Origin of the sequence: Dietzia massiliensis, from assembly GCF_018390595.1 — a bacterium.
Taxonomy (GTDB): Bacteria; Actinomycetota; Actinomycetes; order Mycobacteriales; family Mycobacteriaceae; genus Dietzia; species Dietzia massiliensis.
Genome location: NZ_JAHBAV010000020.1, coordinates 1 through 55,999, shown reverse-complemented (window position 1 = coordinate 55,999; position 55,999 = coordinate 1). Strand labels below are relative to the sequence as shown.

Below are 55,999 nucleotides of genomic sequence, written 5' to 3'. Positions count from 1 at the left end.
GAGATGTCTCGTGGGCTCGTCGAGCAACAGCACGTTGGGTTCGTCCATGAGCACGCGCGTGAGCTGCAGCCGCCGCCGCTCGCCGCCGGACAGGTCGCCGACTGGCGTGCGCTGGCGGGCGGGCGAGAAGCCGAGCCGCTCGGCGAGCTGCGACGCGGTGAGCTCGTCCTTGCCGAACGCCACGCGGGTGGCGACGTCCTCGATCGCCTCCAGCACGCGCTGGTCGAGCGGCAGGTCGTCGAGCTCCTGCTTGAGCCAGCCGATGCGAACGGTCTTGCCCTCCTTGCGCCGGCCGGCCGCCAGCGGAGCCGCCCCCGCGAGGGCGCGCAGCAAGGTGGTCTTGCCGGAGCCGTTGACGCCGACCAGGCCGACGCGTTCGCCGGGCGCGAGCCGCCAGGTGAGGTCGTCGACGAGGGTCCGGCCGTCGGGGGCGTCGAGGCGCGCGTCCTCGAGCTCCACCACGACCTTGCCCAGCCGCCGCGCCGCGAAGCTCGACAGCTGTAGGGAGTCGCGCGGCGGCGGCACGTCCTTAATAAGGGCCTCGGCGGCCTCGATCCGGTAGCGCGGCTTGGAGGTGCGCGCGGGGGCGCCGCGGCGCAGCCAGGCGAGCTCCTTGCGCATGAGGTTCTGCCGCCGCGACTCGGTGGCGGCGGCCTGCCGGTCGCGCTCGGCGCGCGCGAAGACCCAGTCGTTGTAGCCGCCCTCGTACTGCTCGACGCGGCCGTCGACAACCTCCCAGGTGCGGGTGGCCACCGTGTCGAGGAACCACCGGTCGTGGGTGACGACGACGAGCGCGCTCGATCGCCCGACGAGGTGGTCCGCGAGCCACTGGACGCCCTCGACGTCGAGATGGTTGGTCGGCTCGTCGAGGACCAGCAGATCCAGGTCATTCACGAGCGCCGCGGCCAGCGACACCCGCCGTCGCTCGCCGCCCGACAGGTCCGCGACGGGGGTCTCGAGCCCCAGGTCGTGGATGCCGATGCCGTCGAGGACCGCGCGGACGCGGGCGTCCCCCGCCCACTCGTGGACGGCCAGCCCGAGCCCGCCGACCACGGCCTCCCCGACGGTGTCGGCGGCGAGTTCGGTGCGTTGTGTGACCACGGCCATCCGCAGGCCGGAGACGCGGGAGACGCGCCCGGAGTCCGGTTCGGCGACGCCGGTGAGGATCTCCAGGAGGGTGGTCTTGCCGCCGCCGTTGAGGCCGACGACGCCGATGCGGTCACCGGCGTTGACGCCCAGGGAGACGTTGTCGAGAACCTGGCGGATGCCGAAGGAGATCGATCCCTGCTCGAGGTTGATGAGGTTGGTGGGGGCCATCTCTACTTTCCTGTGGGGTCGACGCCGGGGACGGTGACGCCGGACGGGTCGTCGCTGATGATGTGTGCGCCGCCGACCGGGCCGCGGGTGACGCGCACCTCGCGGGCGACGCCGGACTCGCTGATCTCCGCGGCCACGGCGATCGCGTGGTCGCGGTCGGAGCAGAAGAACAGGCAGGTGGGGCCGGAGCCGGAGACCATGCCGTGCAGGGCGCCGGCCTCCTGCCCGGTGCGCAGCGTCTTGCGCAGGGCGGGCCGCAAGAAGAGTGCGGCGGGCTCCAGGTCATTGGCCAGCAGGGCGGCGACGGCTGCGGGGTCGTCGCCGGCGAGGGCCTCGACGAGCAGTTCGACGCCGCCAGCGCGCGGCACTGACCGCTCGGCGCGGAGCCGGTCGAGCTCGGCGAACACCGTCGGGGTGGACAGTCCGCCGTCGGCGAGTGCCACCACGACGTGCTGCTCGGCGCGCGCGTGCAGCAGCGTCGCGAGCTTCTCGCCGCGCCCGGTTCCCAGCGCGGTGCCACCGCGCACACAGAAGGGCACGTCACTGCCCAGCCGCGCGGCCCGCTCCTCCAGCGCCGCCCGGCCGAGTCCCAGACCGAGCAGCCGGTCCGTGGCCACCAGGGCGGCCGCGGCGTCCGCGCTGCCGCCGGCCATCCCGCCGGCCACGGGGACGCCCTTGTGTATCCGGATGGCGATCCGGGCGTCCGACCCCGCCTCCTCGCGGAGCAGATCGACCGCCCGGGCGGCGAGATTGGTCCGGTCCGTGGGCACCTGCGGGGCCCCGAGCCCGGTGACGGTGATCTCGTCGTCGTCGCCAGACCCGGCGGCGCCGCCGGCGAACGACACGGTGACGCGCTCCCACATGTCCACGGCCCGGTAGACGGTGAGCAGGTCGTGGTAGCCGTCGGGGCGCGCGTCGCCGACGCCCAGGTGGAGGTTGATCTTGGCGGGGGCGACGGCCGTCACGGCGCGCGCGCCGTCGGGGGTGAACACGTCGCGGGGCATGCCCACCAGCCTACGGCTCGCGGCGCCCCGGCCCGATCCCGAGCCGCGCCGCCGCCTCCGCGACGCGCACGAAGTCGGCGGTGGTGAGCTGCTCGCCGCGGGCGCGCGGGTCGACCCCGGCCTCGGTGAGGGCGAGTTCGGCGTCCGCGCCGGAGCCCGCCCAGCCGGACAGCGCGGCGCGCAGGGTCTTGCGCCGCTGCGCGAACGCGGCGTCGACCACGGCGAACACCCGCCGGCGGTGCTCGGCACCCAGGTCCCACGGCGCCTCGGGGTACGCGTCGATGCGCACGAGGCCGGACTCGACGTTGGGCACGGGCCAGAAGACGTTGCGACCCACGACGCCGGTGCGGCGGACGGTGCCGAAGAACCCGGCCTTGACGCTGGGCACCCCGTACACGCGCGAGCCGGGCGCGGCGGCCAGGCGGTCGGCCACCTCGAGCTGCACCATGACCAGCGCGGTGCGGATCGTCGGCACCTCGGCGAGCAGGTGCAGAAGCACCGGCACCGACACGTTGTAGGGCAGGTTCGCCACCAGCGCGGTCGGCGACGGCTCGCCCAGGTCGGCCGCGGACACCGCCAGGGCGTCGGCGCCCACGACGGTGAGCAGCCCGGCCAGCCGCGGCGCCCGCTCGGCGACCGTGCGCGGCAGCCGCGCGGCGAGGACCGGGTCGATCTCCACGGCCACCACGCGCCCGGCCGCGTCGAGCAGCGGCAGGGTCAGCGACCCGAGCCCGGGACCGACCTCGATCACGGTGTCGTCTCGGCCCACGCCGGACGCGGTGACGATCTTGCGGACCGTGTTGGCGTCGTGGACGAAGTTCTGGCCCAGGGTCTTGGTGGGCGTGACGCCCAGCTCGACGGCGAGTGCGCGCACCTCCTGCGGGCCGAGGAGCTCGGCCTGCCCGCGGAAGGTCGCGTCCGGGCCGGTCAGCGCAGTCCCAGCTTCGCGGTGCAGGCGGGCCAGGCGCCCCAGCCCTGCGAGGCCTGGACCTTCTCGGCGATCGCGATCTGCTGCTCGCGGGTGGCCAGGTTGGCGGTCGGCGCGTACTGCCCGCCGCCGTGCGCGGTCCAGGTGCTGGGCGCGAACTGCAGCCCGCCGCTGTACCCGTTGCCCGTGTTGATGCTCCAGTTGCCGCCGGACTCGCACGCGGCGATCGAGTCCCACACGCCGCCGCGGGAGGACTCGGGCACGGCCGGTCGCGGCTTGGTGCCGACGCGCACGACGGCGGGGCGGGCCTCGGTGAGGACGTTCTCGACGCTGCGCTCGCGCTGGGTCTCGACGCCGTTGACGCGGGTGACGGTGTAGTGCACCTCGCGCTCGCCGGGGGTGCCGGGCTCGGTGACGGTGCGCTCGCCCTCGAACGCCTCGGGGTCCTCGACGGTCTGCTCGGGTGCGTCGTAAGGCTCGACGGCGGTCTCGGTCGCCACGGCCACGCGGGTGATGGTGACGGCGGTGCCGGGCTCCGCGGGCGCGTCGACGGGCGGGGAGACGGTGTCCTGCGGGCCGAGGGTGATACCGGCGCGCTCGAGGAACTCGCCGACGGTGTCGCCAGGCGAGGCGAACGGGGTGGCCGGGCCGCCGTGGTCGGACAGGAGTAGCTCGCGCGGGGTCACCACGGAGACGGTGGCGCCGTCGAGCGGGACGTCCGTGTCGATGCGCGGGGTGACGTAGCTGCGCGGCGGGATGTCGCCGCGCTCGGAGACGAGGTCGGCCACGGTGGTGGCGGTGGTCCACACCTGCTCGCTGCGGCCATCGATTTCGAGGGTGACCGGGCGGGTGCGCAGGAGGGTGACCGTGTCACCGTCGCCGAGCCGGTCGTCGGGCGCGATCACGACGTCACGCTCGTCGACGCTGTAGCCGGCCTCCTCGAGCGCGGCGTGGACGTCCGAGCTGAAGGTGACGAGCTCCACGGGCGACCCGTCGACCTCGAGGGTGTAGGTGGTGCGCTGGTCCAGCGCCGCGACACCGCCCACGACGAGGGTGGTGAGCATCCCGGCCACGGACAGCCGCAGCATGGTGGAGCGGGATCCGTGGAGGCGGTGGATGGGGTCGAGCAGGCCCCGCGTCCCGTCGGGTCGGGCGCCCGTGGGGGTGTCGGTCCGCGCGTCGTCAGCCACTGGTCGGTTCTCTCCTCGTATCGCCCGTGAACGACCGTACGGCCGTCCGCGTTTCATCACGGTAGCGTAACGAGGCGGTGGAGCGTCGGCAACGCGCCACCCCCTGACGTGCATTGATGTGACGACGACGACAAGGTGTTCAGGTCACGTTTCGTTACACAATCCCCGCGAGTCCCGTTCGTACCTCGAGTCACACGGGCCCCGCCGACCGGCCCGCCGTCAGAGGGTGAGGCCGAAGACGGCGCGGGCGGTGTCGGCGACCTCGGCGACGAACTCCTCCGGCGACTGCCCGCGGACCGCCGCGATCGCCCGGGCGGTGTACCCCACCAGACCGGGCTCGTTGCGAGCCCCCCGGAACGGCTCGGGGGCCATGTAGGGGGCGTCGGTCTCCACGAGCAGCTGCCCGGCGGGCGCCAGGCGGGCGGCCTCGCGCAGGTGCTCGTTGGCCTTGAACGTCACGTTGCCGGTGAAGGACAGCACGTACCCGCGCTCGAGTGCCTGCTCCGCGACGTCGAGCGGCGAGGAGAAGCAGTGGAGCATGACGTGCGGGATGCCGGAGTCCGGGCCGGCGACCTCGCCCAGGACGCGCAGGAGGTCGGCGTCGGCCTCGCGGTTGTGGATCATCAGGCACTTGCCCAGCTCGGCGGCCAGCCCCGCGTGCCAGCGCAGGGACTCCTCCTGCTCGGCCGGTTCCGCGCAGTCGTCCATCTTCCCCACCCAGTAGTGGTCGAGGCCGGTCTCCCCCACCGCCACGACGCGGGGGTGGGCGGCGAGCTCGCGCAGGCGCGCGCGGACCTGCTCGCCGCGCTCGGGGTCGGTGGCCTCGCGGGCGCGGGTGGGGTGCACGGCGACGGCGGCGTACACCCGATCGTCGGCCTCGGCGGCCGCCACGACGGCCTCGGACTCGGCGAGGTCGTCGCCGACGGTCACCATGGCGGCGACGCCGGCGAGCGCGGCCCGGTCGGCGGCCGCGCGCACCTCGTCGGCGGTGCGGTGCCCGCAGGAGTACAGATGCGTGTGCGCGTCGACGAGCCCCGGCAGCGCCTCGGGCAGGACAGGGGTCGGGCGGGACTTACGCTTACCCATGGCGGACGCTCAGCCCTCCCCGCCGTCGGTCGGGTGCTGGATCGGCGCCCAGCTGGGGCCGGTCTCCGCCAGCTCGGGGTCGACCTTGGCGAACAGCGGGCTGGGCTTGGCCAGCGGCGTGCCGGGGGCGATCTCGGTGCGTCCCCAGCGGGCCTGCTCGGCGGCGTAGTCGCCCATGATCACGGGATAGGTGCGGCCGGCGGCGGGCAGCCCCTCGCCGACGAGCTCGACCGGCATGTCGTCGGTGACCTCGTGGACCTGCGGGGCGGCGGCCCACACACCCTGCCCGCCGATCGCGCCGTGGATCTGCTGCGCGGCGGACGGCAGGTACGGGGTGAGCAGCGTGTTGGCGTCGGAGACCACCTGCAGTGCGGTGTGCAGGACGGTGCCCAGGCGCTCGCGCTGCTCGGGCTCCTTGGCCAGCTTCCAGGGCTCGGTGGCGGCGATGTAGCGGTTGGCCGCGCCGACGATCCGCATGGCCTCGGTGACGCCGGCCTTGAACCGGGAACGCTCCAGGTGCGCGCCGACGGTCGCGAAAGCGGACTCGGCGTCGCGCAACAGCTCGGCGTCGAGGTCGGTGAGGGTGCCGGGCCGCGGGATCTCGCCGAAGTTCTTGTGCGCCATGGACACGGTGCGGTTGACGAGGTTGCCCCAGCCGCCCACGAGCTCGGCGTTGGTGCGGCGCACGTACTCGTCCCAGGTGAAGTCGGTGTCCTGGTTCTCCGGCCCCGCCACGGCGATGAAGTAGCGCAGCGCGTCGGGGCCGAACTCGGCCAGGAAGTCCCGGACGTAGATCACGACGCCGCGCGAGGACGAGAACTTGGACCCGGACATCGTGAGGAACTCGCTCGAGACCACCTCGGTGGGAAGGTTGAGCGCGCCCAGCGCCCCCGGCTCACCGCCGCGGGAGCCCCGGCCGTCGTAGCCGATGAGCTCGGCCGGCCAGATCTGGGAGTGGAACGTGATGTTGTCCTTGCCCATGAAGTAGTGGGACACGGCCTCCGGGTCGGTCCACCAGCGTCGCCACGCCTCCGGCTCACCAGAGCGCCACGCCCACTCGATGGAAGCGGACAGGTAGCCGACCACGGCGTCGAACCACACGTAGAGCTTCTTGTCGCCGCGGTCCTGCCACCCCTCCACCGGGATGGGGATCCCCCAGTCGATGTCGCGGCTCATCGCGCGCGGGCGCAGGTCCTCGAGCAGGTTGAGCGAGAACTTGAGGACGTTGGGTCGCCAGTCCTTCCGCCCCTTGAGCCAGTCCCCCAGCGAGTCCGCGAGCGCGGGCAGGTCGAGGAACCAGTGCTCGGTCTCGATGAACTTCGGCGTCTCACCGTTGATCTTGGAGACCGGGTTCTTCAGGTCCGCCGGGTCGAGCTGGTTGCCGCAGTTGTCGCACTGGTCCCCGCGGGCGCCGTCGTCACCACAGATGGGGCAGGTGCCCTCGATGTAGCGGTCCGGCAGGGTCCGCCCGGTGGACGGGCTCACCGCACCGGTGGTGGTCTTGGCGACCATGTAGCCGTTCGCGTGCAGGCCCCGGAACAGTTCCTGCACCACCGCGTAGTGGTTGCGCGTGGTGGTGCGGGTGAACAGGTCGTAGCTCAGCCCCAGGCCGGCGAGGTCGTCCACGATGACCCGGTTGTAGCGGTCCGCGAGCTCCTGGACAGGCACGCCCTCCTTCTCGGCCTGCACGAGCAGCGGCGTGCCGTGCTCGTCCGTGCCCGAGATCATGAGGACGTCGTTGCCTGCCATCCGCTGGTAGCGCGAGAAGACGTCCGACGGCACCCCGAATCCCGAGACGTGTCCGATGTGCCGGGGGCCGTTCGCGTACGGCCATGCGACCGCGGTCAGGACTGTCTTCGCCATGGGTTACAGAGTAGTGGTCACGTCCGCGGAGGCCGTGCCGGGCGTACACCCGCACGCCCGGCGCGCCCCCGGGGTCGCGTCAGGCCTCCTCGGCCGCGGGATCCCGCGAGAGTGATTTGTGGATGGACACGCACAGCGCGATCAGCACCAGCACGAACGGCGAGGCGGCGATGATCGTCATGTTCTGCAGGCTCGACAGGGCGTTGCCGCCACCGTCACCGGCCACCAACATGATGATCGCCACGGCGGCGGTGAACGACCCCATGAGCATGACGAGCCAACGGGTCGGCTCCTCCACGCCGCGCTGGGCCATCCCGCCCATGACGATCGACGCCGAGTCCGCGGAGGTGATGAAGAAGATGGCGATGAGGACCATCGCCACCACCATGAGCACGGGCGCGAGCGGCAGCTCGCGGAGCAGGTTGAACAGCTGCGGCTCGAGTGCCCCGTCGCCGAAGACGCTGCGTCCGGCCTCCTCGAGATAGAGGGCGAAGCCACCGAAGATGGAGAACCAGACCACCGACAGGGTGCTGGGGACCAGGACCACGCCGATGATGAACTCGCGCACGGTGCGCCCACGGCTGATGCGGGCCAGGAACATGCCCACGAACGGCGACCAGGAGATCCACCACGCCCAGTAGAAGACCGTCCACCCGGAGAGCCACTCGGCGGCCTCACCGTTCTCGCTCACCGCGGTGCGGGAGGCCATGTCGAAGAAGTCGGAGAAGTAGGTGCCGATCGTGGTGGGGATGAGGTCGAGCATGAAGAACAGGGCGCCGGAGAAGATCGCCACGAACAGCGCGAGCGACACGGCCAGGATGAGGTTGATGTTCGACAGCAGCTGGATGCCGCGGCTGATCCCGGAGGCGGCCGAGGCGAGGAACACCAGGCCCAGGACCACGATGACGCCCACGACCAGGGCGATGCCGCCACCGCTGACCGCGCCGGTCTCGTTGAGCCCGGCGCGGATCTGCAGGGCGCCCAGGCCGAGCGAGGCGGCGGTGCCGAAGATCGTCGCGAGGATGGTCGCGATGTCGAGGACTCTCCCCATCCACCCCGCGGCCCGCTTCTCGCCGATGAGCGGGACGAAGGCCTGGGAGATGAGGTGGCCGCGCTTGAAGCGGTAGGCGGCCAACGCGAGCGCGAGCCCGACGATCGCGTACATCGACCACGGGTGCAGGGTCCAGTGGAACGTCGTCGTGGCCATGGCCACGTCGTACTGCTGCTCCTGCCCCGGCGGCGGCTCCTGGAAGTGGGTGAGCGGCTCGGACACGCCGTAGAACATCAGCCCGATGCCCATACCCGCGGCGAACATCATGGCGATCCACGACCGCGTGGAGAATTCCGGCTTCTCGTCGTCACCGCCCAGGCGGATGCCGCCGAACCGGGACAGGGCCAGGTAGATCGCGTAGACCACGACTGTGGTCGAGACGAGGATGAACAGCCATCCCACCGTGTCCACCACCAACGAGAACGCCTCACCGGCGGCGTTCTCGAACGAATTCGTGTAGAACGAGCCCCAGAGCACCACGATGAGCGCGATGATCGTGGTGGGCACGAGGACCGTGAAGTCGACGCCCGGACGGGGCCCGCGCACAGGGTCCTCTGGGCCGTCATTCGACGCGTCGAAAGCTTTCTCTCGTGACTTTGGCATACGTCGAACCCTGTCAACAATCTAAGGTGAGCGCAAGATAATAACGCGCTTATCGGACCCTGGCGTGGGTTCGACGCCCCGGGGTGGCACGATCGGACGGTGCCCGATTCCACCCCCACCGTGCCGGCGCTCCTCCGCGCCCTCCACGAGCGGTCGCGGGCCCTCGGGATCGGTCTCCCGGCGGCGTTCCTCGGCGACTGGTGCGGCTCCTCGGCGGTGATCATCCCGTCCGTGGACCTGCGGCCGACCCGGCCCGAGCAGGTCTTCTCGGTGGCCGGCGACCTCGTCGTCGTCGGGTTCCGCTCCTTCCCCGACCACGTACCGGACGACGCCCCCCTCCTGCCCGCGGCGGTCCGCGGCACGGCCACCGGCAGGCTCACGCTCGCCCCCGACGGCCGGTGGCGGGGCGACGGCACCGCCCCCGACCCGCACGAGGTGGTCCGACGGTACGGGCCGCCGTCATCCGGGGGCGCCGGTGACGACGGGGACGATGGCGACGACGACGAGGTCGGCATCCCCCTCACCTGGGCCGCCCCCGACCGACGCGCGCACAGACGTGCCGTGGTGGACTGCCTCGAGGCGATCCGCGCCGGCGAGGTCTACCAGACCTGCCTGAGCACCCGCCTCGACGGCAGGCTCCGCGCGGACCCGCTCGAGACCTTCCTCTCCCTGGCCCGCCGCGCCCCCGCCGCGCGGTCGGCGTACCTCGAGGGCGAGTGGGGCGCGGTGCTGGCCTTCTCCCCCGAGGAGTTCCTCGTACGCACCGGCGACGACGTCCGCACCAGCCCCATCAAGGGCACGGTGCCCGCCGACCGCGACCCCGCCGAGCTCCTCGCCTCCGCCAAGGACGTCGCGGAGAACATCATGATCGTCGACCTCGCACGCAACGACCTCGGACGTGTGGCGGACGTGGGTTCGGTGAGGGTGTCCGACCTGCTCGCCGTCCGTCCCGCGCCCGGCGTCCACCACCTGGTCTCCACCGTCACGGCGCGGACCTCGGTGGACCACGACGCCCTCGTGGCCGCCACCTTCCCGCCCGCCTCGGTCACCGGGACCCCCAAGCAACGTGCCCGGGAACTCATCGCCGGCTGGGAGCCGCGGTCCCGCGGCCTGCACTGCGGCACCTACGGGTTCGCGACCGCCGACACCCTCGACCTGGCGGTGGCCATCCGCACCCTCGAGGTGGCGCCGGACGGCCGCTGCGAACTCGGGGTGGGCGGCGGGATCACCATCGACTCCGACCCGGACGCCGAATGGGACGAATGCGTGCACAAGGCGGCGTTCACCTGGGGCGGCGGGCCCGCGCCCTGGCTCTGAGCCGCCCCGCCCCTCAGGCGCGTGAGTCGAGCACGGCCTGGTAGAGGTCCCGCTTGGTCACCGCCGACCCCTCGGCCACGGCGGCGCAGGCGTCCTTGAGCCGCTCCCCCGCCTCGACCCGCTCCTCGACGACCTCCACGAGGTCCTCGAGGGTGGCGGTCGACCCGGCGGCGTCGGCACCCTCGACCACCACGACGATCTCACCCAAAACGCCGCCCGCCGTCCGCTCGGCCAGCTCACCCAGGGTCCCGCGCAGGACCTCCTCGTACGTCTTGGTCAGCTCGCGACACACCGCCGCCCGGCGGTCAGCGCCGAGCACCTGCGCGGCCTCGGCGAGGGTGTCGGCCAGCCGGTGCGGGGACTCGAAGAACACGGACGTGCGCTCCTCCGCCGCCAGGCGCGCCAGCCAGGTCCGGCGGCGGCCGGCCCGCCTCGGCGGGAACCCGTCAAAGCAGAAGCGGTCGACCGGCAGGCCGCTGAGCACCAGCGCGGTGGTCACCGCCGACGGCCCCGGCAGGCACGTCACCGGAAGGCCCGCCTCGATGCACGCCACCACCAGCGAATACCCGGGATCCGACACCGCCGGCATGCCCGCGTCGGTCACCACGGCCACGGTGTCGCCCGCGCGGACCCGGTCGATCAGCTGGGGCACGCGGCCCGCCTCGTTGTGCTCGAAGAAGCTCATCACGCGGCCGCGGATGGTGACCTCCAGGGCCGTCGCGAGCGACCGCAGCCGCCGGGTGTCCTCCGCGGCGACGATGTCCGCCGTGGCCAGCACGTCGCGCAGGCGATCCGAGGCGTCACCCGGGTTCCCGATGGGGGTGGCCGCCAACACGACACGTCCGGACGTCATGCCGACCACCCTATCCGCCGGGTGAGGCGTGTCCCCTGGCGGCGCGGGGGCCACACTATGCTCGGCTCGTGACCTCGACCCCCGGCGTGCGGTCCCCCGGACGTCCGCTGCCCGCCCCCGACACCGGCCCGGTCGACACGGCCCGCGACTGGATCGTCACCGGCGTCATCCTGGTCCTGGCCTTCGTCTCGCGGTTCTGGGGGCTGGCCTCGGCCACCGACAAGGGCACCCCGGTCTTCGACGAGAAGCACTACGCGCCGCAGTCGTACGACATCGCCCGGCTGGGCATCGAGGAGAACCCCGCCTACGGTCTCGTCGTCCACCCGCCCGTCGCCAAGCAGATCCAGTCCCTCGGTGGACTGCTGTTCGACTACACCCCCATGGGCTGGCGATTCACCGCCGCGCTGGCGGGGGTGCTCGTGGTGCTCATGGTCATGCGCATCACTCGGCGGCTGACCCGCTCCACCCAGCTCGGCTTCGTCGCCGGCCTGCTGCTGTGCCTGGACGGCGTCACCTTCGTGACCTCCCGCATCGGCATGCTGGACATCTACCAGGTGCTCTTCGTCGTGGCCGCCGCCGGCGCACTGCTGGTGGACCGCGACCAGATGCGCGGTCGCATGCACCGCGCCGCCGTCGAGGGCCGGCTCCACCTCTCCGCACTCGGCCCCCGCCTGGGATTCCGCTGGTGGCGTTTCACCGCCGGCGTGATGCTCGGCCTCGCGCTCGGCGTGAAGTGGTCCGGCCTGTACTTCATCGCCTTCTTCGGCCTCATGACCGTCGCCTGGGACTGGGCCCTGCGCAGCCGCTACGGCATCCACCGCCCGCTCGCCGGCGCGCTGCTGCGCGACGCGGTGCCCGCCTTCCTCACCCTGGTGATCTGGCCCGCGATCCTGCACCTGTTCACGTGGCTCCCGTGGTTCGCGGGCGAGAACTCCGTGTACCGGCACGCCGTCCCCGAGAAGGTCGCCGACACCTGGCTGCCCGATGCGCTGCAGTCGTGGCTGTACTACCAGTCATCGGTCCTGGACTTCCACTCCTCGCTGACCACCTCCGCCGGCAACCGGCACCCCTGGGAGTCCAAGCCGTGGACCTGGCCCATGAGCCTCCGGCCGATGCTCTACTACGTCGAGCAGGGCGAGGGCGTGGCCGGGTGCGGTGAGACCACGTGCGTCCGCGCGATCATGCTGATCGGCACGCCCGCGATCTGGTGGCTGGCGATTCCGGTGCTGGCGTGGGCGTTCTGGCGCGCGGTCGTCTCCCGCGACGGGCGCTACGCTTTCCCGCTGGTCGGTTACATGGCGGGGTATCTGCCCTGGTTCTTCCAGCACGACCGGCAGATGTACTTCTTCTACGCCTCCGTCATGGTGCCGTTCTTCGTCATGCTCGTCGCGCTCGTGCTCGGCGAGATCGCCGGCAAGGCCACCGACTCCCGCCGGCGCCAGCTCATCGGGCGCGGGATCGTGAGCGTGTACCTCGCCCTGGTGATCGTGAACTTCATCTACATGTTGCCGATCCTCGCGGGGTTGCCGATCACGCAGACCGAATGGAATCACCAGCTCTGGTTGCCGTCCTGGCGCTGACCGGCCGCCTCGTCCCGCCGCGGACGTCCTGAGCAGCGGCTGTGCATCGCGCCCGGGCCCCCATTTCGTGGTGACGGACCCGCCGGGCCGTCAGTAGCGTCGCGGAGGTGAACGAGCTACCCATTCCCTTCGCCGATCTCCCGATGAGCGACGTGACCCAGCAGTGGCTGGTCGAGAAACCGGTCACGATCGCCATCTACATCGTGCTGGCCCTGGTGGTGCGCTGGCTGCTGCACCGCGGCATCGACCGGGTCACCGCCCCCTCCCGAGACGGGTCGGTCTCCGCGTGGCGGCGACGCCGCCAGGAGAGGGCCGACCGGCGCGACGACGAGGCCGGGTCGGCGCACGACCCGGACGGCCACGACGGCGACGTCAGCGCGGACGAGAGCGGTGGCCTCACCGCCGCGAGGCTGAAGAGGCACGACCGCCGCCGCGACGCCGAGCACGTCCGGGCCGAGCAGCGCCGTGCGCAGCGGCGGGCCCAGCGGATGGCCACCATCGGCTCGGTGCTCAAGTCGCTCGTGTCGTTCGTCGTCCTGGTCTGGGTGGTCCTGCAGACCCTGGCGATCCTCGGCGTCAACGTCGCGCCGTTCATCGCCTCCGCGGGGATCGTGGGCGTCGCCCTCGGCTTCGGCGCCCAGACCCTCGTCCGCGACTTCCTGTCCGGGCTGTTCATGCTCTTCGAGGACCAGTACGGCGTCGGCGACTGGGTGGACCTCGGCGAGGCCGAGGGCACCGTCGAGCACGTCGGCCTGCGCATCACCTCGCTGCGCGACCTGCACGGCACGCTGTGGTACTGCCGCAACGGCGACATCGCCCGCGTCGGCAACTACAGCCAGGACTTCGGCGTGGCGTTCCTCGAGATCCCCGTGTCCTACACCGCCGACGTCGACCGGGCGTGCACCGTGGCGATCGAGACCGCCAAGCAGGCGGCGGCCGAGGAGCCCATCGCCTCGAACCTCATCTCCGGACCGGAACTGCAGGGCGTCAACGCGTTGGACGCGGATTTCTGGTCGCTGCGGATGACCGCCGTGACGCAGGCCAACGCGCAGTGGGCCACAGAGCGGGAGCTGCGCCGACGGATCCGCAACGCCTTCGACGAGGCCGGGATCGACGCGCCCTACCCCGAGGGCCTGCCGGTCTCGGCGATGCGGGCGATGGCGGCCGAGTGAGACACCCCGCCGCCGGCGTCAGCCGCCCAGCAGCCTGTCGATACTGAACCTCCCGGCGCCGACGGCGGCGATGAGCAACGCCCCCACGCCGAGCGCCACGACGAGCTCCCAGCCGTTCTGCGTGACGAACGGGCCGTGGGTGGCGTGCACGAAGTACAGGGCGCCGGCCATGTCCACGCCGAGGAGGATCCCGGCGAGCGGGGTGAGCAGGCCGGCGACGAGGGCGACACCGGCCACGAGTTCGACCCCGGCGACGATCGCCGCGGTGATCTCCGGCTGCGGGATGCCGTAGCCCGCGAACTGCTCCCCCACCCGCGCCAACCCGAGCGTGAAGAACTTCTGCCACCCGTGCGCGACGAACACCACGCCGATGCCCACGCGGGCCAGCAGAATGGCGGCGTCACGGAGGGTCTCCATCCCCCTCACGGGAGGATGCCCTGTCCGACCTTGGTGATCCGGCGGTTGAGAAGCGTCATCGCCAGGTTGTACAGCGGCGGGGCGAACCGCTGGGCCGCGAACCCCACGCGGACGTCCGGCGAGGTGTAGACGATGTAGCGGCCCTTCCGCACCCCCTCGAGCATCTTCTCGGCCGCCTCGTCCGGGGTGACCGCGTGACGCCGGAACTGGTCGACTGTCTTGGCGACCTCAGGGGTGGAGCGGTCGACGCCCGCGATCTCGATGCTCTCGACCAGCGGGGTGTCGACGCCGCCGGGGCAGACCAGGTGCACCCCGATGTCGTAGGGCGCCAGGTCGAAGCGCAGCACCTCGGCGATCCCGCGGATGCCGAACTTGGCGGCGCTGTAGGCGGCGTGCCACGGCAGGCCGAGCAGACCGGCGGCCGAGGAGACCAGAGCGAGGGCCGAGGGCTTACCGGCCGTCATCATGGCCGGCACGAACGCCTCCACCACGTGGACGGTGCCCATGAGGTTGACCTCGACCATCGACCGCCACACGCGGTGCTCGAGCAGGTCTGGTCGACCCCATGCCGAGTTGCCCGCGACGTGGAAGACCGCGTCGGGGGCCCCGTGCGCGGCGATGACGCGCTCGCCGAAGACGAGGACCGCGTCGTGGTCGGTGATGTCGAGCGCCTCGGCGGCCAGGACGGGCGCACCCGCGTCGCGGCAGGCCTGCTCGACCGAGGCCAGCCCGTCGGCGTCACGGTCGGTGAGGACGAGCCGAGCGCCCTCACGAGCGAGTCGGATCGCCGTCGACCGCCCGATCCCGCTGGCCGCGCCCGTCACCACGCAGACCTTGCCCCGGTACTCCCTGATGCGTCGCCTCGACATCTGCTCCCCTGTCCCGGCCCGCGTCGTCGGCAGCGGACCGCCTGATGTGCTCACCGTAGCGGCCCGCGGGTGCCGTCGAGGCGGTGTCGGTCGGGCGCGTCCCCTCTCTCGGGCCTCCTCTCAGACCTGCTCTCTCAGACCTGCGGCGTGAGCTTGGTCGCCTGGAGCGTGTCGTGGCCGCCGCGCGGCGGGATCGGCGGCACGTACTCGCGCAGCACGCACCGGCTCCCGCTGTAGATGGTGGCCATGCACCGGTTGCAGTGGAGACACAGCGAGCGACGACGCTCGTCCTCCCTGAGCTTGTTGGGGAAGTCAGGCTCGCGCAGCAGAGCGCGGCCCATGGCGACGAACTCGAAGCCCGCGTTCATCGCCTTGTCGATGGACGGGCGGTCGACGATGCCGCCGAGCAGCATCATCGGCAGGTCGACGGCCTCGCGAATCTGGCGGGCGTCGTCGAACATATACGCGTCGGTGTACGGGTACTCCTTGAACATCTTCGGTCCGACGACCTTCATGCCCATCTTGATCACGGGGGGCTGGGTGGCGGCGAACTCCTCCAGCGGCGCGTCACCCTTGAACAGGTAGATCGGGTTGAGCAGGGAGCTGCCGACGGTCATCACCAGCGCGTCGGCCGAGCCGTCCTGCTCCAGCCACCTGGCGACCTGCCGCGCCTCGTCGATCCAGAAGCCGCCGGGCACGCCGTCGTCCATGTTGAGCTTCATGGTGACGGCGATCGTGTCGCCCATGGCGTCGCGGATGGCACGGCCGATGCGGCGGGCGAAGCGGGCGCGGTTCTCCAGCGACCCGCCGTACTCGTCCTTCCGGCGGTTGAGCCTCGGACTGAGGAACTCGCTGACGAGGTAGTTGTGACCGAAGTGCACCTCGATGGCGTCGAAACCGGCCTCGTAGGCGCCGCGCGCAGCCCGGACGTGGTCCTCGACGATCCGGTCGATATCGGCAAGGGTGCACGCCTTGGTGATGGCCAGGCCGGTGGGCGCGGGGATGCGCGACGGACCGAGCGGGGTCATCCCGTTGGAGGCGCCGTTGGCGACCGCACCGGCGTGGCCGACCTGCGCGGAGATCGCGGCGCCCTCGTTGTGGACAGAATCGGTGAGCTTGCGCAGCATCCCGCCGTCGTCCATACCCCAGTGATATTGGTGCTTATCGGTGCGACCCTCGGGCGACGTGGCGAGGTAGGCCACGGTCGTCATACCGACCCCGCCTCGGGCGTACTCGGTGTGGAACTCGATGAGCTCGTCGGTGATCCGCCCACGGGGACACCGGCCCTCGAAGGTGGCGGCCTTGACGATGCGGTTCCGCAGCGTCACGTTGCCGATCCTGCCGGGGCTGAAGACGTCGGGGGCGGGTGTTCCGGGCGCGAGAGTCATGCGCAGACTGTAACCCGTTCTATTAGCCCTGTCACGGCCTTGGCCTGCGCTTATGCACAGCGCGTGCACGTTTCGCGGCGGGTGCCGGGCGCTCACCCCGCCTACCTGCGGGGCATAGGGTCTCCTAACCGCTACTGCACGTCCGCGCCGAGTTCGACGAGCAGCACGCCGCAGGCGATGAGGACGATCCCGGCACCCATCATCGGCGTGAGCGGCTCGCGGAACAGCAGGCGGCTGAGCACCGCGGCCAGCGCGACGCCCGCAGCGGTCCAGATGCCGTAGGCCACGCCGAGCGGCATGCCGGCGGCCAGCGTGAGGGACAGGAACACGAACGCGATCAGGTACCCGGGCGCGACGGCGGCGTACCACCGGGCGTCGTCGACGGCCGTGCGGAGGGAGAGGGTCGCCGCGAGCTCACAACAGATGGCGACGACGAGGTAACCCCATGCCATCACGCGGCCCCTACCGCTCGGGCGCGAGCGCGCTGGGATCCGAGTTCGACGCACAGGACGCCGGCGATGATGACTGCGATACCGGCCCCCGTCAGCGGGGTCAGTGGCTCGGCGAAGATCAGCGCGGACAGACCGGCGGTGAGCGCGACCCCGGTGGCTCCCCAGATGCCGTAGGCCACGCCCAGCGGCAGCCCCGCCTTCAGGGTCCGGGCGAGGAACACGAAGGCGCCGAGGTAGCCGATCACCACCACGACGTAGAGCGCGGGCCTGTCCAGCGCGCCCTTGAGCGCGAGCGATCCCGCGACCTCGCAGACGATCGCCGCGGCCAGGTTCAGCCACTTACCGGTCGGTCGTCTCCGGGCCGCGATTGTCCCCTGGGTCACGGGGGCCAACTGTATCGGCGTCCACCGCGGTCGCCGTCACCGCCGTGCGGATGTGTCCGGCCAGCACCGCGAGCGCCGACGCGCCCTCGGGCGTCCCGGCGACGACGGGAAAACAGTGGACCATCCCGGGCCACACCCGCAGATCGACGGTCGCTCCCCGCGCGGTGCTCGCGTCGACGAAGACGCGGACGTCGTCGACCACGAAGTCGTCTCCCCCGCAGACGATCGAGACCGCCGGCGCGCTCGCGTCGAGCGGCCGGCGGGCCGGGGAGATCCCCGGGTCGTCGACCGGGGTGTCGCCCGCGTAGGCGTCGCGGCAGTCGGCGGCGATGGACGGGGGCATGAGCGGATCGAGGGCACCGCCGGATCGCTCCCCGCCGAGGGGCTCGGTGAGGTCGACCCACGGGCTGATCAGGGCCAGAGCAGCCGGTCGTTCGCCGCCTCCGCGCAGACGGTCAAGCAGTCCCAGCGCGAGGCCGCCGCCCGCCGAGTCACCGGCGATCGCGACCCTCTCGGCGCCGCCGACGCGCTCGGCGAGGTGCCGGAACGCGGCCTCCGCGTCGTCGAGTGCGGCCGGGTACCGGTGCTCGGGCGCCAGCCGGTAGTCGGGCACATATGTGGTCGTCCCGGTGAGGCGGGCGAGCGCTTTGGCCATGGTGGCGTGCGTGTCTGGCGAGCCGGCGACATAGCCGCCCCCGTGCAGCACGAGTAGGCCGGGCGCGTCGTCCGCCCCGTCGATCCACAGACCCGGCACCGGCGCACCGTGCGCGGGCCGCGTCCGCCGGCGCGCCCCCGTCGCACGGGAGGCGGTCGTCGCGACCGCCCGCAACGCCCGGATCCACTTCTCGTCGAAGGGCGCGATGGTTAGCACGGGCCGGACGACCAGCTGCAGCCCGGCGCGCTGGAACCGGGACGACAGGCTGGGCCGGCGGGTGACGGCGATCCGCCGGTCGGCCTCGGTGACGAGCCGCCGCGCGAGCAGTGAGAGGCCCGCCCGGAGGACCGGCCGCGGCAGCACAGCGGCGGACTGCGCCGGCAGATTCCACTCGAGTTCTCCGCCGCCGTCGGGAAGCGACCGGACCGTGGGGCCACCGAGACGCCGGTGGGAGCGCCAGATCGGCAGCGGACCGGCCCATTCGCGCCATCGTGAGGGGTCGGAGGCCAACGCCAGGACGTCAGCGGGGTCGGCCGAGAACCGCGCGCGGACCGGGGCCGCCCGACCGACCGCACTGTCATCCCGACGTGCCACCCCGCACCTCCCCGGATAGCGGAAAGGCCGTCCCCGCTTGCGCGGAAACGGCCTCTGAACTCGAAGTCCTTGGGTGGAGCTAAGGGGAATCGAACCCCTGACCTTCTCGATGCGAACGAGACGCGCTACCAACTGCGCTATAGCCCCTCGCCGCCCTCGCGGGCCGCGATGCCCCTCTTCCGAACTCTTCCAAGAGGCTGTGCCGCCCTCTCGAGCAGCGTGGAATACCTTACCAGCATGGTCGGGCAGCCGACCAAATCGGGGGTCCGATCAGCCCACCGCGCGCCGCAGCGGCTCGCGGTGATGACGCCGCTGATCGTGGCGACCGGGGTCGGTGTCCAGGTCCTCGCGGTAGGTGTCGAGCATGTCGAAGGCGGGATCCTCGTCGTCGATCTCAAGCACCACCGCGCCGGGCCGGCGCAGCCGCGGCGGCACGATCGACAGCTCGTCGTCCTCGCGGGACTCGACGCCCAGCCGGGCGCGACGCATGCGCTCGATGCGGCGGCGGCGCAGGCTCTCCTCCAGCTTCACCTGACGACGCAGGTACGTGAGGTAGGCCGCGAGCAGCAGGACGGAGCCGCCGGCGAACCACCACACCGCCGGGACGGTGAGCAGGGCCAGAACCACGGCGACCACCGAGAGGCCTACCAGGATGAGGGCCGTGCGCTGCCGGGCGTGCGCGCGCTGCTCGGCGGCCTGACGGTCCGCCATCGGGTCGTAGGCCCCGCGCCCACGACGCCGCTCGGCGAAGTCCAGATCGGCGTCGGTGAGCTCCACCTCGGGCTCGGCCGGACGCCGACGACCGCGGTGGGTGAGCACGGCCTCCTCGTCGATGCCCGCCGCGTCCTCGGCATGACCCGTGGACCCGGCCGACCGCTCCCCCGCGGAGCGTTCGACCAGCTCGCCGTCGACGACCACGGGCCGACGCGCGTCCTCGTCCGCGTCCACACCGGCGTCGTCCGCGCGCACGTCACCGACCTCGGTGGCCACGGCCGACGCGCTCCGCTCCGACACGGAGGCCACCGCGCGCACCGAGTCGCGCTCGTCCGCCACGACGACCGCCGGGATCTCCGAGGTGATCTCCTCCGACGCCTGCTCGTCGCCGTGGACGCGCTCGCCCGCGGTCGCGGCGGCGCGCCGCTCCTCCATGGCGCGGCGCACGGCCTCGCCACGGCGGCCGGCGGCCTCGCGGCGCAGGGTCTGCTCGAGCAGGTGCTCCCACGTCTCGGTGTCGAGCAGCTCGGCGTCCGTCGCGCCCGCCCCGGTCGGCAGCCCGAAGACCGACTCCTCGGTCTCGGCCTGCACGGGATCGGCCGCGGCGCGCCCACGACTGGGCACCAGGCGGCCGGAGCCGCCCGAGTACAGCGTGCGCGTCTGCGCCAGCGCGTCACCGGTGCGGCGGATGGGATTGCGCGACCGGATGAGCATCGGCGCGAGGACGAACAGCCAGACCACCACCAGCAGGATGATCAGCAGCGAGCTCGACATCGATCAGGCCTCCTCGAGCGTCTACCCCGACTCGGGACGTCGTGGTGAGGACCCAACCGTAACGGCGCGCGAGCCCCGTGAAGCGGCGGCGCGCCGCAGGTCACTATGCTCAGGACATCCTCAGACGCGCCGGGCCCGGCCGGCCTCGACGAGCGCCGCCACCGCGCCCCGGCCGTGCTCCTCGCGGGTGCGGGCGACCAGGAGATGATCGCGCCACGCGCCGTCCACGTGGAGGTAGCGCCGCAGCAGCCCCTCCTCGCGGAATCCGCACCTCTCGAGCACCACGCGACTGGCCGTGTTCTCCGGCCGGACGGTCGCGTCCACGCGGTGCAAAGCACCCGGCCCCAGGGCGTGGTCCACGCCCAGCGCCAGCGCCGCGGTGGCCACCCCGCCGCCGACGAACGGGCGGCCGACCCAGTACCCGATCCACCCGGAGTGCAGGGCGCCGCGCACGATGCCGCCCACGGTGAGCTGCCCGCAGAAGCGGCCGTCGAGCTCGATGGCGGCGGGCAGGGTCGCCCCGGCGCGGGCGTAGCGCCGGAGCTGGGCGTGGATGGGCGGCCAGGCGCGCGCGGAGTTGTTCTCGTGCCACCGGCCCTCCACGGTCGGCTCCCACGGTTCGAGGTAGTCCCTCTCGAACAGCCGCAGCGACGACCAGTCGCGCGCGTCGCGCCGGCGGACCGGCCGCAGGGTGACCACGCCCGCGGGCACGCGCAGCGGCCCCGCCTGGAGGGGCCACCCGGGATGGGCGGCCGTGTCGGCGGTCAACGCGTCCCACACGCCGCTCACGCCCCGGCTCACCCCCGCTGGGCGAGGAACATCACGTCGACCTCGTCACCCGCCCTCACGGCGGTGACGCCGGGATCGATCACGACGAGGCAGTTGGCCTCCGCGAGCGACGCGAGCAGGTGGGTGGAAGACCCCTGGGCGCCGCCGAGAGCACGGACCAGGTACTCACCCGTGTCCGTGTCGCGCATGAGCTGGCCGCGCAGGTAACCCCGCCGCCCCTCGACCGACGAGATGGGTGCCACCGTGCGGGCGCGGACGGTGCGACGCATGGGCTGACGCTTGCCCAGCGCGATGCGGATGAGGGGCCGCACCATGATCTCGAACACCACCAGCGCGCTCACCGGGTTGGACGGCAGCAGGAAGGTGGGGACCTCGTCGCGACCGAGCCGGCCGAAGCCCTGCACCGACCCGGGGTGCATGGCGACGCGGTTGACCTCGATCTGCCCGAGCTCGGCCATGACCTGGCGGATCCGGGTGGTGGCCTCTCCCCCGGCGGCGCCGGAGACCACGACGAGTTCACTGCGGACGAGCTGACCCTCGAGCACCTCGCGCAGTCGTGACGGCTCGGTGCTGGCGATGCCCACCCGGTGGACGTCGGCACCGGCGTCACGGCCGGCGGCGGTGAGGGCGTAGGAGTTGACGTCGTAGACCTGCCCGGTGCCGGGTCGGCCGTCGACGTCCACGAGTTCGTCGCCCACGGAGATGACCGACATCCGCGGCTTGGGGTGCACGAGCACCTTGGCGCGGCCGACGGAGGCGAGAAGGCCGACCTGGGCGGGACCGATGATGCTGCCGGCGCGGACGGCCACGTCGCCGGGCTGGACGTCGTCGCCGATGCGGCGGACGTAGTCACCGGTGCGGACGGTGCGGGTCGGGACGATCTGTCGGCCGTCGGGGGTGGCCCAGCCCACCGGCAGGACGGCGTCGGCGAGGGTCGGGAGCGGCGCCCCGGTGTCGACGCGCACGGTCTGGCCGGGCTGCAGACGGATGGGCTGGCGGGAGCCGGCGGAGATCTGGCCCACCACGGGCAGGGCCACGGGGCCGTCCGGCGCGTCACCGCCCCGGTCGCCGGGGCCGTCGGGCCGGACGTCGACGCTACGCACCGCGTAGCCGTCGATCGCGGCCTGGTCGAACGACGGGAGCGGGCGCTCGGCCACGACCTCCTCGGCGCACAGCAGACCCTGCGCCTCGGAGATCGCCACGCGCACGGGGCGCGGGGCGACCGCGGCCGCCGTCACCAGAGCCAGCTGTTCCTCGACGGAGCGCACCAGGTGCTCCTTTCCCGTACCCGTCACCCGCGCGAGCGGACCCGCCTCACCAGTGGAAAAGGGGTTACGACCCCAGTCGGCCCGAGAGCCACTCTCGGAGGTCGTCCGCGTACGCCGGGTTGTCCAGCGCGAAGTCCACGCACGCTTTGATGTAGCCGCCGGGGTTGCCCAGGTCGTGGCGGGTGCCGTCGTGGACCACCACGTGCACGGGGTGGCCCTCGTCGATGAGCAGGTCGATCGCGTCGGTGATTTGGATCTCCCCGCCGGCGCCCGGCTCGGTACGGCGCAGCGCGTCGAAGATCGCGCGGTCGAGCACGTACCGCCCGGCCGCGGCGAGGTTGGAGGGCGCGTCCTCGGCGGCCGGCTTCTCGACCATGCCGAGCACCTTCTTCACCGACGGGTCGTCGGTGTCCTCCACCTCGAACACGCCGTAGGAGGAGACGTTGTCCGGGTCCACCTCGAACGCGCACAGCACGCTGCCGCCGCGCTCGGCGCGGACGGCGTTCATCTGTCCGAGGATCCCGAACGGCAGGACCAGGTCGTCCGGCAGCAGCACCGCCACGGCCTGCTCCTCGTCGCCGAGCACCGACTCGACCTGCGCGATCGCGTGTCCCAGCCCCAGGGGCTCGTCCTGGCGGACGTCGACGACCTCGATGAGCCCCGGCGCGCGCTGGACCTTGTGCAGCAGGACGTCCTTGCCGCGGTCCTCGAGCGTGCCCTCGAGCACGGAGTCCTCGGCGAAGTGCGCCATCACGCCGACCTTGCGCTCGGAGGTGACGATCGCGAGCCGCCCGGCCCCCGCCTCGGTGGCCTCCTCGGCGATGAGTTCGATCCCCGGCGTGTCCACGACGGGCAGGAGCTCCTTGGGCACCGTCTTGGTGGCGGGCAGGAACCGGGTCCCGAGACCGGCCGCCGGGACGACGGCGGTCCGGAACTGCGGCGCGGGTGAGGTGTCGGACGTCATGGCGACCACCTTAGACCGCGTACCCGGCACCCACGTGTGACGCCACGCGCGGCAGACTGTGGCTCATGTCGCAGGACGACCCCGACGTCGGCGCGGGGCCCACCACCGACGCGGCCGTCAAGGCACGGTTGCGCCGGGAGGTCCTCGCGCGCCGCGCTGCCGTGCCCGCGACGGTGCGCGTCCGGCGGGACCGGGCGATTCTCGACCACCTGGCGGGGATCGTCACCGCGGGGATGGTCGTCTGTGCGTACGTGCCCGACGACGACGAGGCCGGCGGACGGGGTCTGCCGGAGGAGCTGGCGCGCCGCGGTGCGCGGGTACTGCTGCCCGTCTCCCCGGCGCGCGGCCCGGTGGAGTGGGCTGCGTACGCCGGGCCGGCGGATCTGGTCCGGGGCCGGTTCGGCATCCTCGTGCCGTCGGCGCCGCCGGAGGGCCCGGAGCGCATCGCCGACGCCGATCTCGTCCTGGTGCCCGCCGTGGCCGTCGATCGCTCCGGGACGCGGATCGGGCGGGGCGGCGGCTACTACGACCGCTCGCTCGCACTGGCCGGTCCCCGCACCCGACTCCTCGCGCTGGCCGACACGGAGAACGTCCTCGAGCACATCCCCGCCGAGGCCCACGACCGCCCCGTACACGGCGTGATCACGCCGGACGGGGTTCTCGACTTCGGAACTTGGCACTCGCCGGAGTAGAGTGCCAACCACAATCCGATACGTCTCGGGAGGCCAGATGCCCACCTACTCCTACCGGTGCCGCGACTGCGACGTCGCCTTCGACATCCAGCAGTCCTTCGACGAGGACTCGCTGACGGTCTGCCCGCAGTGCAACGGCGGCCTGCGCAAGCTCTTCAACACGGTCGGTGTCGTCTTCAAGGGCTCCGGCTTCTACCGCACGGACAGCCGCGGCGCCGGCGAGGGCGGCTCGTCCGGGTCGGGTTCCTCGGGCGGCTCCTCGAACGGCAGCTCCTCGAACGGCGGCTCCTCTAACGGCTCGTCGAGCGGCGGTTCCTCGTCGACCGGGTCCTCGGGGTCGGGGTCCGGTTCCGGCTCGAGCGCCACGGCCGGTGCCGGCTCCTCCTCGGGCTCGTCCAGCTCGTCGTCGTCCTCGTCGTCGTAACCGGCCTGGCGCCTCGCTCCCGCGCCGGCGCACCCGCAACGCAGCCGCCCCCGGGCATGGCGCCTCGCCCCTGCACCTGCGCACCCGGAGCGCAGCCGCTCCCGGGCATGGCGCCTCGCTCCCCCGCCTGCGCACCCCGCAACGCGGCCGCTCCCGGGCATGTCGCCTCGCCCGCTCTTCGCGTTCTTTGCCAGCCTGATCGTGAGACAGGTTCGTGAGGGGCGTGGGGATCGGAGTTTGGACGATGATTAGTACGCCGATTGGGACTACGGCGTCGGGAGGGCGATCGTTTTCGGTCGCGTTCCGGATTGAATTCCTGCAGGCATGGGACGAGTGTGAGGCCCATGGCGACAAGGCTCGGCTACTGCGGGAGCACAACCTCGCTCGGGGGACGGTCAAGCGGTGGCTCAATGCCAGGGCTCGGGGCGAGTTCGATGCGTCGTTGCAGGCTGCGGAGGTCAAGATGGGCAGGCGACAACAACACAATGAGGATCGCTCGGAGGTGATCCGGCTGCGTCGGCAGGTCGAGCAGCTCGAGCAGAAGGTCAAAAACGCCGAGGCGGCGCAGGAGATCATGGGAAAAGCATTCGAGCTCTTGGACGGGATCACCAAGAGCTCGACGGGACCGGATGCGCAGATCCCACCGACGCTGATGAGCGCGGCCGAGTATCAGGCCTGGCTCGAGCGCAAAAAGTTGTGATCTGCCAGCTGATCCACGACCTCAAGCAGCAGGCCGCCATGACCGTGACCCGGGCCTGCGCACTCGCCGGGATGCCACGGCCCACGTTCTACCGGATCTCCCGCGGCTACCAGCACTACCAGCCCGTGGACGAGCCGGTGCCGCACCGCCAGCGCCGGCAGCCGGCCGCGTTGACCGACGCCGAGAAAGAGCAGGTCGTCGACGCACTGTGCGACCCGGCGATGGAGGATCGGTCGGTGGTGCAGGCGTACTGGTCCACCCTGGACGAGGGCAAGATCGCCTGCTCGCAGCGCAGCTTCTATCGCGTGGCCAACGAGCTTGAGCTGGTCGGGGACCGCCGGCGGGGCAGGCACTGCGGCACCTCTGCCGCCCGCGTCAAGCCCGCCGCGGCCGCCGGTGCGCCGGGGGATCTGTGGACGTGGGACATCACCCTGCTGCCCGGGCCCCGGCGCAGCTTCTTCCGGCTGTACCTGGCGATCGATGTCTACTCCCGCTACCCGGTGGCCTGGCGGGTCGAACCTGACGAGACCGCCACCAAGGCCACCGAGATGTTCCTGGACGCCTTCGACCGGCACGGCGCTCCGGCCCTGCTGCACGCCGACAACGGGGCCGCGATGCGCTCCAACGAGCTCGCCGCAGCACTGGAGGCCGTGGCGGTGCAACGCTCGTTCTCCCGGCCGCGGGTCTCCAACGACAACCCGTTCTCCGAGTCACTGTTCAAGACCATCAAGTACGACCTGGACCACCCGGCCCGGTTCGACTCGATCGAGCACGCCAGACGCTGGACCAGCGAGTTCCTGCACCGCTACGCCACCGAGCACCACCACAGCGCCCTAGGCTATTACACCCCCTGGCAGGTCTTCACCGGCACCGCCGAGCAGGTCAGGGCAACCCGCCAACAGACCCTGGACCGAGCAGCAACCCTGCATCCCGTCAGATACTCGCAACCACCGAAAGCACCAGCACTACCCACCACCACTGGCATCAACCTGTCTTAAACCAGGTTGACAACTTCCGTTCGGGGTGGGCGAGACGCCATGGCGGGGAGCGGCTGTGTTCGCGACGTTCTGCATCAGAAGTCCGCTACCCACCTGCCCCGGGCTCGTAGCCCCGCTGCTTCCCGACCCGACGGTCGTGACGGGGCGTTTCTCCACACCCCCGTCCGCCTCCACAGGTCTCTCGCGTGGACGCTCGCGGCGCGGCCGTCGCCCGGAGCCTGCGGCTACGGTCTGACCGACACCGCCGGGCGACGGCGGCATCGCTGTTCGCGCCGCGGGCGCGCCGACCGACGGGGGACCCCATGCGCCGCACCATCGCCTCGGTGACCACGCCCGGGCGGTGGCGGCGGCGACGCACGGCCCGGATGGCTCTCGCGGCTGCGCTCGTGGTGGCAGCACCGTTCGTCGGACGGTCCGATCCCGCGGAGACCCCCGGTCCCCCGCCCGACGTCGCCGCCGCGGTCACCGCTGCCCCCGGCGGCGGCCCGGCGCGACCTGTGCGGGTGGTACCCGTCGCCCTCGCCGACCCCGCCGTGGCCGACCTGCTGAAGCCCGGAGACCTTGTGGACCTCGTCTCCACGATCGACGCCGACGCCCACGACCCCGGTGCTCACGCCGCTGCGGCCGATCTCGTCGTCGCGCGGGCGGCCCGGGTGCGCGATACCCCGGCCGGACGGTCGGGCGCCCGGTCCGTGCTGGTCGAAGTCCCCGAGGAGCTCGCCTCCCACCTCGCCGCGACGGCCGCCACGAGCCCACTGGCCGTCGTGGTGCACGGCTGAGCCGCCGCGCGCGGGTATTCCACGGTGGCGTGTCCTGCTGATATCGTCCGTGCCGATTCGGCAGTACGGTGACTACATCTGACAGGGGCGAGCGATGCTCAAGGGTTTCCGCGACTTCGTCATGCAGGGCAACGTGATCGACCTGGCCGTGGCCGTCGTGATCGGCACCGCCTTCGCGTCCATCGTCGACGCGTTCACCAGCGCGATCATCAACCCGCTCATCGCTCTGCTCGGCGGGGACAAGGAGATCGGCTTCGCCGTGCAGCTCCTGGAGAACAACCCCGAGACGCTGATGGACTTCGGGGCGCTCATCTCGGCGGTCATCAACTTCCTGCTCATCGCCGCCATCATCTACTTCGTGCTGGTGGGCCCCATGAACAAGATGAAGGAGGCCGCCGCTCGCCGGAAGGGCATCGAGGCCCCCGCCACGGATAACGAACTCCTCGTGGAGATTCGTGACCTGCTCGCCGGGCGGCCGCTCGCCCACCCCTCCGACCCCGAGAGTCCGGCCAACGAGTCCTGACGGCGCCGCCCCGGCGGTGGAGCGGTGGAGCCTTGAGGGACACAGCCAGCAGCGGCCGCCGGCCCTGTAGACGATGTGGCGGGCGCTGCCGGAGCGGCGGACGAGGTCGGTCGCGGAGGGACGGGCTCAGTCGTGGTGAGGCGGGCGTTGCTCGCGCCACCAGTTGTCCCGGAGTCGGGTGTCGCTCCCGCGCGCCTCGTCCGAGGTGGTCTCCGGCAGCGTGTCGCCGAACACCTCGTCGATGCGCCTGCGGTCCGCGGCGCGGCGGTCGGCGCTCCCGGGAGTGGTCCCCCGGGTGCCGGCCCGCCGATCGCCGTCGGAGTCCCGCGCGCCGGTCACAGACCGTCGAAGCCCGACAGCTGCGCGACCACGTATGACACGAGCGGGCACAGCGTGGCCATCCCGTCGCGGATGGCGGCCCGGCTCGGCGCGAGGTTCGCGACCACCGTGCTGCCGGAGACGCCCACGTGCCCGCGGGAGACGATCGAGTCGACGGCTCCCGCGGTGAGGCCGGATGAGCGGATGGCCTCGGCGATGCCGGGCAGTCGCTGGTCGAGGATCTCCTCGGTGACTTCCGGCGTGATGTCGCGGGGGCCGACGCCGGTCCCGCCGATGGTGACGACGAAGTCGAACCCGCCGACGACCGCGGTCTCGAGCGCCTTGCGGACCTCCGACTCGTCGGCCGCCACGCCGACGACGCCGCCCACGAGGAAGCCCTCCTCCTCGAGCAGCTCGGTGACCAGTGGACCGATGAAGTCCTCCCGCTCCGGCATCCGGTCCGTGACCACCACGACCATCGCACGGCCGGCGATCGCCGGCTCCGGCGGCTCTACGGCCGTCGGGTCGAAGTCCACGTTCGTGGGGAGCTTGCGGCCTCCGGGCAGGGCCCTCGGATCGAATCTGGTGCTCATCTGGCCTCTCCCAGTGCAACGTCGACGGTGTTCGGCGGTTCGCCCTCACGAGAAGCATAGGTGACGGACACCGTCTCCCCCGGAGCGCGGGACCGGATCGCCGCGACGAGCGCGTCACCGTTCTCGATGAGCCGCTCGCCCACGCGCGTGACGATGGCGCCCTCCTCGATGCCCGCGCGGTCCGCCGGGCCGCCCGGCTCGACCGACCGCACCAGCGCGCCGTCTCCGGCCGGGGAGTCACTCACCGTCACCCCGAGCACCGCCCGGGTGGCGAATCCCTGCTTGATGATCTGATCGGCGATCCGGCGAGCCTGGTCCACCGGGATCGCGAAACCCAGCCCGATCGAGCCCGAGTTACCCGAGCCCAGCGACGCGATGGCCGAGTTGATGCCGATCAGCTCGCCGTTCATGTTCACCAGGGCGCCACCGGAGTTACCGGGGTTCACCGCGGCATCGGTCTGGATTGCGTCGATCACCGTGCTCTGATCGGACTGCGCGCCACCGGCCCGCACCGGGCGCTCCAGTGCCGAGACGATGCCGGTCGTGACAGTCCCGGACAGCCCGAGCGGCGAGCCGATGGCGGCCACGGCCTGCCCCTCGTTCAGGTTGGCGGACGTACCGAGCGCGACCGGCGTCAGCGGGCGGGGCGCCTCGGCCTTGATGACCGCGATGTCCGTCGCGGGGTCGGTGCCCACGATGCTCGCGGGTGCCTTGGAGCCGTCATCGAAGCGCACCTGGATGGAGCCGCCGGCGGTGGCCATCGCGATCACGTGGTTGTTGGTGATGATGAGCCCGTCCGCGGTGAGCACGACCCCGGACCCCTCACCCCGCCCGGTCTGAGAGCGCACGTCGATCGAGACGACGCTCGGCAGTACCTTGTCGGCGACCGCCTCGACCGTGCCGTCCGGCGCCTGGCTTACCGGCTGGGTGGCGCTGATCGGCGAGGACAGCCCCTCTCCCGATCCACCGGCCACCGTCGCGCCGATCCAGCCGCCGAGTCCGCCCGAGACGAGCATCGCGGCCACGATGCCGGCCACGACGAGCCCCTTACCGGCCTTGCGCGACGCCGACCCGGGCTCGCCGCCCACGGGCTCCGGTCCGCCAGGGAAGGCTGCGCCCGTCGGCGCTCCCGGTCCCGCGGGGCCCGCCTGACCCGGCTGCGGCTGCTGCGGAGGGAACGCTGCGGTGGCGCGGGCGTCGTCGCCCCACCCCTGAGGAGGACCAGCCGCTCCGGCCGGGCCAGCCTGTCCGCCGGGTTCGGTTGGACGCTGCTCTCCGTACGGGTACCGGCCGGGATACGGGCCGCGGCCCGCGTACGGGTTCTGTCCCGCTGGCCACTGAGGGGATTTGCCGAGGCCTGCGGCCGATCCGGCCGCCCATTCGTCTCCGGGGCCCCGGTCGCCCGGGCCCCGACCGTTCTCGTTCTCCATGTCCCCCATCATCCCTGACCGCGCTGTGCGTCCGCTGAACCGCGCTGTGCGTCCGCTGAAACCCACCCGGGCCGGACGCCCAGCTCTGGGCGGGCAGCGAAGGCACCGGCGCCCGTCAGTTGGGGAACTGCTCACTGCCGGGGATGGTGAGGCGCACCTGCGCGCCACCGCCCTCGGCGTCACCGATCTCCACGGTCCCGCCGTGTCGGGTCGTCACCTGGCGGACGATCGCCAGACCCAGACCGGAGCCCGGCATGCCGCGGGCCTCGCGGGACCGGTGGAACCTCTCGAACACGAGCTCCCTGTCCTCCTCGGGTATACCGGGGCCCTCGTCCGAGACCGTCAGCTCCATCACCGCGTCGGACACGGGCCGCATCCGCACGGTCACGGTGCCGCCGGCGGGACTCCATTTGGCCGCGTTGTCGCAGACGTTTAGCACCGCGCGCTCGATGCCCGCCGAATCGCCGAACGAGTACCAGGGAGTCAACTCGACGTCGAACTCCACGTCGTGCCGTCGGCGGCGCACCCGCTCGAGTGCCCGCTCGACGGCCTCGGACACGGCGACCGGCTCCAGCTCGACCTCGCCGGAATCCTCGCGGGCGAGCTCGACGAGATCCCCGACCAGCTGGCTGAGCTCGGAGATCTGCCCGATGACGTCCTCCTCGAGGGAGTTCCTGTCCGCGTCGGGGATCGACGGCGCCCCCGGGCGGCTGGCGGCGATGAGCAGTTCGACGTTGGTCCGGAGACTCGTGAGCGGGGTCTTGAGTTCGTGCCCGGCGTCCGCCACGAGGCGCGCCTGGCGCTCGCGGCTCTCCCCCAGCGCGACGAGCATCTGGTTGAAGCTGCTGGTGAGACGCGCGATCTCGTCGTCACCGGCCACGGGGATGGGCCGTAGGTCGTCCGTCCGTGCGATGCGCTCCACCGCCCGGGTCAGGCGGGCGACCGGCGCGAGCCCGGTCCGACCGACAGCCGTTCCCGCCACCGCGGCCAGCGCGATCCCCGCAGCGCCGACCAGGGTGAGCACGATCGCCAGACGGTTGAGGGCCGCCCTCGTGGGGCCGAGGTCCTGCGCGAGGATGAGCGTGGACCCGTCCCGGACCCCGACCGCGTAGATCTGCTTGCCGCTCGACGTGCGCAGGCTCGACTCGGACTCCCCGCGCACGACGGAGATCTCCGGACCGCCGATCTGGAACGGTTCGCCGGTCGCGGTACGTACGCCCGACGGCGCCACGATCTGCGCGTCCAGGTTCGGATTGAACGCCCGGAGCGCGATGAGGGTGCTGCGGGACTGCAGCGCGAACTCGGACGCCAGCTGACTGTTCACCAACTGATCGGCCTGCTGCTTCAGCCGACTGTTGACGTCGCTGTACATCGACCCCGACACGACGAAGTACGCCGCGACGGCCATCAGGGCCACCGCGACCCCCACCGAGCTCGCGGCCAGCAGCGTGACCCGCTGGTGCAGCGAGATCGGGGCGGTTCTCGTCCGCATCGCGCGGGCCGGCACTACGGCGTCTCGCGCAGCACGTATCCCACACCGCGGACGGTGTGGATCAACCGGCTCTCGCCCTCACCTTCCGTCTTGCGGCGCAGGTAGCCGATGTAGACCTCGAGCGCGTTACCCGACGTCGGGAAGTCGTAGCCCCACACCTCCTCGAGGATGTGGCTGCGGGTCAGCACCCGACGCGGGTGGTGCATGAGCAGTTCCAGCAGGGAGAACTCGGTGCGGGTGAGCTGGATACGACGCTCGCCCCGGCTGACCTCACGGGTCGCCAGATCCATGCGCAGGTCCTCGAACTCCAGGACCTCGTCGACGTCCTCGGCGTCGGGACCGCGACGACGCAGCAGGGCGCGCAGGCGGGCCAGGAGCTCCTCGAGCGCGAAGGGCTTGGGCAGGTAGTCGTCGGCGCCGGCGTCCAGGCCGGCGACACGCTCGGAGACCGCGTCCCGCGCGGTGAGAATGAGCACGGGGAGATCGTCGCCGCGGCTGCGCAGGATCCGGCAGACCTCGAGGCCGTCGCGACGCGGCATCATGACGTCGAGGATCACGGCATCCGGCCGGTCGGCGTCGACCCTCTCGATCGCCTCGACCCCGTCACCCGCCAACTCGACGTCGTACCCGTTGAACGTGAGGGAACGCCGGAGCGATTCGCGTACGGCCTGGTCGTCGTCCACCACGAGGATCTTCATAGAGGAAAGTCTGGCCCACCCGGCTGAAACCCGGCTGAGGAAGCCTCAGGCAGGTGGTTACACGCCGACGAGCCCGGCAGGTCCGTGGGGACCTGCCGGGCTCGTGACCGGCGTGTGCGTGCGGCGCTTGTCAGCGCCGCAGTACTCGACTGACAGCGCTCAGGGGCGACTCAGCGGTCGAGGTCGATCAGGCCGAGCTTGGCGGCCTTGACCAGCCGACGCGGCAGCGCAACGGGGCGGCCGTCGATCTTGGTCTCCTGGAGGGCGACGTTGTCGGCCTTCCACTGCGAGCGGCGGGAGTGGGTGTTGGCGCGCGAGAGGCGGCGCTTGGGAACTGCCATGGTTATCGTCCTCGGGGTCTAGGAGGTGTACTGGGGCGCGGACGCCCCGCGTCTCACTTGGCGCGACGGGCGCGGTTGCCGTAGCGGCGCTGGAACTTCTCGACGCGGCCGGCGGTGTCCATGACGCGCTGCGCACCGGTCCAGAAGGGGTGCGACTCGCTGGTCACGTCCACGACGATGAGCGGGTAGGTCTGACCGTCCTCCCACTCCACCGTGCGGGAGCTCGTCGCGGTGGAACGGGTGAGGAACTTGGTGCCCGTGCCCGAGTCCTGGAAGACCACCGGGTGGTAGTCGGGGTGGATGTCGTTCTTCATACTGGATCCCTCTAGCTCGGTAGAAGTCTGTGGGTCTGGCGCTCGCCCCGGCAGGGGCGCGCAAGTGCCAGTGGCCGAACCGGGGATTCCGGTGTCAGCACACGCATCGAAAGATCGTACCCGTAGGATGGCCGGGCACCCAATTCGAGCGTCACGCGATGACGTCTCCGGGCGCCGAATGTGGCGCTGACGTGCCGATTACCGTTTCGCGCGGTCGGGCCGTAAACTAGACCATCGCTGTTGTCTGCACGTTTGCTATCGCCCCTCACGGTGTTCGCGACGTGGCGGTACGCCCCCGCACGGCCCAGGCCGTGTCGGGACGTGGACCCCGCCGCGCGCCACCGATGGACGGGGCGGAAGGAGAACCACGCCATGTCGGCGCATTGCCAGGTAACGGGACGGAAGCCGGGTTTCGGCAAGTCCGTCTCGCACTCACACCGCAGGACCAACCGTCGCTGGAACCCGAACATCCAGCGTCGTAGCTACTTCCTGCCCTCGGAGGGTCGTCGCGTCACGCTGACCGTCTCCACCAAGGGCATCAAGACCATCGACCGCGATGGCATCGAGGCCGTCGTGGCCCGCATCCGTGCCCGTGGGGAGAAGATCTGAGATGGCCCGTAACGACATCCGCCCCATCATCAAGCTGAAGTCCACGGCCGGTACCGGGTACACCTACGTGACCCGCAAGAACCGTCGCAACAACCCGGACCGCATCGTCCTCAAGAAGTTCGACCCGGTCGTCCGTAAGCACGTCGAATTCCGAGAGGAGCGCTGACCCGTGGCCAAGAAGTCCAAGATCGCGCGCAACGAGCAGCGCAAGGCCAAGGTCGCCCGGTTCGCCGAGCGCCGCGCCGAGCTTAAGGCAATCATCAAGAACCCGGAGACCACGGACGAGGCCCGTCTCGAGGCCCAGACCGCTCTCAACAAGATGCCGCGTGACGCCTCGCCCGTGCGGGTGCGCAACCGCGACGTCGCCGACGGCCGCCCCCGCGGCTACATCCGCAAGTTCGGCCTCTCCCGCGTCCGCATGCGCGAGATGGCCCACCGGGGCGAGCTCCCCGGTGTCACGAAGTCGAGCTGGTGAGTAGGTAACCATGGCTAAAGCACGTAGCACCCCGTCCAAGAAGATCCGTGCCCAGGAGGGCCGTCGACCCAAGAAGAACCCGCTGAAGGTCGCGGGTATCGAGACGGTCGACTACAAGGACGTCAACACCCTCCGCACGTTCATCTCCGACCGCGGCAAGATCCGTTCGCGCCGCGTCACCGGCCTCACGCCGCAGCAGCAGCGTCAGGTCGCCGTCGCGGTCAAGAACGCCCGCGAGATGGCCCTGCTGCCGTTCACCAGCCGCTGAGTCACCGCTCGGCGCGGTCGAACCGAACCGCCCGTCCCGCCCGCGGCGTCTAGCCGCCGACCGGACAACAGCAACCCGATCGGGGTCGTGTCTCCTCTTCGAGAAGGAGCGCACGACCCCGATCGGCGTTACCGCCCGTCCCCCTGATCCAGGAGTCCGCCAGTGTCCGGCGTCCTCAACGGCTTCGCCGTCATCGTCGCGCTCGTCGCGCTGGGCTGGCTGCTCGCCCGGACCCTCGTCCTCGGCACGGACGCTCGCCTGGTGCTCAACCGGCTCGTCTTCTCCGTGGCGACGCCGGCGCTGTTGTTCGACTCCCTCGCCCGCACCACCCTCGACCAGGTGTTCACCGGCGTGTTCGTGGTGTCGGCGGTCTCGGCGATCATCATCGCCGTCCTCTATATGGCGATAGCCCGCCTCTGGCTGAGACGCCCGGCCGCCGACCTGGTGGTGGGCGCGCTGTCCGCCGGCTACGTCAACTCGGCCAACCTCGGCATCCCGATCGCCCTGTACGTCCTCGGCGACCTGGGTTTCGTCATGCCGCTGCTGCTCTTCCAGGTGGTGGTGCTGCAGCCGATCGCCATCGCGGTGCTGGAGCGGTCCGCCCGCGCGGAGGGCGCGGACAGCGGGGGCGGCGCTCTCGGCGCGCTCCTGCAGTCGGTGCGGACGCCCATCGTTCTGGCCGCGCTCGCCGGCGTCATCGTGGCCGCGCTGCCCTGGACACCGTCCGATTCCCTCCTGGAGCCGGTGCACCTCGTCGGCCAGATCTCCGTGCCCGGCGCCCTGCTGGTGTTCGGGATGTCGCTCTACGGCGTCAAGGTCCTCGAGGCCGGCGCCTCCCCGCGCCGGGAGATCTTCCTCGCGAGCGCGCTCAAACTCGTCGCCCACCCGGTGCTCGCGTACGCGATCGGTGCCTGGATGCTGGGCATGCGGGACCACGAACTCCTCACCGTCGTCGTCGCGGCCGCGCTCCCCACCGCGCAGAACGTGCTGGTGGTGGCCACCCGCTACGGCCACGGGACGCTGCTGGCCCGCGACTCCGCGGTGCTGACGACCCTCGGCGCCCTGCCCGTCCTGCTGCTCGTCTCCGCGCTCCTGGCCTGACGGCGCCCGCCGCGATCAGGCGCCCACCGCGATCAGGCGGCGCCGGCCGCGGCCAGCACCCCGGCGAACACGGTCGCGTTGTTCACGCCGTGCAGTACCATCCCGGGCACGATCGAGCGGTACCACTCCGACATCGCGCACAGGGAGATCCCCACGACGAGCAGGTACGGCAGCGCGGGCGGCACCATGTGTACGACCGCGAAGAGCGCCCCCGCGAGCGTGATGCCGGCGCCGGCCCGCAGCCTAGCTCGCACGGCGGGCAGCACGACGCCGCGGAAGACGACCTCCTCCGCGATGGGGACGAGCACGGCCACGGTGAGCAGTCCGAGCACCGCGAACACGGGTCCGCCGGCGATGAAGTCCGCGATCGCGTTCCCGCCGGGGTCGTCAGCCTCGTCCGGCCAGGCGCCGACCGGGAGGAGCACGAGCATCGACACGGCGACGCCGGCGGCCATCACCGCCGGGATCTGCCACGCCAGGTGCCACGGCGAGCGGTCCGGCCGCCGCAGTCCCACGTCCGCCCAGGTGAGTCCCCGGCGTCGGAGGAGATGGACCCGCACCGCGCCGAGTGCGGCCGCCGCGGTGCCGGCCAGGACGACGAGGGCGAGGCTCGCGGGCTCGGGTCGGCCGGCGCCCGTGGCGCGCACGGCGAGGAGTCCGAGGATGACGACGACGACGAGGACCGCCACGTACCCGAGCACCCACGCCAACGCCGACAGCGCCGCCCGGCCGCGGACCGGTGTGGTCCACAGTCCGGGGGCGCCGTGGCCGCGTGGGGCACGTCCGGGCGGGGGCCCGGTATGCGGTGGCCGGTGCGGTGGCGTCGTCACTTCAGGTGGTCGGCCACCCGGAACGGGGCGTCGGTGGCGGCGGTGATCTGCTCGAGGGTCACGCCGTCGACCAGTTCGATGAGCGTGAGCCCGTCGGCGTCGCGGTCGAAGACACCGAGTTCGGTGATGATCCGGTCGACACAGCCCAGGCCGGTGAGCGGGAGCGTGATCTCGGAGACGATCTTCGACGAGCCGTTCTTGGCGACCTGGTCCATGACCACGACGATGCGACGGGCGCCCACCACGAGGTCCATGGCGCCGCCCATGCCCTTGACCATCGCGCCGGGCACCATCCAGTTGGCGATGTCGCCGGCCGGGTTGACCTCCATCGCCCCGAGGATCGCGACGTCGATCTTGCCGGAGCGGATCATTCCGAAGCTCGTCGCGGAGTCGAAGATCGCGGACCCGGGCAGGGTCGTCACGGTCTCCTTGCCTGCGTTGATGAGGTCGGGGTCGACGTGGTCGGGGTGCGGGTACGGGCCGATGCCCAGCAGCCCGTTCTCGGACTGCAGGGTCACGGTCACCCCCTCGGGCACGTAGTTCGGCACCAGGGTCGGCAGGCCGATCCCGAGGTTGACGTACTGGCCGTCCTCCAGCTCCAGGGCCGCGCGGGCGGCCATGGCCTTGCGGTCCCGGCCCAGCCGGGCGGGGGTGGACCCGGGCGTGGCGGCGGTGCTCATCAGCGCTGTCCTTCCGACGGCGGGTTGGTGGTCATCTTCTCGATCCACTTGGTCTGCGCGACCTGCTCGGGGGTCAGCTCGACCAACCGGTGGACGAAGATCCCGGGCAGGTGGATGTCGTCGGGCGCGAGCTCGCCCACCTCGACGACCTCCTCGGCCTCGACGATGCACACGCGCCCGGCCATCGCGGCGAGCGGCGAGAAGTTGCGGGCGGTGAGGTTGAACCGCAGGTTGCCGCTGCGATCGGCCACCGCGGCCCGCACCAGCGAGTAGTCCGCCTCGATCGCCTGCTCGAGCACGTACGTCTCGCCGCGGATCTCGCGGGTCTCCTTGGGCGGGGAGGCCACCGCCACGCCGCCGTCGGAGTCGTACTTCCACGGCATGCCGCCGTCGGCGACGAACGTCCCCACGCCCGTGCGGGTGAAGAACGCCCCGATCCCCGAGCCGCCGGCACGCATCCGCTCGGCCAACGTCCCCTGCGGGGTGAGCTCCACCTCGAGCTCACCGGCCAGGTACTGCCGGGCGAACTCCTTGTTCTCCCCCACGTAGGAGGAGACGATCCGCCGCAGCTTGCCGGACTCCAACAGGATCCCCAGACCCTTGCCGTCGACGCCGGCGTTGTTGGAGAACACCTCGAAGTCCCCCACGTCACGCGCGGCAAGCGCCTCGATGACAATCTGCGGGATCCCGCACAGGCCGAACCCGCCGGCGGCGATCGACGCCCCGTCGGGGATGTCCGCGACGGCCTCCGCCGCGGTCATGAGTTTGCTGGACATTCACGCACTCCTTGGGTGAGTCGGGCGGGGCCGTCAGGCCATACCGAGGATCTCGACGGCGGTCTTGCGCATGTCGACCTTGCGGACCTTGCCGGTGACGGTCATGGGGAACTCGTCCACGACGTGGACGTACTTGGGGATCTTGTGCCGCGCGAGCTTGCCGGTGGCGAACTCGCGGACCTCCTCGGCGGTGAGGTCGTCGCGGCCCGGCTTGAGCCGGACCCACGCCATGAGTTCCTCGCCGTACTTGGGGTCGGGCACACCGATCACCTGGGCGTCGAGGATGTCCGGGTGGGTGTAGAGGAACTCCTCCACCTCGCGCGGGTAGATGTTCTCGCCGCCCCGGATCACCATGTCCTTGATGCGGCCGGTGATCTTCACGTACCCGTCGGCGTCCATCTCCCCGATGTCGCCGGTGTGCATCCACCCCGCCTCGTCGATGGCCTCGGCCGTCTTGTCGGGCTGTTCCCAGTACCCGAGCATGACGCTGTAGCCCCGGGTGCAGAACTCGCCGGCCTCCCCGCGCGGCAGCGTCTCCCCGGTCGAGGGGTCGATGATCTTGATCTCCAGGTGCGGGCCGACCCGGCCCACGGTGGACACCCGGCGGTCGAGCGAGTCGTCGGCGCGGGTCTGCGTGGACACCGGCGAGGTCTCGGTCATGCCGTAGCAGATCGACACCTCCTCCATGTTCATCCGGTCGATCACCTGGCGCATGGTGGCCTCCGGGCACGGCGAGCCGGCCATGATGCCGGTGCGCAGCGCCGACAGGTCGTAGGAGTCGAAGTCCTCGAGCGCGAGCTCGGCGATGAACATCGTCGGCACGCCGTACAGGCTCGTGCACTTCTCCTGCTCCACCGCCTTCAGCGAGGCGACCGGGTCGAACGCGGGGGCCGGGATGACCATGCACGATCCGTGGGTGGTGCACGCGAGATTGCCCATCACCATGCCGAAGCAGTGGTAGAAGGGCACCGGGATGCACACCCGGTCGACCTCCGAGTAGTTGATGAGCTCACCGACGAAGTACCCGTTGTTGAGGATGTTCGAGTGGGAGAGCGTCGCCCCCTTGGGGAACCCCGTCGTGCCGGACGTGTACTGGATGTTGATCGGGTCGTGGTTCGTGAGCCCCGCCCGGATCTCCGCGAGGACGTCGGCGTCGGTGGGACCGGAGACCATCGACTCCCACTCCTCGTCGCCGAAGAGCACCACCAGCTCGAGGTCCGGGCAGTTCGGCTGCACCTGCGCGAGCATCCCGGTGTAGTCCGAGTCCTTGAACTGCGGCGCCGCGATCACGGCCTTGATCCCGGCCTGCTTGAGGACGAACTCGAGCTCGTGGACGCGGTAGGACGGGTTGATGTTGACCAGCACCGCGCCGATCTCGGCGGTGGCGTACTGGACCATCACCCACTCCCACCGGTTGGGCGACCAGATCCCCACCCGGTCCCCGGCGCGGATCCCGAGACGGTGCAGGCCCGAGGCGAGCCGGCGCACGTCGGCGAGGAACTCGCTGTAGGTCCAGCGCCGGCCGGCCTGCACGTCGACGAGCGCGTCGCGGTCGCCGAACCTCTCGACGGTCGCCGCGAGGTTCTCGGGGATCGTCTGGGTGAGGAGAGGGACGTCGGTCTCCCCGCGCGTATGCGACAGCGCGGGGTCGAGTGGGGTGGAATCGAGACTTGAGGTGGTCATCTCGGTGCTCCTCGGGGGCGGGGCCGGATCAGGCCCGGGGGGTTGTCACTTCGGTGGCGGCGGCCGCGCGACGCATCGTCGCCTCGGCCTGGCGGAAGACGGGACCGTCGACCATGCGACCGTCCAGCTGGAACACGCCCTGGTTGTGCTCCGCGGCGGCGAGTACCTTCCGGGCCCAGGCCACCTCGTCGTCGTCGGGCGCGTAGGCCTGTCGCACCACCGCCACCTGGGACGGATGGATGCAGGCGGTACCCACGAACCCCAGCGCGACGGCGTCGAGGGCCTCGGCGCGCTGACCGGCCTCGTCGGCGATGTCGAGGTGGACGGAGTCCACCGCCCACCGACCGAACGCGGCCGCGGCGAGCGCGACCCGCGCGCGGGCGTGACGCGGCACGTCGCGGTACTCGCCCGCCACGCGGGGGCCGCCCGCCTCGGCGGTCGAGAAGCGGCTGGTCGAGCCGCCCATCGCGGCGAGCAGGTCCTCGGCGCCCCACATCATCCCGGTGCACCCGGGCGCGGAGGCGATCTCCTCGGCGCGGACCACGCCGAGCGGCGTCTCCACGAGCGCGAGGACCGCCGCCCCGGTCGCGGTGTGAACGTCGGTCAGTTGCGCGGCCGACTCGCTCTTGGCGAGCATGACGCAGCGGTACGCGGTCCCGGCGACGGCCTCGAGGTCGGCCGCGTGGTCCTCGGTGCCCACCGGGTTGACGCGCACGATCGTGCGCTCGGGATCCAGCGCCGAGGCCCGCAGCGCGTCCCGGGCCGCCGGGCGGTCGGCCGGCGCGACGGCGTCCTCGAGGTCGAGGATCACCACGTCCGCCCGGTCGGCGGCCTTGCCGTAGCGCTCCGGCCGGTCGGCCGGGCAGAACAGCAGCGCGGGCCCGGGCGGGATCCAGGTCGGGGCGGGGGTCATGCCGTTCCCTCCCCCGCCGGCCGCTTGCGCACGAGGGTCTTGCGGACCGCGCGCGCCACGATGTCGCCGTGCTGGTTGCGGCCGATGTGCTCGAGCGTGACGATGCCCTCGCCCGGCCGCGACTTCGACTCGCGCTTATCCGTGCAGACGGTCTCCGCGTACAGCGTGTCGCCGTGCAGCACCGGCTTGGGGAAGCTCACCTCGGAGAAGCCGAGGTTCGCCACGATCGTGCCCTGCGTGAGCTGCGCGACCGACAGGCCGACCAGCGTGGACAGCGTGTGCATGGAGTTCATGAGCCGCTCCCCGCCGAAGCCGGGCTGTTCGGCCGCCCACGCCGCGTCCAGGTGGAGCGCCTGCGTGTTCATGGTCAGCGTGGTGAACAGGACGTTGTCCGCCTCGGTCATCGTGCGGCCCGGGCGGTGCAGGTAGGCGGTGCCCACCTCGTACTCCTCGAACCACAGACCGCGCTGGACGACCTCTTTTCGCTGCTCGGTCATCGTCACAACCCCAGACCGCGCGCGATGAGCATGAGCTGCACCTCGGTGGTGCCCTCGCCGATCTCGAGGATCTTCGAGTCGCGGTAGTGCCGCGCCACGGGGTACTCGTTCATGAAGCCGTAACCGCCGTGGATCTGCGTGGCGTCGCGGGCGTTGTCCATGGCCGCCTCCGAGGCGACCATCTTGGCGATGGCGGCCTCCTTCTTGAAAGGCTTGCCGGCCAGCATGAGGCGCGCGGCGTCGTGGTAGGCGCAGCGGGCCGTGTGGGCGCGGGCCTCCATGCGGGCGATCTTGAACGAGATGGCCTGGAACTCGCCGATCTTGCGGCCCATCGACTCGCGCTCACGCGCGTACTTCACCGACTCGTCGACGCAGCCCTGCGCAGCGCCCGTGGCCACGGCCGCGATCGCGATGCGGCCCTCGTCGAGGATGGACAGGAAGTTCGCGTACCCGCGGCCCTCCTCGCCGAGCAGGTTCTCCACCGGCACGCGGGCGTCGGCGAACGTCAGCGGGTGGGTGTCCGAGGAGTTCCAGCCGACCTTGTCGTAGGCCGGCTCGGCGGTGAAGCCGGGGGTGCCGGCCGGGACGATGATCGTCGAGATGGCCTTCTTGCCGTTGTCCCGCGTGCCGGTCACGGCTGTCACGGTGACCAGCGACGTGATGTCGGTCCCCGAGTTGGTGATGAACTGCTTGTTGCCGTTGATCACCCACTCGTCGCCGTCCCGCTTGGCGGTGGTCTTGGTGGCGCCGGCGTCCGATCCCGCGCCGGGCTCGGTGAGGCCGAACCCGGCCAGCTTCCGGCCGGCGGCCAGGTCGGGCAGCCACTTCTCGCGCTGCTCGTCGGTGCCGAAGTGGTAGATCGGCATGGCGCCCAGTCCCACGCCGGCCTCGAGGGTCATGGCCGTGGACTGGTCCACGCGGCCCAGTTCCTCCAGGGCCAGCGCCAACGCGAAGTAGTCGCCGCCCATCCCGCCGAACTCCTCGGGGAAGGGCAGGCCGAACAGGCCCATCTCGCCCATCTGGGCCACGACCTCGTACGGGAAGGTGTGATTGCGGTCGTGCTCGGCGGAGGCCGGGGCGACCACCTTGTCGGCGAAGTCGGCGACCGTCGACTTGAGGTCCGCGTAGTGCTCTTCCAACTCAGGCATCGCCTGCTCCTTCGGATTCATCAGTGGAGGGGTGGGGCTCGACGGTCGCGAGCAGATGGTCGGCGGGCACCTGCTCGCCGGTGCCGACGTGCACCCGGACCACGCCGTCGATCGGCGCGGTGAGCGAGTGCTCCATCTTCATGGCCTCGACGGCCAGGATGTTCTGCCCGGCCGTGACCTCGTCGCCGTCGGAGACGAAGCAGGCGATCACGGAACCGGGCATGGGGCTGAGGATCTGGCCGTCCGCCGCGCCGCCGTCGTGGATGCGCGAGTCGATGAGCGGCAGCAGCCGCAGGTCCCACGTGCCGCCGTCGCCGGCCACCCAGAACGTGTCCGACGCCTTCGGGTCACGCGAGCGCACGACGGTCCACCGCTGCTGCGTGCCGTCGACCGTCAGCCTCAGGGAGGCGCCGTCCCGCGCGACCCGGGCGTGATGGCGGGCCGCGACCCTCGGCTCCTCGGTGGATCCGATGGTCGCGTCGGTGATGGTCACCTCGGCGTCGTCGGGCGTGCCCTTCAGGCCCACGGTGACGGCCTCGGAACCGGCCCCGGAATCGAGCCGCGTCCACACCTCCGCCCGGCCGCCGATCCGCCAGCCGTTGGGCACGTCCCACGGACCGCGGCGCCGCGCGGGCACCCGGGACCACCGATCCTCGGTCCGGTGCATCGCCACGGCGACCAGCGCGCCCTCGGGCGCCGGGGTGGCGACGTAGTCGTCGACCGACCGGTCGAGCAGCCCCGTGTCGAGGTCCCCCGCGATCACCTCGGGGCGGGAGAGCAGGAAGCGGCAGAAGTCGACGTTCGTCCGCAGGCCCAGCACGTGGGTCCCGGCCAGCGCCGCGTCGAGCCGCGCCAGCGCCTCGGCCCGGTCGGCCCCGTGGGCGATGACCTTCCCGAGCATGGGGTCGTAGTCACTGCCCACGACCGTGCCGACCCGCAGCCCGGAGTCCACGCGGATCCCGTCCCCGGACGGCTCCTCGAGGCCGAGCACCGTGCCGCCGGTGGGCAGGAAGCCCCTCGCCGGGTCCTCGGCGTACACGCGCGCCTCGATCGCGTGTCCCGTAAGGGTGATGTCGGACTGGCGCAGCGTCAGCTCCTCGCCCGCGGCGATGCGCACCTGCCAATCGACGAGGTCCACGCCGGTGACCATCTCGGTGACCGGGTGCTCGACCTGGAGGCGGGTGTTCATCTCCATGAAGAAGAACTCGTCCGGGGCGTGGGCCGAGACGATGAACTCGACCGTGCCCGCGCCCACGTAACCCACCGACCGCGCCGCGTCACACGCCGCCTGACCGATCCGCTCGCGGGTCGCCTCGTCGAGCAACGCGCTGGGCGCCTCCTCGATGACCTTCTGGTGGCGCCGCTGCAGCGAGCACTCGCGCTCACCCAGATGGATGACGTTGCCGTGGGTGTCCGCTAGGACCTGCACCTCGATGTGGCGCGGGGTGTCGACGAACCGCTCGAGGAACAGGGTGTCGTCGCCGAACGCGCCCGCGGACTCCCGCCGGGCGGACTCGAGCGCGGCCGGCAGCTCGGCGGGATCGGAGACGCGGCGCATCCCCTTGCCGCCCCCACCCGCAGAGGGCTTCACGAGGACCGGGTAGCCGACCTCCTCCGCGCCCGCGATGAGCTCGTCGTCGGTCAGTCCCGGCCTGGAGATCCCCGGCACGGTGGGCACGTCGCGCTCGGACACCGCCGCCTTGGCGGTGATCTTGTCACCCATGGTCTCGATCGCCGACGCCGGCGGCCCGATGAAGATCAGGCCCGCCTCGTCGAGCGCGCGCGCGAACCGCGCGTTCTCCGACAGGAAGCCGTACCCCGGGTGAACCGCCTGCGCACCGGTGCGGCGGCAGGCGTCGATGACCTTGTCGATGTCGAGGTAGGACTGAGTGGCCTGCGCCGGTCCCAGGCGGACCGCGGCGTCGGCCATACGCACGTGCAGCGCGTCGGCGTCGGCATCGGAGTAGACGGCGACCGAACGGATCCCGGCCGCCCGCAGCGAGCGGATCACGCGGCACGCGATCTCGCCGCGGTTGGCCACCAGGACGGTGTGGAGTTTCTGTGACAGTTTCTCTGACATGGCGCTGCTCACATCCTGAAGACGCCGTTGTTGACCGGCTCGAGGGGGGCGTTGGCCGCGGCCGCGAGGGCCAGGCCGAGGACGGTACGGGTGTCGGCGGGGTCGATGATCCCGTCGTCCCACAGGCGGGCCGTCGAGTAGTACGCCGTCGACTGCTCGTCGAACTGCTCGCGGATCGGGGCCGTGAACTCGGCCTGCTGCTCGTCCGTCCACTCCCCTCCCGCCTTGGTCACCTGCGCGGCACGCACCGAGGCGAGGGTGTCCGCCGCCTGCGGGCCGCCCATCACGGCGATGCGCGCGTTGGGCCACATCCACAGGAAGCGCGGCGAGTAGGCACGGCCGCACATCGAGTAGTTGCCGGCGCCGAACGACCCGCCGACGACGACGGTGAACTTGGGCACCCGGGCGCACGCGACCGCGGTGACCATCTTGGCGCCGTTCTTGGCGATGCCCCCGGCCTCGTACTGGCGGCCCACCATGAAGCCCGTGATGTTCTGCAGGAAGACCAGCGGGATCTTGCGGCGGTCGCACAACTCGATGAAGTGCGCGCCCTTGAGCGCGGACTCGGAGAAGATGACGCCGTTGTTGCCGATGATCCCCACCGGGTGCCCGTGGATGTGGGCGAACGCGGTGACCATCGACGTGCCGTAGTTCTCCTTGAACTCCGTGTACTCGCCGCCGTCGACGATCGTGCCGATGATGTCGCGCACGTCGTACGGCTTGCGGGAGTCGACGGGGACGAGGTCGTAGAGGTCGCTCTGGGGGCGCGCGGGCTCGCGGGGCTCGAGCACCTCCCAGTCCGGCTCGGGGGCCGGCGGGCACGTGGCGACGATCTCGCGGACCTTCATCAGTGCGTCGTAGTCGTCGTCGGCCAGGTGGTCCACGACACCCGAGGTCTTGGCGTGCAGGTCGCCGCCGCCGAGCTCCTCGGCGGTGACCTCCTCACCCGTCGCGGCCTTCACCAGCGGCGGCCCGGCGAGGAAGATGGTGCCCTGGTTGCGGACGATGACGGCCTCGTCGCTCATCGCCGGCACGTAGGCGCCACCCGCGGTGCACGAGCCCATGACCGCGGCGATCTGCGGGATGCCCTTGGCGGACATGGTCGCCTGGTTGTAGAAGATCCGGCCGAAGTGGTCGCGGTCCGGGAAGACCTCGTCCTGCTGCAGCAGCATCGCGCCGCCCGAGTCGACGAGGTAGATGCACGGCAGGTTGTTGGCGAGCGCCACCTCCTGGCCGCGCAGGTGCTTCTTGACGGTCATCGGGTAGTAAGTGCCGCCGGAGACCGTGGCGTCGTTGGCGATGATCAGGCACTCACGGCCCGAGACCCGCCCGATCCCGGCGACGACGCCCGCAGCGGGCGCCTTGCCGCCGTACATCTCCTCGGCGGCCAGCGGCGAGAGCTCGAGGAACGGGCTGCCCGGGTCGAGCAGGACGTCCACGCGCTGCCGGGCGAGGAGTTTGCCCCGCTCGAGATGGCGCGCGCGGGCCTTCTCCCCGCCGCCCTGCGCGGCCCGCTCGAGGCGCTCGCGGAGGTCGGCGAGCAGTTCCTCGTGGGCCTGGCGATTGGTGGTCGCGGAAGTCATCAGCGCCGCCCCCTTTCAGTTAAGTCGGATTAACTGAAAACGACGATAGTGCCGCGGCTCACAAAAGTCCAGAGCTGCCGGCGGTCGGCCCGGGACACCTTGGCGCGACCCGAGGGCAGCCGCGCGGCACCGGCCCGGACAGCCCCTGCGACCGGCCGAGTCGCAGCCGCGCGCGGCCAGCCCGGACACAGCCGCGCGCCGCCGGCACAGACCGTCCCGCGCCCGGCCCGGATACAGCCGCGCGCGGCCATGGCGTCTCGCGCGCCCCGATGCGCAGGCCGGACGCCATGCCGAGGGGTGGGGATGGCTCGGCCGTACATCCGCAGGGGCGAGACGCCATGCGCGAGAGCGGACGCCAGGAGCGAGACTCCACGGAGGGGAGCGAGACGCCATGCACAGGAGCGGATGCGTCCGTTGCGAGCCCCCGGCGGCGCGGCGGGAGCGCGGGCGAGACGCCATGGAGGGGAGCGAGACGCCATGCGCGGGAGCGGACACACCCGTGGCGGCGCCCCCGGCCGGGCGGAGGCGAGTTCCGGCCGCGGGCGGCGAGATCGAGCCGGACGAAGAGGGGCAACCGGCCCCCGTGACAGAACCCGACGGAGGGGCGGACCGAGGGGTCGTTGCGAGTCGCGAAACTATGCCATCTGCCGCATACGTGCAGGTAGAGAGCTTAGGCTTGCCTGACTTAGCACAGCCTCAACTTGCTTGCAAGCCCGCACCGTTCGGTGTTGACTCTGGGGCATACCACCCAGCCACAGCCACACGAGGAGCGATCGTCATGGCCACTCTCACCGGAATCAGCACCTGCACCGTCACCGCGTGCTCGTTCAACAGCGACCAGAGCTGCAACGCGGGCGCGATCACCGTGGCGGGCGCCCCCGACCACGCCGAGTGCGGCACCTTCATCTCGCTGGACGTCCGCGGCGGCCTGCCCACCGCGAGCGCTCACGTGGGCGCGTGCCAGCGCGTCGAGTGCACCTACAACAAGGACCTGCTCTGCTCCGCGGAGTCGGTCAAGATCGGCGCCGGCGCCGACACCGCCGACTGCCTCACCTACACCCCGGCCTGACCGGCGGGATGCCGCGCCGGCGAATCGCCTCTCAGCTGGCGCGGGCCACGTACTGACCCATCTCGCGGACGACGTCGTTGACGCACTCCGCCCGGGTCACGAACGGCAGGTGGATGACATCGGCATCGGTGCCGAGGGCGGTCAGCAGATGCAGACCGTCGGCATCGACGCCCAACACATACGGCGGCTGAGCCGGGTCCCCGGACCCGGCCAGCATCGCCAGATCAGAGCCGAAGCGCGCCCGGATCTCGTCCGCGAGACCGGGCGTCTCGCATGCCAGGGGGTCCGACGGGACCGCGTCCAGACGGGCCGCGTCGACCGTGCCCTCATGCCCCAGCCGGCGCACGTTGACCTCTCCCAGCTCGATCTCGATCTCGACGATCCAGCCCTCACCCTGACGCGCCGCGCGCGCCACCCCGAAGCCGTAGAGGCTCGCCACATGGACCTTGGCCTCGACGATCGGGGCGAACTCGTCGATCATCACCACGACCTCGACCGAGTCGCCGGGCGCGACCATCAGGCCGGACCAGGGCGCCGGGGTCCCCGTGACGACGATCGTCCCCTCCCCGATCCAGCGATGCCCCGCCGAGACCATGACGTCCGAGCGATCCTTGGTGCCGCGAACGGCGACCGTGGCGATACCCGATCCGTCGAGAAGACGACGCGCGCCCGTGGTGACCGGATTCGACACGATCGGGTGCGCTGTCATCGATGAGACCTCCAGATTCGGATCCTGATGCGACTACCGCATTAGGTGACCCTTGCCTTAGTTAGCTCCTCCTAAGATCCACGGCCGCGCGGGATCTGTCAAGGGGTGGACCCGAAATTCCGGCCCGCACCGCCCTACAGTGGGGGCGTGACCGACGCCACAGACACGGCCGATCCGGCAGCCGACCCGTCCGTCGGCCCACGGCGACTGCACGCCTTTCGCGACGACGCACTCGGCTATGACGACGCCACGGCCCTGGCGCAGAGGGTGCGCAGGCGCGAGGTCTCGCCCACCGAACTCCTCGAGGCGGCGATCGATCGCTGCGCAACGGTGGACCCCGCGCTCGGCGCTCTCGTCCACACCGATTTCGACCGCGCCCGCGCGCGGGCCGCCCGGCACGATTCCTCGGAGCTGTCCGCCCCGTTGGCCGGCGTCCCGAGCGCGTTCAAGGACGCCGTCCGGGTGGCCGGTTCACCCATGCGGATGGGCTCGCTCGCGGTGCCCGCCACCCCGGCCCTGCGGGACGGCCCCTACGCGCCGCTGTTCCGCGCGACGGGACTCAACCCGGTCGGGACCACCGCGATGCCACCGTTCGGCTGGACCGCCGCCACCGAGAGACAGGGCGGGCTGGTCACCCGGAACCCGTGGAACACCGGGCGGACCAGCGGCGGATCCTCGGGCGGGTCCTCGGCGCTCGTCGCCGCCGGCGCGCTGCCGATCGCCCACGCCAACGACGGCGGCGGATCGATCCGCATCCCGGCCGCGGTCACCGGGCTCGTCGGCTTCAAGCCGAGCAGAGGTCGGCACCCCGACGAGTCGTTCTCCGCCTCCATGCCCGTCAAGCTCATCTCCCAGTCGGTCGTGACCCGGTCGGTGCGGGACACCGTCGCCTTCCTCACGGCATTCGAGTCCGCGTATCGCCCGGTCGGCGTCCCGCCGATCGGCCACGTCCATCACGCGCCGCGGCGGCGCCTGCGGATCGGCTTGGTCGAGACGAGCCCTGCCGGCGGGCCGACCGACGCCGCGGGCCTCGCGGTGCTGCGGCAGACCGCCGAGAGACTGTCCGCACTCGGCCACGAGATCCTCCCCGTGGGCGCGCCCGTCGCCGCGTCGTTCCGCGACGACTTCATCGCCTACTGGGGACTACTCGCACTGAGCACCGCCGCGGGCGGGAATCGCCTGTTCGACCCGCTGTTCACCCACGACCGGCTCGACCCGTTCACCCTCGGACTGGCCGCGATGGCCAGGCGGAAACTGCCGACCCTGCCCCTCCGACTCGCGCGGCTGGCCAGAGTTCGCCGTCAGTTCGACGCGAGCTTCGGTGACCTCGACCTCTACCTCAGCCCGGTGGTTGCGCACGAGACCCCGGAGGTCGGATACCTGGACGCCGACCAACCGTTCGAGACCCACCTCGAGCGGGTCTCCGACTGGGTCACCTTCACTCCGCTGCAGAACGTCGCCGGCTCCCCCGCCGTGTCGCTGCCCACGGGCCGGGCACCGGACGGCATGCCGATCGGCGTCCACCTCTCGGCACGCCGCGGGCACGATCGCGTCCTCCTCGAGCTGGCCTCCGAGTACGAGGCGGCCCACCCCTTCGCCCGAATCTGGGACTGACGGCCCCGCCCCGCGGCCACAACCCTGCCCCCGCACCGACAGCCGAAGCGGCCATTGACGTCGGCGCAGGTCAAATGGTTCACCAGTTGAGTAACTAACCCACCAACCCGAGGGGACGCCCAGGTGGACGACGGCAGACCGCTCTTCGTGCAGATCGCCGAACAGATCGAATCGTCGATCCTGGACGGTTCTCTCACCGAGGGCGAGCGTGCGCCGTCCACGAACGAACTCGCCGCCTTCCACCGCATCAATCCGGCGACGGCCGCCAAGGGGATCAACCTCCTGGTCGACCGCGGCATCCTGACCAAGCGCCGCGGACTCGGCATGTTCGTCACGCCCGGGGCCCGCGAACTCCTGCACGCGGAACGACGACAGCGGTTCACCGACGACGTGGTGGCAGCAATGGTCGCCGAGGGCCGCGCCATCGGGCTCGACGTCGAGGAGATCGTCGACATGGTCCGCGCCGCCTATCCGCGCTCCGCCGCCTACTCGCATACCGACACGTACCCGCACTCCGACACGCTCCCGCGCACCGCCGCACACCCCAGCCCACCCAAGGAGAGGGCGCAATGACCAACGCCATCGACATCACCCATCTCTCGCGCCACCACCGCGACGCCACGGCGCTCGACGACGTGACCGTCTCGTTCGAGGCAGGAGTCATCCACGGCCTGCTGGGACGCAACGGCGCCGGCAAGACCTCGCTCATGTCGATCGCCTCCGGCCAGGACTGGCCGAGCGCGGGCGACGTCCGCGTCTTCGGCCTGCGTCCCCACGAGAACGAGCAGGTGCTCCCCCGCATCTGCTTCATCCGCGAGGACCAGCGCTACATCGAGGACTCCTTCGCCCGACACGCGTTCAAGGCCGCGGCGATGGCCTATCCCAACTGGGACGCCGACCTCGCCGAGCGCCTCGCCGAGGACTTCCGGGTCCCCGCCCGGACGCGGATCAAGAAGATGTCGCGGGGCCAGCGCTCCGCCGTCGCGGTGATCCTGGGGATCGCCTCGCGTGCGGACGTGACCTTCTTCGACGAGCCCTACATGGGCCTCGACGCGGTCGCCCGCCAGTTGTTCTACGACCGTCTCCTGCAGGACTACACCGAGCATCCCCGCACGCTCATCCTGTCCACGCACCTCATCGACGAGCTCGCCCACCTCCTCGAGAACGTGGTGGTGATCGACCGGGGCCGGATCCTGCTCGACGAGCCCGTCGAGTCGCTGCGCGGGCGGGCGGTCACGCTGGTCGGCCCCGCCGACGCCGTGCGCTCGCTGGCGGGATCGCGGCGGGTGCTCCACTCCGAGTCGATGGGGCGGACCCTCCGGGCGACCGTCCTGCGCGCCCCGGGCCGGACCGAGGACCCCTTAGAGGACCAGCGAGCGCGGGCTGACGGCGTCGAGGTCGTGCCCGTCTCGCTCCAGCAGCTGATCGTCCACCTGACGTCGGCGGGCGCCTCGTCGTCGTCCTCTTCACCGCAAGCACCGTCACCACCGCCACCACCGTCACCGACCGGACCGGGGCCCGGCGCCCCGGCCGTCACCACCACCGGACTCAGCTCGGAGGTCTCGTCATGATGTCCGCCACCGCCGAGGCCGCCGCCTCCACCGGCACCACCACGCCGTCCGCCACGTCCTCACGGATCCTGTCCGCGTTCCGGCTCCAGTTCATCGTGCGCAGCAACTTCGTCGTGGTGCCGGTGATGGTCTCCCTGTTGTCGTGGGCGGTGTCCGTGGGCATCACGTTCTGGATCGCCGCGATCGCCGACGACCGCACAGCAGGCGAACCGATGTACAGCGGAGCCGCCCAGTCCGCGATCTGGACGCTCGGATTCATGGCCGCCTACACGGTCACCCAGACCATGCCGTTCGCCATGGCGTTGAGCTTCAGCCGGCGCACGTTCGTCCTCGGCGCCTACCTGGCGTTCGCGGCGGTGTCGGCGGCGTTCGGCGTCGCCTTCGTGGCCGGGGCCGCGATCGAGCGGGCCACGGACGGGTTCGGCATCCACGCCTACCAGTTCGACCTGCCGTTCGCGACCGGCAGTCACGGCCTGGCGGGGGCGGGCCTCCTGGCCGGGACGCTCACCCTCGCCGTGATGTTGGTGGGTTTCCTCGCGGCCGCGACGTTCCGGCGCCTGTCCCTCATCGGGTTCTGGACCGCGGTGATCGCGGTCATCGCCGGCCTCGCCGTCGCGCTGCTACTGGCCGTGCAGAACATCGGCTGGCCGCGGATCGCCGAGTGGTTCGCGGCGCAGACCGCCCTCAGCGGGAGCGCCTACCTGATGGTCGTCGCCGTGCTCGCCGGCGCCCTGGCCTACCTGGTCCTGCGGCGGGACACCCCGGCGAGCTGAGCGTGGCGCGCGGGCGGGCGGGTGCTCGCGCGCCCCGCGGCTCAGTCGCCGAGGAGCTGCGTGGCGCGCGGCCCCACGCGCTGGCGCAGGATCACCTCGGTGCGCGTGCGGAGCACCCCCGGGGTCGAGATGATCGCGCTGAACACCTCCTCGAGGTGCGCGTGGTCGCGGGCCACCACGCGGCAGACGAGGTCGAACTCCCCCGCCACGCTCATCACCTCGAGCACCTCGCGGACCTCCGCCAGGCCCGCGCACGTCGACTCGAGCTCCGCCTGCGCCAGCTGGATGTGGACCAGCGCGCCGAGCGGGTAGCCGAGGGCGGCGGGGTCCAGCCGGGGCGCCCAGGAGGCGAGGACGCCGCGGGCCTCCAACTTGTCGAGCCGCGCCTGCGCGGTGCCCCGGGCCACCCCGAGCCGTCGGGAGAACTCGCGGACGCCGACTCGGGGGTCGGCCATGACCACCCGGAGAAGGCGCCGGTCCGTATCGTCCAACTGGGGTGCGTGTTCCATGTGTCCACGGTAGACGACGACGAGAGGGCAACTGGCCCAGTTAGTTGAGGAACGGACGCTTCCGGTTGTGCAGAGTGTGCGCCCGATCTATGACCGCGTGACGCGCCTCACATTCCGTCCTAGCCTGAGGGAGAGACCCACGACGTCACACAGGCCAGGTGTTGATCATGACCTCTCTTCTCGGCCCCTCGAGCGGCACCCACGACGACCTCCCCCGGTTCGGGCGGGCGGACGCCGGATCGTTCTCCCTCTCCGACCGCTACACGCGCGAGAGCGGCACCATCTACCTGACGGGAATCCAGGCGCTCGTCCGGACGGTCCGCGACCGCGCCCGGCTGGACCGGCGCCAGAACCTGCTCACCGCGAGCCTGGTGAGCGGCTACGAGGGATCACCTCTCGCCGGCTACGACCTCGAGCTGGCCCGGCGTGCGGAGTTCCTCGACCCGTTCGACATCGTGCACCGTCCGGCCCTCAACGAGGAGGCCGGCGCGACGGCGGTGATGGGCTCGCAACTGGCACGCCGCACCGGCACCCTGCGCGCGACCGCCCACACCCGCGGCGCCCCGCTGCAGGGCGTGGTGGGCTACTGGTACGGCAAGGCGCCGGGCCTGGACCGCGCCACCGACGCCTTACGGCACGCCAACCTCATCGGCACCGATCCGAACGGGGGCGCCGTGGTGATGGTGGGCGACGACCCCGGGGCCAAGTCCTCGACCGTGCCGTGCGCGTCGGAGCTCGCTCTCGCCGACCTCTACATGCCCACCCTGTACCCGGCCGATTCGCAGGACGTCCTGGACTTCGGCGTGCACGCGGCGATCCTCTCCCGCGTCTCCGGGCTCTGGTCGGCGCTGAAGATCTCCGCGCACGTGGCGGACGCCTCGTCGACCGCGCTCGTGGACCCCGACCGGATCCTGCCCGTCTACGGCGATCTCGGCACCAGTCCGCACGTGCCCTCCGGGCATCTCCTCGGCTCGAACCTCATGGAGCTCGAGCAGAACCAGCTCACCATCCGCCTCCCCCGCGCCCTGGAGTACGCCCGCCTCAACCGGCTCAACCGGATCGTGCAGTCGACCGCCGACGACCGGATCGGGATCGTCGCGGCCGGCAAGACGTACCTCGACGTGCGGGAGTCGCTGCGCCGTCTCGGGATCGGCGACGACGAGCTGGGCCGACGGGGGATCCGGATCCTCAAGCTCGGAATGATCTACCCGCTCGAACGCACGATTCTCGACGAGTTCATGTCCGGGCTCGACGAGGTGATCGTCGTGGAGGAGAAGCGCGACTTCATCGAGACCATGATCCGCGACATCCAGTTCCGCAAGCCCGGGGTGGCCAACGTCGTCGGCAAGGCCCACGAGGACGGGTCGACGCTGTTCAGCCGCTTCGGCGAACTCGATGTGGACTCGGTGACCCGCGGCCTCGCGCAGCGGCTCGGCACCGTCCACGGGATCGCCTCCGCCAGCGCCTGGCTCGACGGCCCGGGGCGCGTCCGCACCCGCATCGCACTGCCGCTCGCGGCCTCGCGCACCCCGTACTTCTGCTCGGGCTGCCCGCACAACAGCTCGACCAAGGTCGCGGACGGGACTCTCGTCGGCGGCGGAATCGGCTGCCACGCGATGGTGCTCATGATGGACGAGCAGCAGGTCGGCCACGTCACCGGCGTCACCCAGATGGGCGGCGAGGGAATCCAGTGGACGGGGATGGCGCCGTTCCTCGACGAGCGGCACATGGTGCAGAACGTCGGCGACGGCACCTTCATGCACTCCGGGTCACTCGCGCTGCGGGCGGCGGTGGCCTCCGGGGACAACATCACCTACAAGCTGCTCTACAACGGCACGGTCGCCATGACCGGCGGCCAGGACCCGGTCGGCGAGATGAGCCTGCCCGAGATCGTGCGCCTGCTGCAGGCGGAGAAGGTCGCGAAGATCGTCGTCACCACCGACGACGTCAAGGCGACGAGGGCCCGCGGACTGCCGCGCGGCGTGGAGGTCCGCGACCGCACGGAGACCCTCGAGGTCCAGCAGGAACTCGCCGCCGTGCCCGGTGTGACGGTGCTGGTCCACGACCAGTACTGCGCCGCGGAGAAGCGCCGCCACCGCAAGCGCGGCGACTACCCCACGCCGGATCAGCGCGTGGTGATCAACGAGCGCATCTGCGAGGGGTGCGGCGACTGCGGCAGGAAGTCCAACTGCCTGTCCGTGCACCCGGTCGACACCGAGTTCGGGCGCAAGACGCAGATCGACCAGTCGACGTGCAACCTCGACTTCTCGTGTCTGCAGGGTGACTGTCCCGCCTTCGTGACCGTCGTGCCCGGAGCCCGCACCGAGCGGGTGGCCACCGCGCCGTCCCTGGACGCGGCGGAGCTGCCCGAACCCGAGCGCGCAGACATCGACGCCGAGCGCGAATTCTCGCTGCGGCTCACGGGCATCGGCGGGACCGGGATCGTCACCGTCTCGGCGGTGCTGGCCACGGCGGCCGTGCTCGACGGCAACTCCGCGCGGACCCTCGACATGACCGGCCTCGCCCAGAAGGGCGGCGCGGTCGTCTCCGACGTCCGCGTCTCGCGGACGCCCGTGGAGCAGCCCCCCAAGATCGGCGCGGGGGACTGCGATCTCTACCTGTGTTGCGACGGGCTCGTGGGTGCCGACGACAAGCACCTCAAGGTCGCCCACCCCGATCGCACGACGGCGGTCGTGTCCACCACGCGGATCCCCACCGGGAAGATGGTGATCGACACCTCCGAGCACTACCCCGCCACGTCGGACATCCAGGCCGCCATCGACCGGGCCGCCGCCCGCGGCATCTACCTGGACCCGGGCGAGCTCACGGAGAAGCTCTTCGGCTCCACGCAGACGGCCAACATGTTCATGGTGGGCGCGGCGTACCAGAGCGGGGCCCTGCCCATCTCGGCCGAATCGATCGAGAGGGCCGTCGAACTCAACGGCGTCGCGGTCGAGTCGAACCTCCAGGCGTTCCGCCGGGGCCGGCAGGCCGTCGCGGACCCGCAGGCCCTGTCCGCGCTGCTCGACACGCTCCACCGCCCGGCGACCGCGGCCACCTCCGGGGCGTACGAGCCCTCCCCCGCCGCCGCGCGGGCGCTCGCCGGGCTCGGCGCGGAGGCCTCGGACGAGCTGCGTGCCGTGGTGGCCCGGCGGGTCGACGAGCTCGTCGCCTACCAGGACGAGGCGTACGCCGCCGACTACGTCCGGCGGGTGGAGGCGGTGCGCGACGCCGAGACGCTGCAGGACGGCGCCCCGGCCGGTTCGGCGTCCGAGCCGCTCGCCCTGGCGGTGGCGCGGAACCTGTTCAAGCTGATGGCCTACAAGGACGAGTACGAGGTCGCCCGCCTGGCGATCGATCCGGAATTCGCCGCACAGCTGGACGAGGACTGGGGCGAGGGGGCGGTGGCCAGACTGCAGCTCCACCCGCCGGCGCTGCGGGCACTGGGGATGAAGAAGAAGATCTCGCTCGGGCCGAAGGCCATGCCGGCGATGCGGGCACTGGCCCGGATGAAGCGGCTGCGCGGCACCCCGCTGGACGTGTTCGGCTACGCCGGGGTCCGCCGGGTCGAGCGGGAGCTGCTGGACGAGTACCGCACCCTGGTCGACGAGCTCTTGGACGACCTGCGGCGAGCCGGCCCCGCGGGCCGGGACGCGACCTGGCGCGGCACCGCGGTGGCGCTGGCCGAGCTACCGGACATGGTCCGCGGCTACGAGGAGGTCAAACTGGCGAACGTCGAGCGCTACCGCGAGGAGCTTGCCCGCCTCCGGGCCGCCCTGGGCTGACGCCCGACCCGCCGCCGCGCCCCACCCCGCTCGGAAAATCCGCTACTCCCGCTCCGGATCCGCTACCCCTATGGGAGCAGCGGATCCGGACGGAGGGTAGCGGATTTCGGCGTTGGGTCGGTCCGCGGCCCGCCGGCTCGGCGTTGGGTCGGTCTGCAGCCCGCCGGCTCGGCGTCGGGTCGGTCCGCGGCCCGCCGGCCCCGCGGTCACGACCGCAGGGCCGCCGACGCCATCGTGGTGAGGACGGCGCGCAGGTCGGCCTCGGCCATCGCGGGCAGGCGCGGGCTCGAGTTGAGCAGCCCGAACACCGCGTGGACGTGCGCGCGCGCCTGAGTGGAGGACAACTCGGGCCGCAGGCGTACGAGGGCGTCGACCCACAGTTCGGCGTACTCGCGCTGCAGGGTCCGCACCTCGTGCCTCGGTGCGGCGGGCAGCGAGCCCAGGTCGCGGAACTGCACGCTGATGAGGTCGGGCTCGGTGGCCACGAAGTCGACGTGGACGGCGAGCAGGGCGTCGAGCACCCGGTCCGGGTCGCCGCCGCGCTCCACCGCCGCGCGACCGCCGTCGCGCAGCCGCCGGGAGATGTCGAGCAGCATCTCGGCGAGCACGTCCTCCTTGGAGGAGAAGTAGCGGTACATGCCGGGGCCGGAGATGCCCACCTCGGCACCGATGTCGTCGAGGCGCACGGCGTGGAACCCGCGGCGCGCCATGAGCCGGGCGGCGGCGGCGAGGATCTCCCCCCGCCGCCGCGCCTTGGCCTGCGCGCGCGGCGTCAGCGGAGCCCCACCGGCTC

The 55,999-nt window shown here is 71.7% G+C and carries 57 protein-coding genes and 1 tRNA gene; 20 read left to right on the top strand and 38 right to left on the bottom strand.

From position 1 onward, the window contains the following. From KHA85_RS07860 to KHA85_RS07830, 7 genes are all read right to left on the bottom strand, one after another. Positions 1–1,317: ABC-F family ATP-binding cassette domain-containing protein (locus KHA85_RS07860; protein WP_213185377.1), on the bottom strand; the 1,317-nt coding region annotated here is incomplete at its 3' end. A gap of 2 nt (positions 1,318–1,319) precedes the next feature. Continuing rightward, positions 1,320–2,321 (bottom strand): 4-(cytidine 5'-diphospho)-2-C-methyl-D-erythritol kinase, encoded by a 1,002-nt coding sequence (locus KHA85_RS07855; protein ID WP_213185376.1) that lies wholly within the window; start codon positions 2,319–2,321, stop codon positions 1,320–1,322. A gap of 10 nt (positions 2,322–2,331) precedes the next feature. Then, positions 2,332–3,252 carry a 16S rRNA (adenine(1518)-N(6)/adenine(1519)-N(6))-dimethyltransferase RsmA gene (gene rsmA / locus KHA85_RS07850; RefSeq protein WP_213185379.1) on the bottom strand — a complete coding sequence of 307 codons (921 nt, stop codon included), beginning with the start codon at positions 3,250–3,252 and terminating at the stop codon, positions 2,332–2,334. After that, positions 3,249–4,439: a resuscitation-promoting factor gene (locus KHA85_RS17940; protein WP_213185375.1), complete on the bottom strand. Its 1,191-nt coding sequence runs from the start codon at positions 4,437–4,439 to the stop codon at positions 3,249–3,251. The genes rsmA and KHA85_RS17940 overlap by 4 nt, the downstream gene beginning before the upstream one ends. Before the next feature lie 219 nt (positions 4,440–4,658). After that, positions 4,659–5,525: a TatD family hydrolase gene (locus KHA85_RS07840; RefSeq protein ID WP_213185374.1), complete on the bottom strand. Its 867-nt coding sequence runs from the start codon at positions 5,523–5,525 to the stop codon at positions 4,659–4,661. Between the two features lie 9 nt (positions 5,526–5,534). Further along, entirely contained in the window at positions 5,535–7,388 is a 1,854-nt protein-coding gene (metG, locus tag KHA85_RS07835; protein ID WP_213185373.1) for a methionine--tRNA ligase, read from the bottom strand. A gap of 79 nt (positions 7,389–7,467) precedes the next feature. Beyond that, positions 7,468–8,985, bottom strand: a complete 1,518-nt coding sequence (locus KHA85_RS07830; protein ID WP_308936892.1) for a BCCT family transporter — start codon at positions 8,983–8,985, stop codon at positions 7,468–7,470. A gap of 156 nt (positions 8,986–9,141) precedes the next feature. On the opposite strand from KHA85_RS07830, the gene KHA85_RS07825 reads away from it, so the two are divergent. Then, the gene (locus KHA85_RS07825) at positions 9,142–10,359 is read left to right on the top strand and encodes an aminodeoxychorismate synthase component I (RefSeq protein WP_213185371.1); all 1,218 of its coding nucleotides are present in this window, start codon (positions 9,142–9,144) and stop codon (positions 10,357–10,359) included. 13 nt (positions 10,360–10,372) lie between these two features. On the opposite strand, the gene rsmI is transcribed toward KHA85_RS07825, so the two are convergent. Further along, the gene (gene rsmI / locus KHA85_RS07820; protein ID WP_213185370.1) at positions 10,373–11,212 is read right to left on the bottom strand and encodes a 16S rRNA (cytidine(1402)-2'-O)-methyltransferase; all 840 of its coding nucleotides are present in this window, start codon (positions 11,210–11,212) and stop codon (positions 10,373–10,375) included. Between the two features lie 68 nt (positions 11,213–11,280). Between rsmI and KHA85_RS07815 the strand changes: the two genes are divergently transcribed. Then, the gene (locus KHA85_RS07815) at positions 11,281–12,792 is read left to right on the top strand and encodes a dolichyl-phosphate-mannose--protein mannosyltransferase (RefSeq protein WP_213185369.1); all 1,512 of its coding nucleotides are present in this window, start codon (positions 11,281–11,283) and stop codon (positions 12,790–12,792) included. Positions 12,793–12,935: 143 nt separating this feature from the next. Then, complete coding sequence (locus KHA85_RS07810) at positions 12,936–13,964, top strand: mechanosensitive ion channel family protein (RefSeq protein ID WP_165001133.1); 1,029 nt, start codon at positions 12,936–12,938, stop codon at positions 13,962–13,964. Between the two features lie 18 nt (positions 13,965–13,982). On the opposite strand, the gene KHA85_RS07805 is transcribed toward KHA85_RS07810, so the two are convergent. From KHA85_RS07805 to KHA85_RS07755, 11 genes are all read right to left on the bottom strand, one after another. Continuing rightward, on the bottom strand, positions 13,983–14,381 hold the full coding sequence (locus tag KHA85_RS07805) for a DoxX family protein (protein WP_213185368.1): 399 nt from the start codon (positions 14,379–14,381) through the stop codon (positions 13,983–13,985). Between the two features lie 5 nt (positions 14,382–14,386). After that, entirely contained in the window at positions 14,387–15,250 is an 864-nt protein-coding gene (locus KHA85_RS07800; RefSeq protein WP_213185367.1) for an SDR family oxidoreductase, read from the bottom strand. 134 nt (positions 15,251–15,384) lie between these two features. Beyond that, positions 15,385–16,638, bottom strand: a complete 1,254-nt coding sequence (locus KHA85_RS07795; RefSeq protein ID WP_213185366.1) for an NADH:flavin oxidoreductase — start codon at positions 16,636–16,638, stop codon at positions 15,385–15,387. A gap of 131 nt (positions 16,639–16,769) precedes the next feature. After that, entirely contained in the window at positions 16,770–17,090 is a 321-nt protein-coding gene (locus tag KHA85_RS07790) for a DMT family transporter (protein WP_213185365.1), read from the bottom strand. Then, entirely contained in the window at positions 17,090–17,473 is a 384-nt protein-coding gene (locus KHA85_RS07785) for a DMT family transporter (RefSeq protein WP_213185364.1), read from the bottom strand. The genes KHA85_RS07790 and KHA85_RS07785 overlap by 1 nt, the downstream gene beginning before the upstream one ends. Further along, entirely contained in the window at positions 17,430–18,722 is a 1,293-nt protein-coding gene (locus KHA85_RS07780) for an alpha/beta hydrolase fold domain-containing protein (RefSeq protein ID WP_213185363.1), read from the bottom strand. Before KHA85_RS07780 ends, KHA85_RS07785 begins: the two co-directional genes overlap by 44 nt. Before the next feature lie 74 nt (positions 18,723–18,796). Continuing rightward, a tRNA-Ala gene (locus tag KHA85_RS07775) sits at positions 18,797–18,869 on the bottom strand. Positions 18,870–18,992: 123 nt separating this feature from the next. Then, the gene (sepX, locus tag KHA85_RS07770; protein WP_213185362.1) at positions 18,993–20,210 is read right to left on the bottom strand and encodes a divisome protein SepX/GlpR; all 1,218 of its coding nucleotides are present in this window, start codon (positions 20,208–20,210) and stop codon (positions 18,993–18,995) included. A gap of 120 nt (positions 20,211–20,330) precedes the next feature. Next, complete coding sequence (locus KHA85_RS07765; RefSeq protein WP_082904398.1) at positions 20,331–20,990, bottom strand: GNAT family N-acetyltransferase; 660 nt, start codon at positions 20,988–20,990, stop codon at positions 20,331–20,333. Between the two features lie 17 nt (positions 20,991–21,007). Beyond that, complete coding sequence (gene glp / locus KHA85_RS07760; protein ID WP_106384921.1) at positions 21,008–22,267, bottom strand: molybdotransferase-like divisome protein Glp; 1,260 nt, start codon at positions 22,265–22,267, stop codon at positions 21,008–21,010. A 64-nt stretch (positions 22,268–22,331) separates the two neighbouring features. After that, positions 22,332–23,231 carry a UTP--glucose-1-phosphate uridylyltransferase gene (locus KHA85_RS07755; protein WP_213185361.1) on the bottom strand — a complete coding sequence of 300 codons (900 nt, stop codon included), beginning with the start codon at positions 23,229–23,231 and terminating at the stop codon, positions 22,332–22,334. Positions 23,232–23,296: 65 nt separating this feature from the next. Between KHA85_RS07755 and KHA85_RS07750 the strand changes: the two genes are divergently transcribed. The 6 genes from KHA85_RS07750 to mscL all read left to right on the top strand — a co-directional run bounded on the left by KHA85_RS07750 (position 23,297) and on the right by mscL (position 27,347). After that, the gene (locus tag KHA85_RS07750) at positions 23,297–23,923 is read left to right on the top strand and encodes a 5-formyltetrahydrofolate cyclo-ligase (protein WP_213185360.1); all 627 of its coding nucleotides are present in this window, start codon (positions 23,297–23,299) and stop codon (positions 23,921–23,923) included. A gap of 37 nt (positions 23,924–23,960) precedes the next feature. Beyond that, complete coding sequence (locus KHA85_RS07745; RefSeq protein ID WP_213185359.1) at positions 23,961–24,347, top strand: FmdB family zinc ribbon protein; 387 nt, start codon at positions 23,961–23,963, stop codon at positions 24,345–24,347. A 244-nt stretch (positions 24,348–24,591) separates the two neighbouring features. After that, positions 24,592–25,047, top strand: a complete 456-nt coding sequence (locus KHA85_RS07740; protein WP_182642409.1) for a hypothetical protein — start codon at positions 24,592–24,594, stop codon at positions 25,045–25,047. Next, positions 25,044–26,045, top strand: coding sequence for an IS3 family transposase (locus KHA85_RS07735; protein WP_007632281.1), 1,002 nt, complete (start codon positions 25,044–25,046; stop codon positions 26,043–26,045). The genes KHA85_RS07740 and KHA85_RS07735 overlap by 4 nt, the downstream gene beginning before the upstream one ends. 302 nt (positions 26,046–26,347) lie before the next feature. After that, positions 26,348–26,824 (top strand): hypothetical protein, encoded by a 477-nt coding sequence (locus KHA85_RS07730; RefSeq protein ID WP_213185358.1) that lies wholly within the window; start codon positions 26,348–26,350, stop codon positions 26,822–26,824. A gap of 94 nt (positions 26,825–26,918) precedes the next feature. Further along, positions 26,919–27,347 carry a large conductance mechanosensitive channel protein MscL gene (gene mscL / locus KHA85_RS07725; protein ID WP_213185357.1) on the top strand — a complete coding sequence of 143 codons (429 nt, stop codon included), beginning with the start codon at positions 26,919–26,921 and terminating at the stop codon, positions 27,345–27,347. A gap of 126 nt (positions 27,348–27,473) precedes the next feature. Here the strand turns inward: mscL and KHA85_RS07720 are convergent, their stop codons facing one another. The 7 genes from KHA85_RS07720 to KHA85_RS07690 form a co-directional block, all read right to left on the bottom strand. Further along, positions 27,474–27,686 carry a hypothetical protein gene (locus KHA85_RS07720; RefSeq protein ID WP_213185356.1) on the bottom strand — a complete coding sequence of 71 codons (213 nt, stop codon included), beginning with the start codon at positions 27,684–27,686 and terminating at the stop codon, positions 27,474–27,476. Beyond that, on the bottom strand, positions 27,683–28,258 hold the full coding sequence (locus tag KHA85_RS07715; protein WP_061229037.1) for a MogA/MoaB family molybdenum cofactor biosynthesis protein: 576 nt from the start codon (positions 28,256–28,258) through the stop codon (positions 27,683–27,685). Before KHA85_RS07715 ends, KHA85_RS07720 begins: the two co-directional genes overlap by 4 nt. Then, positions 28,255–29,346 carry a S1C family serine protease gene (locus KHA85_RS07710; RefSeq protein ID WP_308936891.1) on the bottom strand — a complete coding sequence of 364 codons (1,092 nt, stop codon included), beginning with the start codon at positions 29,344–29,346 and terminating at the stop codon, positions 28,255–28,257. The genes KHA85_RS07715 and KHA85_RS07710 overlap by 4 nt, the downstream gene beginning before the upstream one ends. Positions 29,347–29,803: 457 nt before the next feature. Then, the gene (locus tag KHA85_RS07705; RefSeq protein ID WP_236885350.1) at positions 29,804–31,180 is read right to left on the bottom strand and encodes a HAMP domain-containing sensor histidine kinase; all 1,377 of its coding nucleotides are present in this window, start codon (positions 31,178–31,180) and stop codon (positions 29,804–29,806) included. Positions 31,181–31,194: 14 nt separating this feature from the next. Then, a complete protein-coding gene (locus tag KHA85_RS07700) occupies positions 31,195–31,878 on the bottom strand; it encodes a response regulator transcription factor (RefSeq protein WP_213185353.1) in 684 nt (227 codons plus the stop codon). Positions 31,879–32,048: 170 nt separating this feature from the next. Continuing rightward, entirely contained in the window at positions 32,049–32,219 is a 171-nt protein-coding gene (gene rpmF / locus KHA85_RS07695; RefSeq protein WP_007632786.1) for a 50S ribosomal protein L32, read from the bottom strand. Positions 32,220–32,272: 53 nt separating this feature from the next. Beyond that, positions 32,273–32,533 carry a type B 50S ribosomal protein L31 gene (locus tag KHA85_RS07690; protein ID WP_007632787.1) on the bottom strand — a complete coding sequence of 87 codons (261 nt, stop codon included), beginning with the start codon at positions 32,531–32,533 and terminating at the stop codon, positions 32,273–32,275. A gap of 372 nt (positions 32,534–32,905) precedes the next feature. On the opposite strand from KHA85_RS07690, the gene rpmB reads away from it, so the two are divergent. The 5 genes from rpmB to KHA85_RS07665 all read left to right on the top strand — a co-directional run bounded on the left by rpmB (position 32,906) and on the right by KHA85_RS07665 (position 34,986). Beyond that, positions 32,906–33,142, top strand: a complete 237-nt coding sequence (rpmB, locus tag KHA85_RS07685) for a 50S ribosomal protein L28 (protein WP_007632788.1) — start codon at positions 32,906–32,908, stop codon at positions 33,140–33,142. Position 33,143: 1 nt separating this feature from the next. Then, complete coding sequence (gene rpmG, locus KHA85_RS07680; protein WP_007632789.1) at positions 33,144–33,308, top strand: 50S ribosomal protein L33; 165 nt, start codon at positions 33,144–33,146, stop codon at positions 33,306–33,308. A 3-nt stretch (positions 33,309–33,311) separates the two neighbouring features. Beyond that, complete coding sequence (rpsN, locus tag KHA85_RS07675) at positions 33,312–33,617, top strand: 30S ribosomal protein S14 (RefSeq protein ID WP_007632790.1); 306 nt, start codon at positions 33,312–33,314, stop codon at positions 33,615–33,617. A 10-nt stretch (positions 33,618–33,627) separates the two neighbouring features. Beyond that, on the top strand, positions 33,628–33,885 hold the full coding sequence (rpsR, locus tag KHA85_RS07670) for a 30S ribosomal protein S18 (RefSeq protein WP_007632792.1): 258 nt from the start codon (positions 33,628–33,630) through the stop codon (positions 33,883–33,885). Between the two features lie 162 nt (positions 33,886–34,047). Beyond that, positions 34,048–34,986, top strand: coding sequence for an AEC family transporter (locus tag KHA85_RS07665; protein WP_213185352.1), 939 nt, complete (start codon positions 34,048–34,050; stop codon positions 34,984–34,986). Positions 34,987–35,018: 32 nt separating this feature from the next. On the opposite strand, the gene KHA85_RS07660 is transcribed toward KHA85_RS07665, so the two are convergent. The 9 genes from KHA85_RS07660 to KHA85_RS07620 form a co-directional block, all read right to left on the bottom strand. Continuing rightward, positions 35,019–35,687, bottom strand: a complete 669-nt coding sequence (locus KHA85_RS07660) for a CPBP family intramembrane glutamic endopeptidase (protein ID WP_213185378.1) — start codon at positions 35,685–35,687, stop codon at positions 35,019–35,021. A 125-nt stretch (positions 35,688–35,812) separates the two neighbouring features. Further along, positions 35,813–36,496, bottom strand: a complete 684-nt coding sequence (locus KHA85_RS07655; protein ID WP_213185351.1) for a 3-oxoacid CoA-transferase subunit B — start codon at positions 36,494–36,496, stop codon at positions 35,813–35,815. Then, positions 36,496–37,272, bottom strand: coding sequence for a CoA transferase subunit A (locus KHA85_RS07650; RefSeq protein WP_213185350.1), 777 nt, complete (start codon positions 37,270–37,272; stop codon positions 36,496–36,498). The genes KHA85_RS07655 and KHA85_RS07650 overlap by 1 nt, the downstream gene beginning before the upstream one ends. Positions 37,273–37,305: 33 nt before the next feature. Next, positions 37,306–38,955, bottom strand: coding sequence for an AMP-binding protein (locus KHA85_RS07645; protein WP_213185349.1), 1,650 nt, complete (start codon positions 38,953–38,955; stop codon positions 37,306–37,308). Between the two features lie 28 nt (positions 38,956–38,983). Then, positions 38,984–39,868 (bottom strand): HpcH/HpaI aldolase/citrate lyase family protein, encoded by an 885-nt coding sequence (locus KHA85_RS07640; RefSeq protein ID WP_213185348.1) that lies wholly within the window; start codon positions 39,866–39,868, stop codon positions 38,984–38,986. Next, positions 39,865–40,365, bottom strand: coding sequence for a MaoC family dehydratase (locus KHA85_RS07635; protein ID WP_043568655.1), 501 nt, complete (start codon positions 40,363–40,365; stop codon positions 39,865–39,867). The genes KHA85_RS07640 and KHA85_RS07635 overlap by 4 nt, the downstream gene beginning before the upstream one ends. A 2-nt stretch (positions 40,366–40,367) precedes the next feature. After that, a complete protein-coding gene (locus KHA85_RS07630; protein ID WP_213185347.1) occupies positions 40,368–41,513 on the bottom strand; it encodes an acyl-CoA dehydrogenase family protein in 1,146 nt (381 codons plus the stop codon). After that, positions 41,506–43,593, bottom strand: a complete 2,088-nt coding sequence (locus KHA85_RS07625) for an acetyl/propionyl/methylcrotonyl-CoA carboxylase subunit alpha (protein WP_213185346.1) — start codon at positions 43,591–43,593, stop codon at positions 41,506–41,508. The genes KHA85_RS07630 and KHA85_RS07625 overlap by 8 nt, the downstream gene beginning before the upstream one ends. 8 nt (positions 43,594–43,601) lie before the next feature. After that, positions 43,602–45,176 (bottom strand): carboxyl transferase domain-containing protein, encoded by a 1,575-nt coding sequence (locus tag KHA85_RS07620; protein ID WP_070722303.1) that lies wholly within the window; start codon positions 45,174–45,176, stop codon positions 43,602–43,604. Positions 45,177–45,954: 778 nt separating this feature from the next. Between KHA85_RS07620 and KHA85_RS07615 the strand changes: the two genes are divergently transcribed. Further along, positions 45,955–46,245 carry a DUF1540 domain-containing protein gene (locus KHA85_RS07615; protein WP_007629396.1) on the top strand — a complete coding sequence of 97 codons (291 nt, stop codon included), beginning with the start codon at positions 45,955–45,957 and terminating at the stop codon, positions 46,243–46,245. Positions 46,246–46,276: 31 nt separating this feature from the next. Here KHA85_RS07615 and KHA85_RS07610 read toward each other — a convergent pair whose 3' ends face one another. Then, positions 46,277–46,954, bottom strand: a complete 678-nt coding sequence (locus KHA85_RS07610; protein WP_213185345.1) for a hypothetical protein — start codon at positions 46,952–46,954, stop codon at positions 46,277–46,279. A gap of 147 nt (positions 46,955–47,101) precedes the next feature. On the opposite strand from KHA85_RS07610, the gene KHA85_RS07605 reads away from it, so the two are divergent. The 4 genes from KHA85_RS07605 to KHA85_RS07590 all read left to right on the top strand — a co-directional run bounded on the left by KHA85_RS07605 (position 47,102) and on the right by KHA85_RS07590 (position 50,912). Then, positions 47,102–48,568 carry an amidase gene (locus KHA85_RS07605; RefSeq protein WP_213185344.1) on the top strand — a complete coding sequence of 489 codons (1,467 nt, stop codon included), beginning with the start codon at positions 47,102–47,104 and terminating at the stop codon, positions 48,566–48,568. A 123-nt stretch (positions 48,569–48,691) separates the two neighbouring features. Then, positions 48,692–49,141 carry a GntR family transcriptional regulator gene (locus KHA85_RS17935; protein WP_213185343.1) on the top strand — a complete coding sequence of 150 codons (450 nt, stop codon included), beginning with the start codon at positions 48,692–48,694 and terminating at the stop codon, positions 49,139–49,141. After that, entirely contained in the window at positions 49,138–50,139 is a 1,002-nt protein-coding gene (locus tag KHA85_RS07595) for an ATP-binding cassette domain-containing protein (RefSeq protein WP_213185342.1), read from the top strand. The genes KHA85_RS17935 and KHA85_RS07595 overlap by 4 nt, the downstream gene beginning before the upstream one ends. Continuing rightward, the gene (locus KHA85_RS07590) at positions 50,136–50,912 is read left to right on the top strand and encodes a hypothetical protein (RefSeq protein WP_213185341.1); all 777 of its coding nucleotides are present in this window, start codon (positions 50,136–50,138) and stop codon (positions 50,910–50,912) included. Before KHA85_RS07595 ends, KHA85_RS07590 begins: the two co-directional genes overlap by 4 nt. Before the next feature lie 41 nt (positions 50,913–50,953). Here KHA85_RS07590 and KHA85_RS07585 read toward each other — a convergent pair whose 3' ends face one another. Continuing rightward, the gene (locus KHA85_RS07585) at positions 50,954–51,421 is read right to left on the bottom strand and encodes an Lrp/AsnC family transcriptional regulator (protein ID WP_043567295.1); all 468 of its coding nucleotides are present in this window, start codon (positions 51,419–51,421) and stop codon (positions 50,954–50,956) included. 167 nt (positions 51,422–51,588) lie between these two features. Between KHA85_RS07585 and KHA85_RS07580 the strand changes: the two genes are divergently transcribed. Next, entirely contained in the window at positions 51,589–55,206 is a 3,618-nt protein-coding gene (locus tag KHA85_RS07580) for an indolepyruvate ferredoxin oxidoreductase family protein (protein WP_213185340.1), read from the top strand. A 206-nt stretch (positions 55,207–55,412) separates the two neighbouring features. Here KHA85_RS07580 and KHA85_RS07575 read toward each other — a convergent pair whose 3' ends face one another. Beyond that, positions 55,413–55,982 (bottom strand): TetR/AcrR family transcriptional regulator, encoded by a 570-nt coding sequence (locus KHA85_RS07575; protein ID WP_061229069.1) that lies wholly within the window; start codon positions 55,980–55,982, stop codon positions 55,413–55,415. Positions 55,983–55,999: the final 17 nt, after the last annotated feature.

What these genes read in the sequence shown, in the direction of transcription:
- KHA85_RS07855 (WP_213185376.1), bottom strand. Translation starts at nt 2,321, where the DNA reads ATGCCCCGCGACGTGTTCACCCCCGACGGCGCGCGCGCCGTGACGGCC.
- KHA85_RS07840 (WP_213185374.1), bottom strand. Translation starts at nt 5,525, where the DNA reads ATGGGTAAGCGTAAGTCCCGCCCGACCCCTGTCCTGCCCGAGGCGCTG.
- metG (WP_213185373.1), bottom strand. Translation starts at nt 7,388, where the DNA reads ATGGCGAAGACAGTCCTGACCGCGGTCGCATGGCCGTACGCGAACGGC.
- rsmI (WP_213185370.1), bottom strand. Translation starts at nt 11,212, where the DNA reads ATGACGTCCGGACGTGTCGTGTTGGCGGCCACCCCCATCGGGAACCCG.
- KHA85_RS07810 (WP_165001133.1), top strand. Translation starts at nt 12,936, where the DNA reads ATGAGCGACGTGACCCAGCAGTGGCTGGTCGAGAAACCGGTCACGATC.
- KHA85_RS07805 (WP_213185368.1), bottom strand. Translation starts at nt 14,381, where the DNA reads ATGGAGACCCTCCGTGACGCCGCCATTCTGCTGGCCCGCGTGGGCATC.
- KHA85_RS07800 (WP_213185367.1), bottom strand. Translation starts at nt 15,250, where the DNA reads ATGTCGAGGCGACGCATCAGGGAGTACCGGGGCAAGGTCTGCGTGGTG.
- KHA85_RS07795 (WP_213185366.1), bottom strand. Translation starts at nt 16,638, where the DNA reads ATGACTCTCGCGCCCGGAACACCCGCCCCCGACGTCTTCAGCCCCGGC.
- KHA85_RS07790 (WP_213185365.1), bottom strand. Translation starts at nt 17,090, where the DNA reads ATGGCATGGGGTTACCTCGTCGTCGCCATCTGTTGTGAGCTCGCGGCG.
- sepX (WP_213185362.1), bottom strand. Translation starts at nt 20,210, where the DNA reads ATGTCGAGCTCGCTGCTGATCATCCTGCTGGTGGTGGTCTGGCTGTTC.
- KHA85_RS07755 (WP_213185361.1), bottom strand. Translation starts at nt 23,231, where the DNA reads ATGACGTCCGACACCTCACCCGCGCCGCAGTTCCGGACCGCCGTCGTC.
- KHA85_RS07750 (WP_213185360.1), top strand. Translation starts at nt 23,297, where the DNA reads ATGTCGCAGGACGACCCCGACGTCGGCGCGGGGCCCACCACCGACGCG.
- KHA85_RS07745 (WP_213185359.1), top strand. Translation starts at nt 23,961, where the DNA reads ATGCCCACCTACTCCTACCGGTGCCGCGACTGCGACGTCGCCTTCGAC.
- KHA85_RS07740 (WP_182642409.1), top strand. Translation starts at nt 24,592, where the DNA reads ATGATTAGTACGCCGATTGGGACTACGGCGTCGGGAGGGCGATCGTTT.
- KHA85_RS07730 (WP_213185358.1), top strand. Translation starts at nt 26,348, where the DNA reads ATGCGCCGCACCATCGCCTCGGTGACCACGCCCGGGCGGTGGCGGCGG.
- mscL (WP_213185357.1), top strand. Translation starts at nt 26,919, where the DNA reads ATGCTCAAGGGTTTCCGCGACTTCGTCATGCAGGGCAACGTGATCGAC.
- KHA85_RS07715 (WP_061229037.1), bottom strand. Translation starts at nt 28,258, where the DNA reads ATGAGCACCAGATTCGATCCGAGGGCCCTGCCCGGAGGCCGCAAGCTC.
- KHA85_RS07705 (WP_236885350.1), bottom strand. Translation starts at nt 31,180, where the DNA reads ATGCGGACGAGAACCGCCCCGATCTCGCTGCACCAGCGGGTCACGCTG.
- KHA85_RS07700 (WP_213185353.1), bottom strand. Translation starts at nt 31,878, where the DNA reads ATGAAGATCCTCGTGGTGGACGACGACCAGGCCGTACGCGAATCGCTC.
- rpmF (WP_007632786.1), bottom strand. Translation starts at nt 32,219, where the DNA reads ATGGCAGTTCCCAAGCGCCGCCTCTCGCGCGCCAACACCCACTCCCGC.
- KHA85_RS07690 (WP_007632787.1), bottom strand. Translation starts at nt 32,533, where the DNA reads ATGAAGAACGACATCCACCCCGACTACCACCCGGTGGTCTTCCAGGAC.
- rpmB (WP_007632788.1), top strand. Translation starts at nt 32,906, where the DNA reads ATGTCGGCGCATTGCCAGGTAACGGGACGGAAGCCGGGTTTCGGCAAG.
- rpmG (WP_007632789.1), top strand. Translation starts at nt 33,144, where the DNA reads ATGGCCCGTAACGACATCCGCCCCATCATCAAGCTGAAGTCCACGGCC.
- rpsR (WP_007632792.1), top strand. Translation starts at nt 33,628, where the DNA reads ATGGCTAAAGCACGTAGCACCCCGTCCAAGAAGATCCGTGCCCAGGAG.
- KHA85_RS07655 (WP_213185351.1), bottom strand. Translation starts at nt 36,496, where the DNA reads ATGAGCACCGCCGCCACGCCCGGGTCCACCCCCGCCCGGCTGGGCCGG.
- KHA85_RS07650 (WP_213185350.1), bottom strand. Translation starts at nt 37,272, where the DNA reads ATGTCCAGCAAACTCATGACCGCGGCGGAGGCCGTCGCGGACATCCCC.
- KHA85_RS07645 (WP_213185349.1), bottom strand. Translation starts at nt 38,955, where the DNA reads ATGACCACCTCAAGTCTCGATTCCACCCCACTCGACCCCGCGCTGTCG.
- KHA85_RS07640 (WP_213185348.1), bottom strand. Translation starts at nt 39,868, where the DNA reads ATGACCCCCGCCCCGACCTGGATCCCGCCCGGGCCCGCGCTGCTGTTC.
- KHA85_RS07635 (WP_043568655.1), bottom strand. Translation starts at nt 40,365, where the DNA reads ATGACCGAGCAGCGAAAAGAGGTCGTCCAGCGCGGTCTGTGGTTCGAG.
- KHA85_RS07630 (WP_213185347.1), bottom strand. Translation starts at nt 41,513, where the DNA reads ATGCCTGAGTTGGAAGAGCACTACGCGGACCTCAAGTCGACGGTCGCC.
- KHA85_RS07625 (WP_213185346.1), bottom strand. Translation starts at nt 43,593, where the DNA reads ATGTCAGAGAAACTGTCACAGAAACTCCACACCGTCCTGGTGGCCAAC.
- KHA85_RS07620 (WP_070722303.1), bottom strand. Translation starts at nt 45,176, where the DNA reads ATGACTTCCGCGACCACCAATCGCCAGGCCCACGAGGAACTGCTCGCC.
- KHA85_RS07615 (WP_007629396.1), top strand. Translation starts at nt 45,955, where the DNA reads ATGGCCACTCTCACCGGAATCAGCACCTGCACCGTCACCGCGTGCTCG.
- KHA85_RS07610 (WP_213185345.1), bottom strand. Translation starts at nt 46,954, where the DNA reads ATGACAGCGCACCCGATCGTGTCGAATCCGGTCACCACGGGCGCGCGT.
- KHA85_RS07595 (WP_213185342.1), top strand. Translation starts at nt 49,138, where the DNA reads ATGACCAACGCCATCGACATCACCCATCTCTCGCGCCACCACCGCGAC.
- KHA85_RS07590 (WP_213185341.1), top strand. Translation starts at nt 50,136, where the DNA reads ATGATGTCCGCCACCGCCGAGGCCGCCGCCTCCACCGGCACCACCACG.
- KHA85_RS07585 (WP_043567295.1), bottom strand. Translation starts at nt 51,421, where the DNA reads ATGGAACACGCACCCCAGTTGGACGATACGGACCGGCGCCTTCTCCGG.
- KHA85_RS07580 (WP_213185340.1), top strand. Translation starts at nt 51,589, where the DNA reads ATGACCTCTCTTCTCGGCCCCTCGAGCGGCACCCACGACGACCTCCCC.